This window comes from Pseudomonas sp. BNK-44-b, assembly GCF_047456245.1.
Taxonomy (GTDB): Bacteria; Pseudomonadota; Gammaproteobacteria; order Pseudomonadales; family Pseudomonadaceae; genus Aquipseudomonas; species Aquipseudomonas machongensis.
This window is the reverse complement of sequence record NZ_CP179908.1, coordinates 5,566,106-5,622,030: the sequence shown is the minus strand read 5'-3', so window position 1 is coordinate 5,622,030 and position 55,925 is coordinate 5,566,106. Positions and strand designations below refer to the sequence as shown.

The following is a 55,925-nucleotide window of genomic DNA, read 5'->3' as shown; positions in this document are numbered from 1 at the left end:
GTTGGGCGTGAAGGCGGAGCTGGAGATCTTCGATACCGGCCACCTGTGGTTCGCCAAGCAGATGATCAAGGAAGGCCTGCTCGAAGACCCGCTGTTCCAGCTGTGCCTGGGCATCCCATGGGGTGCGCCTGCCGATACCACCACCATGAAGGCCATGGTCGACAACCTGCCGGCCAACGTCACCTGGGCAGGCTTCGGCATCGGCCGCATGCAGATGCCGATGGCCGCACAAGCGGTGTTACTGGGCGGCAACGTGCGCGTGGGCCTGGAAGACAACCTCTACCTCGACCGTGGCGTGCTGGCCAGCAACGGTCAACTGGTCGAGCGCGCGGTGGAGATCATCTCGCGCCTCGGTGGCCGCGTGCTGACCCCGGCCGAAGGGCGCGAAAAAATGAATCTCAAGCGTCGCGGATAAAACAGCCCCGCCGCAATCCCTGTGGGAGCGGGCAAGCCCGCTCCTACAAGGCCCGCGCCAACCTCAAGCACATAGAGAGACCAACATGTCCTTCATCACCGACATCAAAACTTTCGCCGCACTCGGTAGCGGCGTCATCGGCAGCGGCTGGGTCGCCCGCGCCCTGGCCCATGGCCTGGACGTGATCGCCTGGGACCCGGCACCCGGCGCCGAGCAGGCCCTGCGCAAACGTATCGCCAACGCCTGGCCGGCCCTGGAAAAACAAGGTCTGGCACCGGGCGCCGCACAAGAGCGGCTGAAGTTCGTCGCCACCATCGAGGAATGCGTACGCGACGCCGATTTCATCCAGGAAAGTGCCCCCGAGCGCCTGGATCTCAAGCTCGACCTGCATGCCAAGATCAGCGCCGCGGCCAAGCCCGATGCGATCATCGGCTCCAGCACCTCGGGCCTGTTGCCCAGCGAGTTCTACGAGTCGGCCACCCACCCCGAGCGCTGCGTGGTCGGCCACCCGTTCAACCCGGTGTACCTGTTGCCGCTGGTGGAGATCGTTGGCGGCAAGCACACCGCGCCTGAAGCCATCGAGGCTGCGAAGAGCATCTACACCGCGCTGGGCATGCGCCCGCTGCATGTGCGCAAGGAGGTCCCGGGCTTCATCGCCGACCGTCTGCTCGAAGCGCTATGGCGCGAGGCTCTGCACCTGGTCAACGACGGGGTGGCCAGCACTGGCGAGATCGACGATGCGATTCGCTTTGGCGCGGGTCTGCGCTGGTCGTTCATGGGCACCTTCCTCACCTACACGCTGGCCGGTGGCGATGCGGGCATGCGCCACTTCATGTCGCAGTTCGGCCCGGCGCTGAAGCTGCCCTGGACCTACCTGCCAGCGCCAGAGCTGACCGACAAGCTGATCGACGACGTGGTCGACGGCACCTCCGAACAACTGGGTGAACGCAGCATCGCGGCGCTGGAGCGCTATCGTGACGATACCCTGCTGGCGGTGCTGGACGCGGTGAAGAACAGCAAGGCCAAGCACGGCATGGCCTTTGGCGACTGAGGAGACTGCGATGCCCGCACTGATCACCTACCGCACCCCGGTTCAGCAAGACTGGGTCGATTACAACGGGCACCTGCGCGATGCCTTCTACCTGCTGATCTTCAGCTACGCCACCGATGCGCTGATGGAGCGCATCGGCCTGGACGCCGACAGCCGCGGCCAGAGCGGCAACTCGCTGTTCACCCTGGAGGCGCACATCAACTATCTGCACGAGGTGAAGCTCGGCACCGAGGTCTGGGTGCAGACGCAGATCATCGGCTTCGACAAGAAGCGCTTGCACCTGTACCACACGCTGCACCGCGCAGGCTTCGACGAAGCCCTGTCGGCCAGCGAGCAGATGCTGCTGCACGTGGACCTGGCGGGGCCGAAGTCGGCGCCGTTCAGCGAGCACAGTGCCGCGTTGCTGCAAGGGCTGGTGGATGAGCAGCGTGACCAGGCACCTGCCGAGTTCGTGGGCCGGGTGATCGGTTTGCCTGCACGAACCTGAAGCCTCTCCCGAGGCCGCCCGCGACCCCCGGCCCGGCCGGGGCAAGACAGCGCGCTGTCTTCTTCGCGGGCGAGCCCGCTCCCACAGACAGCCAAAAAAAACCCCGGAAGCCGTGAGCGTCCGGGGTCGAGAGCGAGCAACATCCACTGTGCGTGAATGAGGGTGACCAAACCCTCGGTGCCGTGAATGACTCCAGTGTGCTCACTTCCCTTCTGCCTGATTTAGCCGGGAACGACCTGTTCTTAGCCAAAGCGGCCATCGCGACGTTCTGCCCTTGCGAGGTTGTCGTACTGGTCACAGAATCAGTCGTAAATCACGGCACCAGACAAGGACTACAACCATGATGCATGCGGATTTGATCGACCAGGACGACCTGCTGGGCCACCTGCGCGCACGCGGGTTCGACATTCCGGCCGGGGCCAGCGCCGAGCAGGCGTGCGAAGTGGTGGTGCGCGGGCTGACCGAGCCCAATGCCCGAGCGTTGAAGGGGATGGTGGAGCAGATGTACACCGGCAGCGCGACCATCCTGCCGGCGGTACGTCAGGCGATCGACAAGCAGCTGTTGCCGGCGTTGGCGCAGTTCAGTCAGCGCGCCTGATTCTGGATCTTCACTGAATTCTTCGCGGGCAAGCCCGCTCCCACAGGGATTGGGCTGGCCTTCAGATTTTGAGCAAGACAGTTACTCCCACAGGGTCACGCGATCCCTGTGGGAGCGGCGGTTCGGCGCTCCGATTTACCCGCGAAGAAGGCGACGCCGTCTCAGAGCCTCACACTGGCAAAGGTCGACTCGTTACGCGCCTGGCTCAGGGCCGCCATCGGCCCGCTGTGCGGCGACAGCGCCATGGCCTGCGGAATCGGCATCATCGCCACCTGCTGCGCGGTATTGGAACCTACACGCTCGTCACGCGGCGGAATGCCGAAGTATTCGCGGTAGCACTTGGAGAAGTGCGGCGTCGACACGAACCCGCACACAGACGCCACCTCGATGATCGACATCGGCGTCTGCTTGAGCAGCTGCCGTGCACGGATGAGCCGCAGCTTGAGGTAGTAACGCGACGGCGAGCAGTGCAGGTACTTCTGGAACAGGCGCTCGAGCTGACGCCGCGACACGTTGACGTACACCGCCAGCTCGTCCAGGTCGATCGGCTCTTCGAGGTTGGCCTCCATCAGCGCGACGATTTCCTGCAGCTTCGGCTGGTTGGTGCCGAGCATGTGCTTGAGCGGCACGCGCTGGTGATCCTGCTCGTTGCGGATACGCTCGTAGACGAACATCTCGGAGATGGCCGCCGACAGCTCACGGCCATGATCGCGGCTGATCAGGTGCAACATCATGTCCAGCGGCGCAGTGCCGCCGGAGCTGGTGAAGCGGTTGCGGTCGAGGGTGAACAGGCGCGTGCTCATGTTGACCCGTGGGAAGGCCTCCTGCATCGCCGCCAGACACTCCCAGTGCACGCTGCAGTCGAAGCCGTCGAGCAGGCCGGCACAAGCCAATGCCCAGCTGCCAGTGCACACCGCGCCAAGCCTGCGCGACTGGCGCGCCTGGGCCTGCAGCCAGGTGACGTGTTCGCGGGTCACGGTGCGCTGGATACCGACGCCACCGCAGACGATCACGGTGTCTACCGGCGGTGCGCTGTGCATTGCGGCGTCCGGAGTGATCTGCAAGCCATCGCTGGCCCAGACCTGGCCGCCATCGACGGTCAGCGTATGCCAGCGGTACAGCTCGCGCCCCGACAGCTGGTTGGCCATGCGCAGCGGCTCGACGGCCGAGGCAAGCGAGATCAGGGTGAAGTTGTCCAGCAGGAGAAAGCCGATGGACTGGGGGGCTGTGCGGTTCTGGGTTGGGTTCCCGGAGGTGTACGACGTCATCGCGGTTTCTCCTCACACAATGCAGGGTGTGCCTCAGGCGGGCACCGTTTCTTGTCATGGCCCCGATTCGTATGCAGGGGCTTTGCCAATCTCAACGCAATCGCCGTGCCTGAAATTGAACGGCTATCCAAAAAAACCCAAAAACGACGTTGCCGTGCGAGTTGTAGGGCCTTTCAAGGGGCGCTGGATGAACACCGCAAACAGGCGTGCCAGCGCCTCTGCGTGTAACGACTGAGCAGTTCGGTAGCACTTGTGGGAAGGCTGCCCAGAAGCGACATTCATAAGTGTCACCGACAATGACACCACTGGTCGCGACAGCCGACAGCCGGTCGGCACCGGCTGTTGCACAATAAAGCAGCACAACCGCCGCAAAAGGGCCAGATCAGCGCATCAGCATTCGATGACGCTGACTGCCAACCCGCCGCGGGAGGTCTCCTTGTACTTGTCGTGCATGTCGGCACCGGTGTCGCGCATGGTGCGGATCACCTGGTCGAGGGAGATGAAGTGTTCGCCGTCGCCACGCAGGGCCATCTGCACGGCGTTGATCGCCTTTACGGCAGCGATGGCGTTACGTTCGATGCAAGGCACCTGGACCAGCCCACCGACCGGGTCGCAGGTCAGCCCGAGGTTGTGCTCCAGGGCGATTTCAGCAGCGTTCTCCAGTTGTGCCGGGGTAGCCCCGAGCACTTCGGCCAGACCCGCTGCAGCCATGGCGCAGGCCGAACCGACCTCGCCCTGGCAGCCCACTTCGGCGCCGGAGATCGAGGCGTTCTTCTTGCACAGGATGCCTACCGCCGCTGCGCCCAGGAAGAACTCGACCACGTTGGACTCATCCACCGCGTCGGAGAAGCGCATGTAGTAGTGCAACACTGCCGGGATGATGCCGGCCGCGCCGTTGGTAGGCGCGGTGACCATGCGCCCACCCGCGGCGTTTTCTTCGTTGACGGCCAGAGCGAACAGGTTCACCCACTCCATGGCACTCATGGTCGAGCCGATCACATTCGGCTTGCCGATCTCCTGCAGGCTGCGGTGCAGCTTGGCTGCGCGGCGCCGTACATTGAGCCCGCCGGGCAAGATGCCTTCGTGCTTGAGGCCGTTGTTCACGCATTCCTGCATGGCCCCCCAGAGCTTGAGCAGACCGGCGCGAATCTCGGCTTCGCTGCGCCAGACCTTCTCGTTCTCCATCATCAATTGCGACACGCGCATGTCGTTTTGCTTGCACAGGCGCAGCAGTTCGGCGGCGCTGTTGAAATCGTAGGGCAACACCGTCTGGTCGGCGTCCAGTACGCCGCTCGCGGCCTGCGCCGCATCGACCACGAAGCCGCCACCCACCGAGTAGTAAGTGTCGCGATGCAGCTCGCCCTCGGCACCTTCGGCCACCAGGGTCATGGCGTTGGGGTGGTAGGGCAGGTTCTCGTCGAGCAACAGCATGTCGCGGGCCCAGATGAATTCGATGGGCAGGCGGCTGTCGAGCTGCAAGGTGTTGGTTTCACGCAAGTCGGCGATGCGTGGGGTGATCTGCGTGGGGTCGATTGCGTCGGGCCACTCGCCCATCAGCCCCATGATCGTGGCGTTGTCAGTGCCGTGACCGATGCCGGTGGCCGACAACGAGCCGTACAGCCGTACCTCGATGCGCCGAACCCGCTCCAGATCGCCGCGTTCGCGCAGGCCCTGGACGAACAGTGCTGCGGCGCGCATGGGGCCGACGGTATGCGAGCTGGAAGGCCCGACGCCGATCTTGAACAGGTCGAACACGCTGATGGCCATTGTCGAATCACCTCTTGATGGGCTTGTCTCTGCGCGCCATGTGGCGGCGCAGCCAGCTGCTAGGCTGATAGCGGCGAGTTGCCGCGAATGCACGCATCATCGGGCTTTTACCCCTCCCCTCGCCGTCTGCAACCGACGTACTTTTGTCCGGCAGCGCCCTGTTGCGAAAGCCATCATTGCGCCGCTTTCAGGCGAACGGGTGACGCAAAGACACGGGCCGGGGCGGGGAAAAATCCGTAAGCGACATTGCCCGTACTGGATGCGACCTGTCCTGCACTGGTTACGACTCCACCAGTAGGCGATTGCCGAACGCTGGGGGATTATCGAAAGCGACTCGTATTGCACGGCCACGCAACCTGCCCTCTGCAGGCCAGATCGATCGACGCCCCAGAAAGCGACGACGATTACGCGAACCCGAAGAAAAAATCACAGGAGTCCACCCATGAAAGGTTCACCCTCGCTGTTGTTGGTTGCGTTGCTCGCAGCACCCGTGTTCGCCCAAGCCGCCGAACCGGAACAGTGTCAGACGGTCCGCTTCTCCGATGTCGGCTGGACCGACATCACCGTGACCACGGCAACCACCAGCGTTGTCCTCGAAGCGCTGGGCTACAAGACCCACACCACCATGATCTCGGTGCCGGTGACCTACAAGTCGCTGGCCACCGGCAAGGACCTCGACGTGTTCCTCGGCAACTGGATGCCGACCATGGAAAACGATATCAAGCAGTACCGCGACGCTGGCACCGTCGAGACGGTCCGCGCCAACCTGGAAAACGCCAAGTACACCCTGGCAGTGCCCCAGGCTCTGTATGACAAGGGTCTGAAGGATTTCAGCGATATTCCCAAGTTCAAGAAGGAACTCGACGGCAAGATCTACGGCATCGAACCGGGCAACGATGGCAACCGCACCATCCAGAGCATGATCGACAAGAACGCCTTCGGCCTGAAGGACGCCGGCTTCAAGATCGTGCAGTCGAGCGAGGCCGGCATGCTGTCGCAGGTCGATCGAGCCCAGAAGCGCGGTGAGGCCATAGTGTTCCTGGGCTGGGAACCGCACCCGATGAATACCCGCTTCAAGATGCAGTACCTGACCGGGGGTGATGAGTTCTTCGGTCCCGAGTTCGGCAAGGCCACTGTACTGACCAACACCCGCAAGGGTTATGCGCAGGAATGCAGCAACGTCGGCCAGCTGCTGAAGAACCTGGTGTTCGAGCTCAAGGATGAAAGCACCATGATGGGCTATGTCCTGGACGACAAGATGAAGCCCGAGGCGGCCGCCAAGAAGTGGCTCAAGGACAACCCTGGCAAGCTGGATACCTGGCTGGCCGGCGTCACCACCGTGGATGGCAAACCAGGCCTGGAGGCAGCCAAGGCCAAGTTGACGCAGTAGCTTTAGGCACTACCTCGGGGTGGGACCGTGCTCACCCCGGACTGATTCCAATCATTGCAGGTGGAAGCTCGCTATCATGCTTATCGATCAGAAAATACCTCTGGGGCAGTACATCGCCTCATTTGTCGAATGGTTGACCCAGAACGGCGCCAACTACTTCGACGCTATCGCCCAAGGCCTGGAGTTCATGATCCATGGCGTCACCAGCGCCCTGACCTGGTTCAACCCCTTCGTCCTCATCGCCCTGTTCGCCGCCCTCGCGCACCTGATCCAGCGCAAGTGGGCGCTGACCGTCTTCGTCGCCCTGTCGTTCCTGTTGATCCTCAACCTCGGTTACTGGCAGGAAACCATGGAAACCCTGGCGCAAGTGAGCTTCGCCACGGTGGTCTGCGTAGCCATCGGCGTGCCGCTGGGCATCATTGCCGCGCACAAGCCGATGTTCTATACCGCCATGCGTCCGGTACTCGACCTGATGCAGACCGTACCCACCTTCGTCTACCTGATCCCGACCCTCACCCTGTTCGGCCTGGGAGTAGTACCGGGGCTGATTTCCACCGTAGTGTTCGCCATCGCGGCCCCCATTCGCCTCACCTACCTGGGCATCTGCGACGTACCGCAGGAGTTGATGGACGCCGGCAAGGCCTTCGGCTGCTCGCGTCGCCAACTGCTGACCCGTATCGAACTGCCGCACGCCATGCCGAGCATCGCTGCCGGCGTGACCCAGTGCATCATGCTGTCGCTGTCGATGGTGGTGATCGCCGCCCTGGTCGGCGCCGATGGCCTGGGCAAGCCGGTGGTCAACGCTCTCAACACCGCCGACATCTCGCTCGGCTTCGAAGCGGGCCTTGCGATCGTGCTGCTGGCGATCATGCTCGACCGTATCTGCAAGCAACCGGAACTGCCGGCAAGGAGTGAAGCATGAGCATCATTCGCTTCGAAGATGTCGACGTCATCTTCTCCAGCAAGCCGCGCGAAGCGCTGTCGCTGCTCGACGAGGGCAAGACCCGCGAGCAGATCCTCAAGCAGACCGGGCTGGTGGTCGGCGTCGAAAAGGCCAACCTGGATATCGAGAAAGGCGAAATCTGCGTGCTGATGGGCCTGTCGGGCTCGGGCAAATCGAGCCTGCTGCGCTGCATCAACGGCCTGAACACCGTCAGCCGCGGCAAGCTGTTCGTCGAGCACGAAGGCAAGCACATCGACATTGCCCACTGCACCCCGGCGGAGCTGAAGATGATGCGCACCAAGCGCATTGCCATGGTGTTCCAGAAATTCGCCCTGATGCCCTGGCTGACCGTACGCGAGAACATCAGCTTCGGCCTGGAAATGCAGGGTCGCCCCGAGAAAGAGCGGCGCAAGCTGGTCGATGAAAAACTCGAGCTGGTGGGCCTGACCCAGTGGCGCAACAAGAAACCGGACGAACTGTCCGGGGGCATGCAGCAGCGAGTGGGCCTGGCCCGTGCGCTGGCGATGGACGCCGACATCCTGCTGATGGACGAGCCCTTCTCTGCACTCGACCCGCTGATCCGCCAGGGCCTGCAGGACGAGCTGCTGGAACTGCAGCGCAAACTGAGCAAGACCATCGTCTTCGTCAGCCACGACCTGGACGAGGCGCTCAAGCTGGGTAGCCGCATCGCGATCATGAAGGACGGCCGGATCATCCAGTACAGCAAGCCGGAAGAGATCGTGCTGAACCCGGCCGACGAATACGTGCGCACCTTCGTCGCCCACACCAACCCGCTCAATGTCCTGTGCGGGCGCAGCCTGATGCGCAGCCTGGACAACTGCAAGCGGATCAACGGTTCGGTGTGCCTGGATCCGGGTGGTGATTCATGGCTGGACCTGGGCGAGGGCGGCTCGATCAAGCGCGCGCGCCAGGGGCAGAACGGGTTGGACCTGCAGAATTGGGTGCCAGGGCAGGATGTGGAAAGCCTGGGTCGCCTGCCAACGCTGGTGCACGCCGACATCGGCATGCGCGAGGCACTGCAGATTCGTTATCAGACCGGCAACAAGCTGGTGCTGCAGGAGAACGACAAGGTGGTCGGTATTCTGGGCGACAGCGAGCTGTATCACGCGTTGCTCGGCAAGAATCACGGTTGAAGCAATTGGGGCCGCGTCGCGGCCCTTCGCGGGCAAGCCCGCTCCCACAGGATTTACACAACCTGTGGGAGCGGGCTTGCCCGCGAAGGCTGCAAAGCAGCCCCAATCACTGATTCAGCGTACGACGATCCCGCGCGAAGCCATGTAGCCCTTGGCCTCGGGCACCGTGTACTCGCCGAAGTGGAAGATGCTCGCCGCCAGCACCGCGCTGGCATGCCCTTCCAGAATCCCATCGGCCAGATGCTGCAGGTTGCCCACACCACCGGAGGCGATCACCGGAATCCCCAGCGCATCGCTGATGGCACGGGTCACGCCAAGGTCGAAGCCGTTCTTCATGCCGTCCTGGTCCATGCTGGTCAGCAGGATCTCACCGGCGCCCAGCCCTTCCATCTTCTTCGCCCACTCCACCGCATCCAGACCGGTGGGCTTGCGCCCGCCATGGGTGAAGATCTCCCAGCGCGGCGTTTCGCCTGGGCCAGAAACCTTCTTGGCGTCGATGGCCACGACAATGCACTGCGAACCGAAACGGTCGGCAGCTTCGCCAACGAACTCAGGGTTGAACACTGCGGCGGTGTTGATCGAAACCTTGTCGGCACCGGCGTTGAGCAGGTTGCGGATGTCCTGCACGGTACGCACGCCACCCCCGACGGTCAGCGGGATGAACACCTGGCTGGCCATGCGCTCGACGGTATGCAAGGTGGTATCACGGCCATCGACACTGGCGGTGATGTCCAGGAAGGTGATCTCGTCGGCGCCCTGCTCGTTGTAGCGACGGGCGATTTCCACCGGATCACCCGCATCACGGATGTTCTCGAACTTGACGCCCTTGACCACCCGGCCGTTGTCCACGTCCAGGCAAGGGATGATGCGCTTGGCCAGTGCCATGGTTCAGTCCTCAGCCTTGGTAGTTGTCGCAGAAGGCCTGGGCCTCGGCGACATCGAGGGTGCCTTCGTAGATGGCACGCCCGGTAATGGCGCCGATGATGCCTGGGGTCTTGGCGTCCAGCAGGGCCTTGATGTCACCCAGGTTGTGGATGCCGCCCGAGGCGATCACCGGGATCGAGGTGGCTTCGGCCAGGGCCTTGGTGAAGGGCACGTTGCAGCCCTGCATCATGCCGTCCTTGGCGATGTCGGTGTAGACGATCGCCGAGACGCCATCGGCCTCGAATCGCTTGGCCAGGTCGATGACCTGCACCGAGCTCACTTCAGCCCAGCCGTCGGTGGCGACAAAACCGTCCTTCGCGTCCAGGCCGACGATGACCTTGCCCGGGAACGCCTTGCACGCCTCGGCGACGAACTCAGGCTGCTTGACCGCCTTGGTGCCGATGATCACGTAGCTGACGCCAGCCTTGACGTAGTGCTCGATGGTTTCCAGCGAACGGATGCCGCCGCCGATCTGGATCGGCAGTGTCGGGTAGCGCTTGGCGATGGCAGTGACCACTTCGCCGTTGACCGGCTGGCCCTCGAAGGCGCCGTTGAGGTCGACCAGGTGCAGGCGGCGGCAGCCACCCTCGACCCACTTGGCAGCCATGCTCACCGGGTCGTCGGAGAATACCGTCGAGTCTTCCATGCGGCCCTGGCGCAGGCGCACGCAGGCACCGTCCTTCAGATCGATAGCGGGGATAATCAGCATCTTGGAAACCTGTTCTAATCGGTGGAGTTCAGGGCTTCTCGAGCGCCCACAAGTCGCTTTCGATGCTTTCGAACCGCTCCTTGAGGTGCAGTTGAACATCGGCAATCGCCCTGTTGTAGTAATGGGGTGCAATTTCCTTGCTGAACAATTCGAGGACCTCGGCCACCTCGAACGAACCGAGCGTCAGCTCGAAGCGGTCTTCAAGGAAGCGCTTGAGCACATCGAGTGCCTCGCGCTCCTGCTCGGGGGCCAGGGTGATGACCGGGGCCTTGGTCTTCGACCTGCTCATTTACCAGCGCCCGTCCCAGGCGACGAAGTTCTGCAGCAGTTGCAGGCCGTGCGTGTGGCTCTTTTCCGGGTGGAATTGCACGGCGAAGCGCGAGCCGTCGGCCAGCGCAGCGGCGAAGTCGACGCCATAGTGACCGCGACCGACCACCTGGCCCGGCTTGCCGGCATTGATGTAGTAGCTGTGCACGAAATAGAAACGCGCGCGGTCCGGGATGTCGTGCCACAGCGGGTGGTCGATGCACTGGCTGACTTCGTTCCAGCCCATGTGCGGCACCTTCAGGTGCTCGCCGTCTTCCTCCAGGCCCTTGCCGAAGAAACGTACCTGGCCGGGGAACAGGCCGATGCAGTCGACGCCTTCGTTCTCCTCGCTGTGCTCGAGCAGCGCCTGCATGCCGACGCAGATGCCGAGGAAGGGGCGGTCCTGGCTGACTTCACGCACCAGGCTGTCGAAGCCCAGGCGACGAATCTCGGCCATGCAGTCGCGGATCGCGCCGACGCCTGGGAACACCACGCGATCGGCCTCGCGGATCACCGCCGCGTCGCTGGTGACCAGCACCTTGCCAGCGCCCACGTGCTCCAGGGCCTTGGCCACCGAGTGCAGGTTGCCCATGCCATAGTCGATTACCGCTACCGTCTGCATCTACAGGCACCCTTTGGTGGACGGCATCTGCCCCGCCATGCGCTCATCGAGCGTCACGGCCATGCGCAGGGCGCGGCCGAAGGCCTTGAACACGGTTTCGATCTGGTGGTGGGTGTTGTGACCACGAATCGTGTCGATGTGCAGGGTCACCAGGGCGTGGTTGACGAAGCCCTGGAAGAACTCCTGGAACAGATCGACGTCGAAACCGCCGACCGAGGCGCGGGTGAACGGCACATGCATCTGCAGACCGGGACGGCCGGAGAAGTCGATGACCACGCGCGACAGCGCTTCGTCCAACGGCACGTAGGCGTGGCCGTAGCGGAAGATGCCCTTCTTGTCGCCAATGGCCTTGGCGAAAGCCTGGCCGAGGGTGATACCGACGTCTTCGACGGTATGGTGATCGTCGATATGCAGGTCGCCCTTGCATTCGATGTCCAGATCGATCAGCCCGTGCCGGGCGATCTGGTCGAGCATGTGTTCAAGGAAAGGCACACCGATATCGAATCGGGCCTTGCCGGTGCCATCCAGGTTGATCGAGGCCTTGACCTGGGTTTCCAGGGTATTGCGCTCGACGGAAGCCTTACGTTCGACCATCACCAGCTCCGCAAAATCATTGGGCGAAAAGGGCTCCATTATAGGCCCAGAATGCGCCGGCTTGAAACGCGGATGACGTGTGGCAGCACAAAGCATTCGCGGGCGAGCCCGCTCCCACAAGGGCAACATCGCCTTGCAGGAGCGGGCTCGCCCGCGAAAGGGCCCTTTCAGGCCCGGCAAATCAGTGCATCAGTGGAACAGCACCGCCGTCTTCTGCAGGGTGATCCACACGCCCCAGGCCAGCGGAATCACCACCACGGCCCAGGCCAGCAGCACCAGCGGCAGGCTGCCAGGCGCTGCATGCCACTCCAGCGACTGCGCACCATCGGCGCCCTTGTCGTGGCTCAGCGCGCGCTCGGCGGCAAGTTCGGCCTCGGTCATGAAGTACTTGTCGGCCACCGGGCGCACCAGCAGGTTGCAGATGAAACCCAGCACCAGCAGGCCGGCGAGGATGTACAGGGTCATGTCGTAGGCGGCGGCACGCGGTACGCCCGCAGCCAGCTGGGCTTCACGCAGGTAGGTGATCAGCACCGGGCCGAGCACGCCGGCTGCTGCCCAGGCGGTCAGCAGGCGACCGTGGATCGCACCGACCATCTGCGTGCCGAACAGGTCGGCCAGGTAGGCGGGCACTGTGGAGAAGCCACCACCGTACATCGACAGGATGATGCAGAACGCCGCCACGAACAGCGCGACGTTGCCGATGTGGCCCATGTTCGGCACCAGGGTGTACAGGCCCACGCCGATGGCGAAGAAGGCGAAGTAGGTGTTCTTGCGCCCGATGTAGTCGGAGAACGACGCCCAGAAGAAGCGCCCGCCGATGTTGAACAGGCTCAACAGGCCGGTGAAGCCGGCAGCGATCGCAGCGATCTGTGCCAACTGCGCGGCATTCAGCTCGCTGAAGCTCAGGTCGTTGCCCAGCAGCTTGCCGCCGAACACTTCCTGCAGCAGTGGCGAGGCCATGCCCAGGATGCCGATGCCGGCCGAGACGTTCAGGCACAGCACCAGCCACACCAGCGCGAACTGCGGGGTCTTCCAGGCCACGCTGACGTGCACGTGACGGTCGGTGACCATGGCGTTGGCCTTTTTCACCGGCGGCGTCCAGCCCTCAGGCTTCCAGCCGGTCGGCGGCACGCGGTACGCCAGGGCGCCAGCAGTCATGAACACGAAGTAGATCGCCGCCATGGCGATGAAGCTCTGCCATACGCCGACTTCCTGGCCGTTGGCGAAATGCCCCATCAGTGCAGTGGCCAGTGGCGCCCCCACCATCGCGCCGCCGCCAAAGCCCATGATCGCCATGCCGGTCGCCATGCCGCGCTTGTCCGGGAACCACTTGATCAGCGTCGAAACCGGCGAGATGTAGCCCAACCCCAGGCCGATACCGCCGATGACACCCGAGCCCAGCCACATCAGCCAGAGCTGATGGGTCTTGATGCCGATTGCCGAGATCACCAGGCCGCCGCACCAGCACAGCGCCGATACCAGGCCAGCCTTGCGCGGGCCGGCGTGTTCCAGCCAACCGCCCAGCACGGCGGCCGAGCAGCCGAGGAAGACGAAGAACAGGGTGTAGATCCAGCTGAGCATCGAGATCTGCCAGTCGCAGTCGGCGCTGAACAGACGGGCGATGAAGCCCATGTCAGGCGAGCAGGCGACCGGTGCGGTGATGCCGATGGCCTGGGACAGAGGCAGCCAGAACACCGAGAAGCCATAGGCCATGCCGATGCACAGGTGAATGGCCAGGGCGGCCGGTGGAACCAGCCAGCGATTGAACCCTGGCCGGGCGATGATGCGCTCCTTCGACAGGAAGCCCGGCGCGCTCGTCGCCGCTCCTGCCGTAATACTGCTATTCATGGATTCGATCCTTTTATGTATGGTTGCGCTTTCGGATCGTTTCCCTGGCTGTTTCGCGGCACACAAGGCGAAATTGGCACCGTTTTCGGCGTCGTTGCCCCGCGACAATAGGTCGCGGTCACTCCGGAAGCTGCGCAAGGTTACCAGCATAAGATGACGGCGAGATCAATCTGACATCATTATTTTTCATAAAACTGAACCGGTACAGGTCGGACGCGCAACCGTTTGCGATGTGCAGCGACCTCTTCGCGGGCAAGCCCGCTCCTACAACGGCGGTACCACGCGGCTTTCGTGGGAGCAGGCGTGCCCGCGAACGAGACCGACGCCGACTCGAACGTGGAACTGCCCAAGCCAGAACTGTCGAATCCGATTCGCAGGAAACGCCCTGTATCTCTTGTCAGATACTCAGAAGCGATGGTCGCGGCGCTATACTCTGCCGCTCGAATTCACCTATCGGACTACAAGGACTCGCCCATGAAAGCGTTCGGCAAATTCCTGGGGCTGGGACTTCTCGGGTTGTTGCTGATCATCGTGGCGCTGGGCTTCGCCCTGACCCACCTCTTCGATCCCAACGACTACAAAGACGAAATCCGCCAGCTGGCCCGCAACAAGGCCCACGTCGAGCTCACCCTCAACGGTGACATCGGCTGGAGCCTGTTCCCCTGGCTGGGCCTGGAACTGCACGAGGCGAGCATCGCCACGCTGAACAACCCCAAGCAGCCGTTCGCCGACCTGCAGATGCTCGGCCTGTCGGTGCGCGTGCTGCCGCTGCTGCGCCGTGAGGTGCAGATGAGCGACGTGCGCATCGAGGGCTTGAACCTTAGGTTGCTGCGCGACGAACACGGCCATGGCAACTGGGAGGATATCGGCAAGCCGCTCCCCGACCCGAATGCCACGGCCAGCAACCAGCCGGCCCCTGCCGAAGGCGCGCCCGCGCAGCCATCGGCGCAGGCGCAGGCCAGCAGCGAACGCGCGGTGAAGCTGGACATCGACAGCCTGACCGTCAACAACGCGCGGGTGCAGTTCACCGATGAGCAGAGCGGCAAAAGCTATGGCGCCGAAAGCATCCAGTTGAGCAGCGGGCCCATTCACGATGGGGTCAACACCCCAATCAAGGCCAGCGCCTTCCTCAGCGCCAGCGAGCCGAACATCAAGGCTCGTACCGAACTGGTCGGCGACCTGCGCTTCGACCGCAAGCTCAAGCGCTACAGCCTCGAAGACATGCGCCTGTCCGGCGAAACCTCGGGCGAGCCGACCGCTGGCAAGACCGTGACCTTCGCCGCCCAGGGCCAGGTGCTGGTCGACCTGGGCGCCAACGTCGCGTCCTGGAGCGGCCTGAAGGTCTCGGCCAACCAGTTGCGCGCCCTCGGCGAGCTGAGCCTGCGCGACCTGGACAAGGCGCCGCAAATCAGCGGCGGGCTGTCCATCGCCCAGTTCGACCTGCGTACCTTCCTCGACGGCATCGGTCATCCGCTGCCAGCCACTGCCGACCCGGCGGCCTTCGCCAAGCTGGAACTGGTCGGCCGCCTGCAGGGCACACAGAACTCCATCGCCATGGAAGACCTGGCGGTGAAACTCGACCAGAGCACCTTCACTGGCCGTGTCGCCGTCGAAGACTTCGCCAGGCAGGCCCTTCGCGTGCAGCTCAAGGGCGACACCTTCGATGCCGACCGCTACCTGCCTGCCAAGAGCGATGAGGCCAAGGGCGCCAAGGCCGCGCGCCAGGCCGAGGTCAAGCAACAGGAAGCCAGCGCGATCGCCGGTGCCGGCACCACGCCGCTGCCCAACGCCCCCACTCAAGTAGCCTGGAGCAACGACAAGCTGTTGCCGGTCGATCGCCTGCGCGCCCTCGACCTGCAGGCCGATCTGTCGTTCGGCGCGCTGACCCTCGACAAGCTGCCGATCACCGACGCCCAGCTCAAGGCCAATGGCCAGGGCGGCCTGGTCACCCTGGAGACCCTGCGCGGTGGCCTGTACAACGGCACCTTCGAAGCCAAGGGCACCGTCGACGTACGCCCTGCCGTCCCGCAGCTCGGGGTGAATACCAGGATCAACCGGGTACCGGTCGAGCACTTCATCAAGCGCGAAAGCCCGGATCAGGCACCGCCGGTCAAGGGCCTGCTGACCTTGTCGAGCGACCTGACCGCCACCGGCAACAGCCAGAAGGCGCTGATCGATACGCTCAACGGCAACGCCAGTTTCACCATCAATGACGGTGTGCTGGTCAATGCCAACCTCGAGCAGCAGCTGTGCCAGGCCATCGCCACGCTCAACCGCAAGCAGCTCAGCGGCGAGCCACGGGCCAAGGACACGCCCTTCCAGGAACTGCGCGGCACGCTGGTGGTACGCAATGGCGTGGCCAGCAACCCAGACCTCAAGGTGCGCATCCCGGGCTTGACCGTGAACGGCCAGGGCGACCTGGACCTGCGCGTACTGGGCATGGACTACGGCGTCGGCGTGGTGGTCGAGGGCGACCAGCGCGCCATGCCGGACCCGGCGTGCCAGGTCAATGAGCGCTATGTCGGCGTCGAAGTGCCACTGCGCTGCCGCGGCCCGCTCGAACTGGGGGCCAAGGCCTGCCGCCTGGACCAGGACGGCCTGGGCAAGGTTGCCGCGAAGCTTGCGGGCAACCGCCTGAAAGACAAGATCGACGAAAAGCTCGATGAAAAACTCGGCGACAAGGTGAGCCCTGAATTGAAAGACGCGCTCAAGGGGCTGTTCAAACGATGAGCCCCCAGCAGTTCTCCAGCGCCGTGCTGGCGTGGTTCGACCAGCACGGCCGTCACGATCTGCCCTGGCAACAGGGCATCACCCCCTACCGGGTGTGGGTGTCGGAAATCATGTTGCAGCAGACCCAGGTCAGTACCGTGCTCAACTACTTCGACCGCTTCATGCAGGCCCTGCCCACCGTGCAGGCCCTGGCCGAGGCGCCGGAAGACGAGGTCCTGCACCTGTGGACGGGCCTGGGCTACTACACCCGCGCTCGCAACCTGCAGAAGGCCGCGAAGATCGTCGTCGCCCAGCATGGCGGCGAGTTCCCGCGCAGCGTCGAGGCGCTGACCGAGCTGCCCGGTATTGGCCGCTCCACCGCAGGCGCCATCGCCAGTATCAGCATGGGCATCCGCGCACCGATCCTCGACGGCAACGTCAAGCGCGTCCTGGCGCGCTTCACCGCGCAGGCCGGTTACCCCGGCGAGCCGAAGGTGGCCAATGCGCTGTGGGCCGCAGCCGAGCGTTTCACCCCGATGACCCGGGTCAACCACTACACCCAGGCGATGATGGACCTGGGCGCCACGCTGTGTACACGCAGCAAGCCCAGTTGCCTGATCTGCCCGCTGCAGCAGGGTTGCGAGGCGCACCTGCTCGGCGACGAGAAACGCTACCCCGAACCCAAGCCGCGCAAGGCCCTGCCCCAGCGCAAGACGCTGATGCCGCTGCTGACCAACAACGAAGGCGCCATCCTGCTCTACCGCCGCCCCTCCAGCGGCCTGTGGGGCGGCCTGTGGAGCCTGCCAGAGCTCGACAGCCTGGCGCAGCTTGACGACCTTGCCTACCAGCACGGCCTGCGCATGACCGAAAGCCAGGCGCTGCAAGGCCTGACCCACACCTTCAGCCACTTTCAGCTGGCGATCGAGCCGTGGCTGGTGCGTGTCGACCCGCTCGGATCGCACGTGGCCGAGCCTGACTGGCTCTGGTATAACCTCGCCACCCCGCCGCGCCTGGGCCTGGCAGCCCCGGTCAAGAAGCTGCTCGCACGCGTGGCCGACGAATTGATTGCAGGAGAAGCCCGATGACCCGCACCGTGAAGTGCCGCAAGTACAACGAAGAACTGCCAGGCCTGCCACGCCCGCCCTACCCTGGCGCCAAGGGCCAGGACATCTACGAGCACATCTCGCAGAAGGCCTGGGACGAGTGGCAGAAGCACCAGACCATGCTGATCAACGAGAAGCGCCTGAACATGATGAATGGCGAGGACCGCAAATTCCTCCAGGTGGAAATGGACAAGTTCTTCGCCGGCGAGGAATACGCCCAGGCTGAAGGCTACGTTCCACCCAGCGCGTGAACCCGATCCGAACGGTTCGCTGTACAAAAAATAGCCAACATTCGTAAGCGACGGAATTAATTTAAAAAATTTTCAAAAAGTCGTTGACGCAAGGTCTGAAAACCTTTTTAATTCGCCCCGTCGCCCAGATAGCTCAGTCGGTAGAGCAGAGGATTGAAAATCCTCGTGTCGGCGGTTCGACTCCGTCTCTGGGCACCACCATTAAGCATCGGGTGGTTGCAAAGTTACCCGAAGCGACACAAGAAACCCGCCTAGTGCGGGTTTTTTGTTGCCTGCGATTACGCTTCTTCGTCAGTGCAACCATCCATGCCCCTCGCCTGTACCAACCTAATTGCCATTGCGCATTCGCTGGAGCAAGGTGAACGCACGCCAGCCAACCCGTAAATCGACGTCTCTGCGATCAAATTCTGTTTTTTGCAGAACCGGGCCGCTGCGCGGCCCAATCGCGGGGCGAGCCCGCTCCCACAGGGTGTACTGCGGCGAAGGCCTCTCTCCACCGGCCAGCATTGACCAGCATCAAAAAGCCACCAGCCGCACCGCCCTACACTGCGCCATGGACCCCCGATCCCCGAAAGGACCTCCATGAGCGACGATTCCCCCCTCCCCCTTCCCAGCCCCATCGAAGCTGCCGCGGCTACACCACTGCGCACACCGCGCCCTCGCAAGCGCAAACCGCAAGCGTCCATCACCCGGATCAGCCAGCAGCCTACCGCCCTGGAAGTCGCCACCGCCCCTAAAGGCAGTAACGAAGACAGCACCAGCGCGCGCCTGCCGGCCAGCTACCCCTACCGCACGCGCATGCGCCGCCAGGAGTACGAAAAGGCCAAGCACGCGCTGCAGATCGAGCTGCTGAAGGTGCAGAGCTGGGCGAAAGATACCGGCCAGCGCATCGTGGTGCTGTTCGAGGGACGCGATGCAGCGGGCAAAGGCGGAACCATCAAGCGCTTCATGGAGCACCTGAATCCGCGAGGGGCTCGCATCGTAGCGCTGGAGAAGCCGTCCGAGCAGGAAAAGGGCCAGTGGTACTTCCAGCGCTACATCCAGCACCTGCCTACGGCGGGCGAAATGGTGTTCTTCGACCGCTCCTGGTACAACCGCGCCGGGGTCGAGCGGGTCATGGATTTCTGCTCACCGCTGCAGTACCTGGAGTTCATGCGCCAGGCACCTGACCTTGAGCGGATGCTGTGCAACAGCGGCATCCTGCTGTTCAAGTACTGGTTCTCGGTGAATCGCGAAGAACAGCTGCGCCGCTTCATCTCCCGGCGGGACGACCCACTCAAGCACTGGAAGCTGTCGCCAATCGACATCAAGTCACTGGACAAGTGGGACGACTACACCGCCGCCAAGGAGGCGATGTTCTTCCACACCGACACCGCCGATGCGCCCTGGACGGTGATCAAGTCCGACGACAAGAAGCGCGCCCGGCTCAACTGCATCCGGCACTTCCTTCACTCGCTGGATTACCCGGGCAAGGACCACAGCGTCGCCCACGCGCCAGATCCACTGCTGGTGGGTCGTGCCGCTCGCGGGTTCGAGGAAGAGGACGCTGCCGAGCTGGCCAGCTGAAACAAAAACGCCACCGTCGATACGGTGGCGTTTTCGTTATGCGATGCCTTGCCTTCAGTGCCAGACAGCAACCAGAGCCTCGAGCTCCGCTTCACTGAGCAGGCCTTGAGGATAACGACCATCCAGAAGGCGGCGCGTATCGGTCTTCCTGACCCGGATGTTTCCATGGTGCTTCAACCATTGCGCCAGCACCTTGAGCGATTCGTGATTGATCGCCATTGGAGACAAAGCCGACTCACTTGTTGCATTCATTCGACACGTACTCCCTGGGGCCGTGAGCGGCTAAATTACTGTGAGATTGTTACAGAACAGCGTGGACCGCCGCCCCGAAACACCCCAGGGAAATGCAATACAAGAGCTGTGCCAGCGCGTGGATAAATCGTTTGCGCGAAGCAAAAGGGCCTGTCATTCGACAGGCCCTTTCAGTGTTCGGCGATCAGCGCTTGACCGGTGCCGGTTGCTGCTGGGTGAGGCAGTGGATGTTGCCGCCGCCCAGCAACAGCTCGCGACCCGGGATCATCACCACTTCATGGTCCGGGAAGACCTTGGCCAGAATCGCTCTAGCCTGGGCATCTGCCGGGTCGTCGAAGCTCGGCGCGATGATGCCGCCGTTGACGATCAGGAAGTTCACGTAGGAGCCGGCCAGGCGCACCGACGGGTCACGCTCCTGGCTGCCAGCGACCTGGTCAACGCCGGCGCATTCTTCCTCGGTGGCGAACAGCGGCCCAGGAATGGGCATCTTGTGCACCACGAACTCGCGCCCCTTGGCATCGCGGGTGTTTTTCAGCACCTCGTAGGCAGCCTGGCAGCGCGCATAGTTGGGGTCGTTGGAATCATCGGTCCAGGCCAGTAACACTTCGCCCGGGCTGACGTAACAGCAGAAATTGTCGACGTGGCCGTCGGTTTCATCGTTGTACAGGCCTTCGGGCAGCCAGACGATGGTCTCGACTGCCAGATGTTCGCGCAGCACGTCTTCGATCTGCTCACGCGTGAGGTGCGGGTTGCGGTTGCGATTGAGCAGGCACTCTTCGGTGGTGATCAGGGTGCCTTCGCCGTCCACGTGGATCGAACCGCCCTCGAGTACGAAACCTTCAGTGTGGTAGCGCTGGCAGCGCTCCATCTCCATGACCTTGGCGGCCAGTTCTTCGTCACGGTTCCAGGGCGCATACAGGCCGCCATCGAAACCGCCCCAGGCATTGAAGCCCCAATCCACGCCACGCACTTCGCCATGATCGTTGATCACGAAGGTCGGGCCGGTGTCGCGGACCCAGGCGTCGTCGTTGCTGATCTCGACCACGCGAATATTGGGCAGGTCGAGCTGGCGGCGGGCATTTTCGTACTGGCCCGCAGATACCGCCACGGTGACCGGCTCGAAGCGGGCAATGGCCTTGGCCAGGGTGACGTGCGCCGCCTGCGCGGGCTTGCCGCCCAGGCGCCAGTTGTCCGGGCGCTCCGGCCAGACCATCCATACCTGGGTTTGCGGGGCCCACTCGGCGGGCATGTGGAAACCGTCGGCGCGGGGAGTCGAGTTCAGGGTCTTCATGAGTAGCCTCTGGATGGCCCGGCAGGCTGGTGCCAGGGTTGATTGTGCGGGTGTCTGTCAGGGCCTCTTCGCGGGCAAGCCCGCTACCACAGGGGCAGCATCAGTTACCTGTGGGAGCGGGCTTGCCCGCGAAGGGCCAGCGAATACGACCAATCTAACCGATAGATATCGACTTTTAAAGCCTGAAATAAAATCAAAATAGATATTTCAAGAAATTTAATCGATATAAATCGATTTAAATCAGCTCAGCTCCGCCAACACACGGTCCACGCAATCGACGAAGTAGTCCACGCTCTGCCGCGTGGTGCACATCGGCGGCTTGATCTTGAGGATGTTCAGGTAGTCTCCCGTGGGCTGCATGAAGATCCCCAGGTCGCGCAGGCGATCGCACAGGACCATGGTCTCCTCGGTGGCCGGTTCCAATGTCTGGCGGTCACGCACCAGTTCCAGCCCCAGGTAGAAGCCCGAGCCGTGGGCAGCGCCCGCAAGCGGATGTTTATCGACCAACGCTTGCAAGCGCGCCTTGAAGTGGCGGCCAACATCGCGGGCGTTATCCCACAGCCCTTCGTCGCGCATCACATCCAGCACCGCCATGCCGATGCGGCAGCTCACCGGGCTGCCGCCGGCCGAGGAGAAGAAATAACCCTCGGCCTCGAGCGCTTCGGCAATCTCGCGCCGGGTGATCACCGCACCCAGCGGCTGGCCATTGCCCATGCCCTTGGCCATGGTGATGATGTCCGGCACCACGCCCTGCTCCTCGAACCCCCAGAAGTACTCGCCCAGGCGGCCGTAGCCAACCTGCACTTCATCGGCGATGCACACGCCGCCGCGCGCCCGCACCTTTGCATAGGCCTCGCGCAGGTAGCCCTGGGGCAGCGAGATACCGCCGGCATTGCCGTACACAGGCTCGCAGATCATCCCTGCCAGCTGGCGGCCACGGGCATCCAGGTCGGCGAGCTTGGCGTCGACATCGCGCAGGTAATCACTGGCACTGTCAGCGCCGCGGTAACGGCCGCGGAACGTATTGGGCGCCTCTACCGGATGCACCCAGTCCGGTCGGGTTTCCAGAGCCTGGGGATTGTCGGCGATCGAGGTGGAGATAGCATCGGTGGCCACCGACCAGCCGTGATAGGCCTCCAGCACGCTGAGCAGGTCACGCCCGCCGCTGTAGGCCCAGGCCAGACGGATCGCCAGATCGTTGGCCTCGGTGCCGCTGTTGACCAGGAACACCCGGTCGAAGCCTTCCGGCGCTAATTCGAGCAGACGCTCGGAGAACTCGGCGACGGCCGCGTAGTGGAAGCGCGAGTTGGTATTGACCAGCGACCACTGCCGCGCCGATTCAGCGACCATGCGCGGATGCCCATGCCCGAGCACCGCCACGTTGTTGAGCATGTCCAGGTAGGAACGCCCCTGCATGTCGATCAGGTAGTTGCGCCAGCCGCGCTCGATATGCGGCGGCTGGGCGTAGTAGTGCTTCTGCGAGCGGGCGAAGCTGGCATCGCGCCGCGCCAGCAGCGCCTGGGCATCGACCAGCGGCTCGGCATCGCAGTCGAAGCCGAGCAGTGCCGTCGGCGACGGGCAAAGCGCCAGCCAGGCCTGTGCCTGGGACGGTTTGGCGAAGAACGGCGGCGCGATGTTCGGATCCAGGCACAGCTGTACGCTCAGGAAGCCACAGGTCGAACCGAGCAGCTGGCCCTTGCGCACCGATTCGCCATCCTCCGGCGCCTGCTCCAGGCCGCTCAGCCACAGCCCCCAACCGGCGGTGCTCAGACACCCGCGGCCATCCCCCGTGCTCAGCCAGATACCGGTTTGCGGCGCGTGCAACACCGTACCGCCCGGCAGGTTCAGTTCCACACCCAAGGCACAGGTGGCAGGCTCGTCAGGGCGGTCAAAATGGGTTTGCGACAGACGGTACTGCCCATGCAGCGTGGTGGCGGGAGCCGGCTGGGCAAGCAACAGGTGCTGGTCGAATCCAGCCTGCTGCCAGTTTCCAGCCTCGCAGTGCGGGCTCAGCACACCCAGATCGAGCCGACCCACGGTCTGGCCGGCCAGGCTCGGCAGCAGTGCTGCGCAGTCGCCGAGGTCCAGGGTGTCCGGGGCAAAGCCCGCGGCCTGCAGGATCGCCGCTTCCATCAGGGCGGCAGGTACCGCAGTGGCGGTATCGAAGATTTCCCACTCATGGGCGATGTTGTCGCGGGTGTACTGGTTGTCCGGATCGACGGTGAGTTGCTGCTCGCTGCTGAGCACCAGCACCGCGGAACGGTTGAGCACCAGCGGCCACAAGGCGCGCAATTCGGCTTCGCTCAGCGGATTGACCGCCTGGTAGGCCGCAACCACCGGCAGGATCCGTAGCGGATCGCCTTCGGCATGATGCAGCAAGGCCGCGCAGGTGACAGAGAGGTCGGCGATACGCCAGGTGTGGGACAGATCGCCGAAGTCGATAACGCCTTGCGCCTGCCACTGACGATGCTCGTCGAGCGCCCAGACCACGTTGTCATCGGTGATGTCCAGATGCACCGCCTGCGTCGGAAGCTGTCCGACCAGCGGCTGCAGACGCGCCCGCGCCTGACTGGCCACACCCTCGACGCGCTCGCGTCGGGCCTCGTCCTTGATGACCGGCAGCAGGTGCTCGATCAACTCCTCGGCATGGCGTGGGTCCCACTGCAGCGTGCGCTCCAGCCCCGGGTGCTCGAAACCGGCCAGGGCCTTGCCGAGTTGTGCACACAGCGTCCCCAGCTCGGCCATCAGCCTATCCGGCATGTGCTTCAGACGGGTCAGCGGCTGGCCGTCGATGTATTCGAGCACGCGGCAACGCAGGGCCTGGCCGCCGATCTCCAGGGCCAGCAAGCCCTCGCCACTCAGCGCTGCACGCACCGCCGGCACCGGCAGACCCTGCCCCTGCAGATACGCGAGTGCCGCATGCTGCGCCTCGAGCTCGACCTGGGCATAGCTGCCATGGCACAGCTTGAAGACGAAGCGCCCCTGCTCGCTATCCAGCCGGAAGTTCACGTCCTGCTGGCTACCGAGGGGCACCAGCGCGCCGTGCAGGCCGTAATAGGCCTGCAGGGCATGGCTGGCCTGCACCTCGGAAACCTCGGGACGTGGAAGGCTGGAGCGGTGGATCAGGGTGTGCAACGGCATGGTGCGAACCTCGGCCTCTTTTTTGCTTATATCGCCATTACCACTGCCCGGAAGCAAGGGGGTGAGGCGCAGACTGTCGTTGCCAATCTGCAACGATCATTGCCAAAGCCGCGCCCCAGAAGGCCTGGCCTCGTCCGCTGTCCACCAGGAGCTCGATGTCGATGCCCGCTGCACCACTGTTGTTGTCGCCCCTCCCGCACCGGCTCCTTGACGCCGGGGCATCGTCGCGCAGGCTGCGTGCGTCAGAAGTTCGTCACAAACGCGCGGGGGCATACGCATGAAGAAGGTCGCCATCGTGCAGTCGAACTACATCCCCTGGAAAGGTTATTTCGACCTGATCGCCGCCGTGGACGAGTTCATCCTTTACGACGACATGCAATTCACCCGACGTGACTGGCGCAATCGCAACCAGATCAAGACTCCCCAAGGCGTGCAATGGCTGACCGTGCCGGTTCAGGTCAGAGGGCGCTACCACCAGGCGATCCGCGAAACACGCATCGACGGGCACGACTGGGCCGCCAGTCACTGGCGGTCCCTGGAAGCGAACTACAAGCGTGCGCCGTATTTCGACGAAATCAGACAGTGGCTGCGACCGATCTATCTCGAAGAGCAGTTCGACCATCTCAGCCCGCTGAATCGTAGGCTGCTCGAGGCCGTCTGCCGCTATCTGGGCATCGGCACACGCATCAGCCACTCCTGGGACTATCGCCTGGGTGAAGGCAAGAGCGAACGCCTGGTCGACTTGTGTCTGCAAGCCGGTGCGAGCGAATACCTTTCCGGCCCGGCCGCGCGCGACTACCTGGATGAAAGCCTGTTCGCCGCACAGGGCATCACCGTCAGTTGGTTCGACTACAGCGGCTACCCCCAATACCCGCAGCAGTGGGGTGATTTCACCCATGGCGTGACCATCCTCGACCTGCTGTTCAACTGTGGCCCGGACGCACCGCGCTTCATGAAGCACATACGGTCATCGGCTCCTGAATCCACCGCGCCGACGGGCGCAGCACCCGACATGCGAGTCTCCCCATGAGCAATGCACTAGACAGCTACATCGGCGCCTACAGTGATCGTTTCGGCTTCGCTTTCGACAACGACATCATGCTCAACTGGTATCCCCAGCGGATCATGAAGCTATGCCAGGAACATCACTCGATTCTGGAATTGGGCGTCGGCCACGGTTTCTCGACCAACCGCTTCTCGCGCTTCTTCGCCTCGCATACGGTGATCGACGGCTCACCCTCGGTCATCGCCCAGTTCCGCGAAAACTACCCCGACAGCCCGGTCGAGATCGTCGAAAGCTATTTCGAGCACTTCGACACCGAGCGGACCTTCGACCTGATCGTGATGGGCTTCATCCTCGAACACGTCGACAACCCGCAGCAGGTCCTGGAGCACTTTCGCCGCTTCCTCGCGCCTGGCGGCCGACTGTTCGCCCTGGTGCCCAATGGCGAGTCGCTGCACCGGCGTATCGGCCACGCGGCAGGCAAGCTCGACGACATGATGAAGCTGGGCCAGGGTGACCTGGAACTGGGCCACCAGCGCACCTACTCGGTCAGCCGCCTGACCGATGAGCTGGAGCAGGCCGGCTATCGCATCGTGCGCAAGGAAGGGGTATTCCTCAAGCCGCTGATGACCTCGCAACTGCAGCCGCTGGGGCTGTCCAACGAAATCATCGAAGGGATGTGCACGGTCGGCATCGACTACCCCGAGCTCTGCTGCGCCCTGATGTTCGAGGCCCAGGTCGAGCCGACATGAGAAGCCTGTTGATCGGCAGCACCTCGGTCATCGGCCAGGCCATCGCCGCCCGGCTTGCCACGCTGGGTGAAGTCAGGACCGCTGGGCGTCGCGAAGCCGACTTCCCGTTCGACCTGGAGCGGTCAGACAACCCGCCCTTCGATGGCGGGCATTTCGATACCGTGGTGGTGGTGGCCGCCGCGTTCGGCGGGACCTCCAGCGAAGCGCTGATCCAGGCCGAACAGGTCAACGCGGTCGGTACCCTGCGCGCTTGCGAGCTTGCTGCGCAAAGCGACGTCCGACACCTGATCCTGGTGTCTTCGGTGTTCGCAGGCTTTACCTCCGACGACCCTCACTACAACATCTATTCGCTGTCGAAGCGCCATTCCGAGGAGCTTGCACAACTGTTCTGCAAGCAACGCGAAATCGCCCTGACCATCCTGCGTCCCAGCCAGGTCTACGATGCAGCCGGTGCCTGTCGCAAACACCAGGGACTGCTGTACCTCATCGCCGAAACGGCGCGCGCAGGCAAGACGGTGCAGCTGTATGGCAACAACGACGCGCAGCGCAACTACCTGTTTCTGGACGACCTGGCCGAGATCGTGAAACGCGTGGCGCAGCGCACGGTGATCGGTCGCTTCGACTGCGTGCACCCGCACAGCCCCAGGCTGTCGGAGATCGCCGAAGCGGCCTTTGCCGGCTGCGGCCGCAGCGCCGACATCCACTTCCTGCGCGACAAGCCGGACATCGCCGATATGCCGGCCATGCAGGCCGATGCGCAACTGCACCAGGCCATCGACTATTGGCCAGCCACCGACATTCGTACCGGCCTGCAACTGATGCAGGCTCATCAGGAGGCCCAGCAATGACCACGGCAATGGTCACCGGCGTCGGCGCGATAATGGGCTACGGCCTGCTAAAATCGCTGCGCGCCGCCGACCCGACGATCAGGCTGCTGGGCACCGACATCTACGACGATGCGGTAGGCCAGGCCTGGTGCGACCACTTCGAACAGGCCCCGTTGACCGCCGACCCCAGGTATCAGGACTGGCTGCTGCGGATGATCGAGCAGTACCGGGTCGATCTGCTGATTCCCGGTATCGAACAGGATGTGCACTGGCTCGACGAACACCGTGACGCACTGGCTGCCACCGGCTGCCGGATTGTGCTCAACGATGCCCGGCTGATCAGCCTGTCGCGCGACAAATACGCCATGGACCAGGCCCTGCTGGCACATGAAGACGACGCCCGTATCCCCAGCCATCTGACCGGCGACTTTGCCTCGCTTTCGCAGCAGCTCGGCCTGCCGTTCCTGCTCAAGCCACGGCGCAGCTACGCCTCCAAGGGCCTGGTGTGGGTCCGCGAAGCGCGCGATTTCACACCCTGGGCACCCCTTCTCGGGGAGGTGCTGATGGCCCAGCCGATCATCGGCAGCGCCAGCCAGGAGTACACCGTGGCGGTGTTCGGTGACGGCCAGGGCGGCATCTGCGCCGCGATCACCTTCCAGCGCAGCCTGGCCTCTGACGGCTCCACAGCCAAGGCCAAAGTGCGCCACGACGCCAGCCTGGATGCTGTGGTGACGCGCCTGTGCCAGCACTTCAAACCGGTCGGGCCCACCAACCTGCAGTTCCGCCGGGCAGACGACGGCACCTGGAAGCTGCTGGAGATCAATCCACGGATCTCTTCCACCAGTTCCATCCGCACCGCTTTCGGCTACAACGAGGCCGCCATGTGCCTGGCCTGGTATCTCAAGGGCGAAAGGCCCCGGCAACCAGCGCTGCGCGCAGGTTTTGCTGTGCGCTACATCGAGGACTACGTGGTTCATGATCGGGATCATTTCTGACATCCACGGCAATTTCGCCGCACTGTCCACCGTGCTCGCCGAGCTCGATCGGATGGGTGTGGACGAGATCATCTGCCTGGGCGACACCGCCGGTTACTACAGCCAGGTCAACGAGTGCTGCGATATCTTGCGCGCTCGCGGGATCTTCTCGCTGATGGGCAACCACGATGCCTATATCGCGCTCAACCAGCCCTGCCCACGCTCCAACAGCGCCAATGCCTGCCTGGACTACCAGCGCGAGGTGCTCAGCGCCGACAACCGCCGCTGGCTCGAAAGCCTGCCGGAGCGTGCCAGCCTGCACGGCCTGGAGTTGATCCACGGCGGCTGGAACGACCCACTCGATGAATATCTCGAGCCCAGCGAAGCCTATTTCGCTGAACACCCGGGGCGCTTCTTCGCCTCCGGCCACAGCCATGTGCAGTTCCTCTGGCAGGGCCGCGACAAGACCTGGTGCAACCCCGGCTCGGTCGGCCAGCCCCGCGACGGCGACCCTCGAGCGGCCTTCGCCACATGGGACGGCCAACGCTTCGCGCTCTACCGCATCGCCTATGACATCGAGGCCGCGCAACGTGCCATGGCACACGCAGGCTTCACCGACTATTTCTACGAGAACCTTGCCAAGGGCACGCAGATCGGCGGGCGCGTCAGCGCGATCCGCAGCGACCTTCCGCCCGCGAACTCTGCAGGAAACCGCCCATGAGCCTGGAAAAGATCCCCTTCAACCGCCCCTACATGACCGGCAAGGAGTTCCACCACATTGCCGAGGCCAACCTGGGCCAGATGCTTGCCGGTGACGGACCGTTCACAAAGCGCTGCCATGCCTGGCTCGAGGAGCGTACCGGCAGCGGCAAGGCGCTGCTGACCCATTCCTGCACCGCAGCGCTGGAGATGTGCGCGCTGCTGCTCGACATCCAGCCCGGCGATGAAGTGATCATGCCGTCCTACACCTTCGTATCCACCGCCAATGCTTTCGTCCTGCGCGGCGCGGTGCCGGTGTTCGTCGATATCCGCGAAGACACGCTCAACCTCGACGAACGCCTGATCGAAGCTGCCATCACCCCACGCACCAAGGCCATCGCCGTGGTCCACTACGCTGGCGTCGCCTGCGAGATGGACAGCATCCTGGCCATCGCCCACAGGCACGGCCTGAAGGTGGTGGAGGATGCCGCGCAAGGCGTCATGTCCAGCTACAAGGGGCGTGCGCTGGGCAGCATTGGTGATCTGGGAGCGTTCAGCTTCCATGAAACCAAGAACGTCATCAGCGGCGAAGGCGGAGCCCTGCTGGCCAACGATCCGGAGCTGGTGATGCGCGCGGAAATCATCCGCGAGAAGGGTACCGACCGCAGTCGCTTCTTCCGCGGCCAGGTCGACAAGTACACCTGGCAGGAGGTCGGATCGTCGTTCCTGCCCGGCGAGCTGACCGCCGCATTCCTCTGGGCACAGTTGCAGGAAGCTGAAGCGATCACCAACAGCCGCCTGGCTACCTGGGCGCGCTATCACCACGCCCTTGCCGGCCTCGAGGCGGACGGGCTGCTGCGCAGGCCGATCATCCCGCAGGACTGCCAGCACAACGCCCATATGTACTATGTGCTGCTCGCCCCGGGCATTGACCGTCAGGCCGTGTTGCAGAGGATGCGAGACGAAGAGGTGTATGCCGTGTTCCACTATGTGCCACTGCATTCCTCGCCCGCCGGCGAGCGCTACGGACGTGCACATGGCTCGATGCAGCTCACCGACGAACTGTCAGACCGCCTGGTACGCCTGCCGCTGTGGTGCGGCCTGGGCGATGAACGCCAGGACCGGGTGATTTCAGCCTTGAGTACTTCGCTCGCGCGCCGTTGAACCAACGGCTGTTGCGCGCCTGCAGCACAATGCCACCTACCACCAGCAGGATAGTCACACTCCATGCGTATTCTCATTACCGGCGGTGCCGGCTTCATCGGTTCGGCGCTGATCCGCTACTTGATCGGCCATACCGACAACGAAGTGCTGAACCTCGACAAGTTGACCTACGCCGGCAACCTCGAGTCGCTGCGCGGCATCGCCGATAACAGCCGCTATGAGTTCGTCCAGGCCGATATCGTGGATCAGGAGACCGTCAGCGCTGTCCTCGAACGTTTCCAGCCTGATGCGATCATGCACCTGGCCGCCGAGTCGCACGTCGATCGCTCCATCGACGGGCCGGCAGCATTCATCCAGACCAACATCACCGGCACCTATACCTTGCTGGAGGCCACTCGCGCCTGGTGGAGTCGCCAGCCGGAAGAGGCACGCGCCGCGTTCCGCTTTCACCACATCTCCACCGACGAGGTGTACGGCGATCTGCACGGTGCCGACGACCTGTTCCGCGAAACCACGCCCTATGCCCCAAGCTCGCCCTACTCGGCCAGCAAGGCAGCATCCGACCATCTGGTCCGCGCCTGGCATCGTACCTACGGCCTGCCGGTGCTGATCACCAACTGCTCGAACAATTACGGCCCGTATCACTTCCCCGAGAAACTCATCCCGTTGATGATCCTCAACGCCCTCGCCGGCAAGCCACTACCGGTGTACGGCAACGGCCAGCAAGTGCGTGACTGGCTGTTCGTCGAGGACCATGCCCGCGCGCTGCTCAGGGTGGTGACCGCAGGCAAGGTCGGAGAGACCTACAACATCGGCGGGCACAACGAACAGAAGAACCTCGATGTGGTACACGCGCTCTGCAATCTGCTCGAAGAACTCGCGCCCCAGCGGCCCGCCAACATCGTCCACTTCAGTGATCTCATCACCTTCGTCCAGGACCGCCCCGGCCACGACCTGCGCTACGCCATCGACGCGGGCAAGATCGAGCGCGAGCTGGGCTGGGTGCCGGAGGAGACCTTCGAGTCCGGTCTGCGCAAGACCGTGCAGTGGTACCTCGACAACCTGGAGTGGTGCCGCCACGTCCAGGATGGCAGCTATCAGGGTGAGCGCCTGGGCAATTCCGACTTCAAGGACCTGATCGCATGACCAAGGGCATCGTCCTCGCCGGAGGCTCCGGTACACGCCTGCACCCCATCACCCTCGGTGTGTCGAAACAGCTGCTGCCGATCTACGACAAACCGATGATCTACTATCCGATCTCGGTGTTGATGCTCGCCGGCATCCGCGACATCCTGCTCATCTCTACCCCCCAGGACTTGCCGCAGTACCGCCAGCTGTTCGGCGACGGCAGCCAGTTCGGCATCAACCTCAGCTACGCCGAGCAGCCCTCGCCTGATGGCCTGGCCCAGGCCTTCCTGATTGGCGAAGACTTCATCGGCGACGATTCGGTGTGCCTGATCCTCGGCGACAACATCTTCCATGGCCAAGGTTTCAGCGAACAGTTGCTGCGTGCGGTCAACCGCCCCTCCGGTGCGACGGTGTTCGGCTACCTGGTCAAGGATCCGGAGCGCTTCGGCGTGGTCGAGTTCGACGCGCAAGGCAATGCCCTGTCCATCGAGGAAAAGCCGGTCGCGCCGCGCTCCAGCTACGCGGTGACTGGCCTGTATTTCTACGATAACGATGTGGTAGAGATCGCCAAGGGTGTGCGCCCCTCGCCTCGGGGTGAGCTGGAAATCACCGACATCACCAACGCCTACCTGAAGCGCGGCGACTTGAGGGTCGAACGCTTCGGTCGCGGGTTCGCCTGGCTCGATACCGGCACCCACGACAGCCTCCTGGAGGCTTCCCAGTATGTGCAGACCATCGAGCACCGCCAGGGTTTGAAAGTGGCATGCCTGGAAGAAATCGCCTATCAGAAGGGCTGGATCTGCCGGGAAAGGCTGCTGGCCAAGGCCAACGAACTTAAAAAAACCGGCTACGGCCAATACCTGAGCAAACTGGCTGAAGAAATGCCATGAACGTCATCAATACCGCAATCCCCGAAGTCCTCATCATCGAACCCAAGGTATTCGGTGACAGTCGTGGTTTCTTTTTCGAAAGCTTCAATGCCCGCACCTTCGCCGAACGCACCGGCGTCGATGCAGAGTTCGTTCAGGACAATCATTCGCGCTCCGGGCAGGGCGTACTGCGGGGTCTGCATTACCAGGTGCAGAACCCGCAGGGCAAGCTGGTCCGCGTGACCCTGGGCGAGGTGCTGGACGTGGCCGTGGACATCCGCCGCGGCTCACCGACCTTCGGGCGCTGGGTCAGCGCACGACTGTCCGCCGAGAACCACCGCCAGATGTGGATCCCTGCGGGCTTCGCCCACGGTTTCGTGGTGCTCAGCGAGTCGGCCGATTTCCTTTACAAGACCACCGACTATTACAACCCCGCTGCCGAACGCTGCATTCGCTGGGACGATCCGCAGTTGGCCATCGACTGGCAACTGACGTCGGAACCGCTGCTGTCAGCCAAGGACCAGGCCGGGGTGCTGCTTCAGGACGCGGAGCTGTTCCCATGAAGATCCTCGTCTGCGGCCGCAACGGCCAGGTCGCCCAGGCCCTTCAGCAGGCACTGGCCGGGCTTGGCGAGCTGCACCTGCTAGGCCGCGACCAGCTCGACCTGGCTCACCCCGAAGCCGTGCGTGAGCCTCTGCGCCAGCTCGTCCCGGACCTGATCATCAACGCCGCGGCGCACACTGCGGTGGACCAGGCCGAAAGCGAAGCGTCGCTGGCTCACGCCATCAATGCCGAAGGTCCGCGGGTGTTGGCCGAGGAAGCCGCACGCCTGGGTGCGCCGCTGATCCACTACTCCACCGACTACGTGTTCGACGGCAACAAGACAACGCCCTATGTCGAGGATGACCCGGTGCATCCGCTGGGCGTCTACGGCCAGAGCAAACTCGCAGGCGAGCAGGCGATTGCCGCGGTCGGCGCCGAGCACCTGATTCTGCGTACCAGCTGGGTGTACTCGCTGCATGGGCGCAACTTCCTGCTGACCATGCAGCGCCTGTTGCAGGAGCGCCCGCAATTGAAGGTGGTCGACGACCAGATCGGCGCACCGACCTGGGCCGGGACGATCGCCGCCAGTACCCGCGCCATGATCGAGCGCTGGCAGGCCGGCCAGGCGGGTGCGTGGGGCACTTATCACCTGACGGCCCAGGGCGAAACCTCCTGGTTCGGCTTCGCCCAGGCCATCGCCGAGCAGTTAAAGGCCCGCGACCTGCCCTGCGCCGAACTGCTGCCGATCCCCAGCAGCGAATATCCGACCCCGGCCCGCCGCCCGCTCAACTCTCGCCTGGACTGCTCACGCCTGGCACGTGAATGGCAGGTCAGCCAGCCGCATTGGCAGCAAGCGCTGATCGACTGCCTGAAGTAGCGCATAATTGCGCCAGTTCATTCTGGCGCACTTGGCGATGACCTCGACTTCAATCACTTCGCAACGACCCCGCTGGCGCAGCCTGGCCCTGCTGGCCCTGTGCCTGGCTCCGCTGCTGTGGCCGCTGCATCATCTTGCCGAGCGCTACTACCAGGACCAACTGGCCTCGCAGAACCGCCAGACCCTCGACCTCTATGTCGCCAACCTGCTCGGCACCCTGCACCGCTACGAGACCCTGCCACAGATCCTCGGTGACCTGCCGGCCCTGCGTGGCGTGCTGGCCGACCCGTTCAGGCTGGAGGCGGTGACCAACGCCAATCGCCTGTTGCGCGAGATCACGCAGCAGACCGGCGCCGAAGTGATGTACCTGATGGACGTCAGCGGCAACACCCTGGCGGCCTCCAACTGGGACAAGCGCGACAGCTTCGTCGGCCGCAACTTCGCCTTCCGCCCGTACTTCATCGAAGCGATGGAAGGGCGCCTGGGCCGCTTCTTCGGCCAGGGCACCACCTCGGCCAAGCGCGGCTACTTCTTCGCAGCAGCGGTGCGTGACGGTGAACGTGTGATCGGCGTGCTGGTGGTCAAGGTCGACCTCGACCACACCGAAACCCTCTGGGGACGCACCCCGGAACAATTGCTGCTGACCGACCAGTACGGCGTGGTGGTGCTCACCTCGCGCCCGGAGTGGCGTTTCCGCGCCACCCGTGTACTGAGCGAAGCAGAACGCAAGGCGATGATCGCAATCCAGCCTTACCCAACCCAGGCCCCGCAACCACTGCGCCTGGAGCCCGAGGCCTGGCTGACCCAGACCCGCGATATCAAGGAGACCGGCTGGCAGGTGAGCATCCTTGCGCCGCGTATCCTGGTCGATCGCTCGGTGCAGACCGTCATGGCCATCGGCGCCGGCGCGTTGCTGGTAACCATGCTCCTGGCCGGGCTGGTGATGCAGCGCCGCCGCCACTACATGGACCGCATCGAACTGGAGGCCCGTGGCCGCCAGGAACTGGAAAACCGCGTGGTGGCGCGCACCGCCGACCTCGAATGGCTGAACAACCGCCTGAAGAACGAAGTGCTGGAGCGCGAGCAGGCACAGCAGGAACTGGTACGCGCCCAGGACGAGCTGGTCCAGGCCGGCAAGCTGTCGGTGCTTGGCACCATGTCGGCGAGCATCAGCCACGAACTCAACCAACCGCTGGCGGCGATCCGCAGCTACGCCGAGAACGCCGAGATCCTGCTCGATCACCAGCGCACCGAGGATGCCCGTGGCAACCTCAAGCTGATCGGCGAACTGACCGGACGCATGGCCTCGATCATCGCCCACCTGCGCGCCTTTGCCCGCCGCGACCGGCATGCCCCGGAAAGCGTGGCCCTGCAACCGGCGCTGGACGATGCCCTGGCATTGCTGGCCAAGCGCCGTCGGGCGATGGCGGTAGAACTGATCCGCGATCTGCCGGACGCCACCCTGTGGGTCCAGGCCGGTGAAACCCGCCTGCGCCAAGTGCTCGGCAACCTGCTGGCCAACGCCCTTGACGCACTCACCGAAAAAGCCAACCCACGCCGCCTCTGGCTGAGTGCTGAGACGCGCGACGACTGCGTCTACCTGTACATTCGCGACAACGGCCCGGGCTTTACCCGGCAAGCGCTGGAGCATGCCAAGGAACCCTTCTTCACCACCAAGACCCGTACCCAGGGTCTTGGCCTGGGCCTGGCGATCTGCGAAAGCCTGATGCGTGCGCTCGGTGGCGAGTTGCTGATGGGCAACCACCCGGAAGGGGGCGCCCTGCTCACCCTGCAACTGCGCATCGCAGCCCCCGGCGCCAACCTGAAACCTTCGGAGGATTCCTCGGCATGACCGAGACACTGATCGACAGTCAAACCCAGGTCATCCTGGTCGATGACGATCCGCACCTGCGCCAGGCCCTGAGCCAGACCCTGGACCTGGCAGGCCTCAAGGTTGCCGCCCTGGCCGACGCCCAGGGCCTGGCCGAGCGCATCGAGCCCGACTGGCCTGGCGTGGTGGTCAGCGATATCCGCATGCCCGGTATCGACGGCCTGCAACTGCTGGAGCAACTGCACACACGGGACAGCGAGCTGCCTGTGTTGCTGATCACTGGCCACGGCGATGTGCCGCTGGCAGTCCAGGCGATGCGTGCCGGGGCCTATGACTTCCTGGAAAAGCCCTTCGCCAGCGATGCCCTGCTCGACAGCGTGCGCCGGGCCCTGGCACTGCGTCGCCTGGTGCTGGACAACCGCAGCCTGCGCCTGGCCCTGAGCGATCGCCAGCAGTTGTCGACACGGCTGGTCGGCCATTCACCCTTGATGCAGCGCCTGCGCGAACAGATCGGCGCCTTGGCAGGCACCCGTGCCGACGTGCTGATCCTCGGCGAGACCGGCGCTGGCAAGGAGGTGGTCGCGCGTGCCCTGCACGACCTGTCGAGCCGTCGCGACGGCCCGTTCGTGGCCATCAACGCCGGCGCCCTGGCCGAGTCAGTGGTCGAGAGCGAGCTGTTCGGCCATGAGCCCGGCGCCTTCACCGGCGCGCAGAAGCGCCGTATCGGCAAGTTCGAGTTCGCCAACGGTGGCACGCTGTTCCTCGACGAAATCGAGAGCATGAGCCTGGACGTGCAGGTCAAGCTGCTGCGTCTGCTGCAGGAGCGCGTGGTCGAGCGCCTGGGCGGCAACCAACTGATACCGCTGGACATCCGCGTGATCGCCGCGACCAAGGAAGACCTGCGTCAGTCGGCCGATCAAGGGCGTTTCCGCGCCGACCTCTACTACCGCCTGAACGTCGCACCGCTGCGCATCCCGGCGCTGCGCGAACGCGGTGACGACATCCTGGTGCTGTTCCAGCACTTCGCCGATGCCGCCAGCCAACGTCACGGCCTGGCACCGCATACCCTGCAACCGGCGCAGCGGGCCATGCTGTTGCGTCACGAATGGCCAGGCAACGTACGCGAACTGCAAAACGCGGCAGAGCGCTTCGCCCTTGGCCTGGAGCTGGCCCTGGACGGCCAGGCGCCCTCTGCCACCGACAGCGCCGAACCGGCACGTGTCGGCAACCTCAGCGAGCAGGTCGAGCAGTTCGAGCGTTCGCTGATCGCCGCCGAGCTGAACCAGCCGCACAGTTCCATGCGTAGCCTGGCCGAAGCCCTTGGCATCCCGCGTAAAACATTGCACGACAAGCTGCGCAAGCACGGCCTGAGCTTCGCCGACGGCAGCAGCCATGACGATCACGAGGAGCCGCGGCCATGACCACCGACAGCCAGTACCTGCAGGCAGTCCTGCACAGCGATATACCGCTGACACGGGAAATGGGCATGCAAGTCATCGACTGGCGCGAGCAGTGCCTGCGTCTGCAATTGCCGCTGGCGCCCAACGTCAACCACAAGAGCACCATGTTCGGCGGCAGCCTCTACTGCGCCGCCGTACTGGTCGGCTGGGGCTGGCTGCACCTGCGTCTGCGCGAGCTGGGGATCGATGACGGGCATATCGTCATTCAGGAGGGGCAGATCAGCTACCCGTTGCCCGTGACCGGTGTAGCGGTAGCACGCTGCCCGGCACCGGACGAAAAGGCCTGGGAGCGCTTCCTGACGATGTACCAGCGCCGCGGCCGGGCGCGCCTGACCCTGGAGACGGTGGTGAGCAATGCGGGGAGTGAAGAGGCGGCGGTGAGATTCAGCGGCCAGTATGTGCTGCACCGCTGATCAGGCGAGGAGCGAGGCGGCTTCGGTAATTACTGCCCGATAGCCGCTGCAATGACTTTTTGCCGCCAGGGCGCCTTGGCCGGCAGCGCCAGGAAGAACGGATTGAGCAGCGACTCCCGCGCCGGGTAGCGGAACGCCTGGCCATCCAGCCCGATCACCTCGCCCCCCGCCCCTTCGACTACCCCCTGCGCCGCCGCGGTATCCCACTGCGAGGTCGGCGCCAGGCGCGGGTAGAAATCGGCAGCGCCCTCGGCCAGCAGGCAGAACTTCAGCGAGCTGCCGATATTGGCCAGTTCCAACGCGCCAACCTCGGCACCGAGCCCAGCCAGCAAGGCTTCCTGCTCGGGGCTGGTATGGCGGCGGCTGGCAACCACGGTGAAACGGCCATCGGCAGGTGGCGCGTTGCGCACGTGAATCGGCTGAGGCTCTGCCTGTAGCTCTGCACGCCATGCCCCCAGATCACGACCACCGAAGTAACAGCGGCCACTGGTCGGCATCGACACCACGCCAAACACCACCTCGCCGCGCTCTATCAGGGCAATGTTGACGGTGAATTCCTCGCTGCCGGCGATGAACTCCTTGGTGCCATCCAGCGGATCGACCAGCCACCAACGCGACCAACCCTCGCGGGTGGCCAGCGGGATGTTGCAGTCTTCCTCGGACAACACCGGAATCTGCGGTGCCAGCACCTGCAGGCCGTCGGCGATGATCCGGTGGGCGGCCAGGTCGGCAGCCGTCACCGGCGACTCATCGGCCTTGTTGGTGACTGCGACGCCAGAGCGCCAGAACGGCAGGATCGCCTCGCCCGCCAGTTGCGCCAGTTTCACCACTTCGTGCATCAGTTGCAGGTCGTTCATGCGCTCAGCAGCCCCCGCTGGATCAGCAGGTCACGGGCCAGGTACAACGCTGCCAGCGCTCGCCCTTCGCTGAATTGCGGGTGCATGGCCAGGGCCGAGAGTTCGCGCAGGTTGACCTTGTCGACGCGCATCGGCTCGGGCTCATCGCCTTCCAGGCGCTCTTCGTAAAGGTCAGTGGCCAGCACCACCTGGATCTTCTGGCTCATGTAGCCGGGTGACAGCGACAGCTCGGTGAGGTGCTCCAGTTGCCGTGCACCGAAACCGGCTTCTTCCTTGAGCTCACGATCGGCGGCGGCCAGCACGTCCTCGCCCGGCTCGATCAGGCCCTTGGGCAGCGACAGCTCGTATTCGTCTGTGCCGCCGCAGTACTCCTCGACCAGCACCGCATGCTCGGCGTCGAGCATGGCCACGATCATCACCGCCCCATAACCGTTGCCTCGACCGACCAGACGCTCGTAGGTGCGCTCGTTGCCATTGGAGAAGCGCAACTGCACCGCTTCGACCCGGAACAGGCGGCTGCTGGCGACGATCTCGCGACTGAGGACAGTGGGTTTCTGGCGCATGGGTGCGGCTCCTTGGCGTGAACGGGTTACTATACCGTGGCTTGCCGACCGATCGAGAATTTCCAATGCCTGTTCTGCCCTGGTCCACCATCGATACCGTCCTGCTGGACATGGACGGCACCCTGCTCGACCTGCACTACGACAACCGCTTCTGGCTCGAACACCTGCCCCAGCGCTACGCCGAGCTGCATGGCGTAAGCCGCGCGATGGCCGAGCTGGAGCTGCGACCGCTGTTCGAGCGCCATGCTGGCACCCTGAACTGGTATTGCCTGGACTTCTGGAGCCGCGAACTGCGCCTGCCGATCCGCGAACTCAAGCGCGAGATCGCCGACCTGATTGCCCTGCGTCCGGACGCCGACACCTTTCTTGCCGCCATCGGCAAGGCTGGCAAGCGCGTGGTGATGATCACCAACGCCCACCGCGACTCACTGTCGCTGAAGCTCGAGAAGGTGCAGCTTGCGCCGTATTTCGAACGGCTGATCAGCTCGCACGACTACGGCTACCCGAAAGAGAGCCCGCAGTTCTGGGATGCCCTGCGCGCCGATATCGGCTTCGAGCCCGCGCGCAGCCTGTTCATCGACGACACCCTGGCGATCCTGCGCAGTGCGCAGCGGTTCGGGGTGAGGCATCTGCTGGCAGTGCGCCAGCCCGATAGCCGGGCGGATGTGCGCGATACGCAGGAATTTGCGGCGGTCGAGGATTACCGGGAGTTGTTGCTGGGGCTTTGAGGGCCTCATCGCGGGACAAGCCCGCGATGAGCGCAACACCGATCCTCAGTCTGGAATGCGCAGCACCTGCCCGGGATAGATCTTGTCCGGATGTGACAACAACGGCTTGTTGGCCTCGAAGATCTTCTGGTATTTGCTGGCATCGCCATACTCGGCCTTGGCGATCGCACTCAGGGTGTCGCCCTTCTTCACCGTGACGAACCGGGCCGCCTGCGCCACCGGCCCGGTAACGGTGATCTGGTCATCCACCGATGCCACCCCGGCAATGTTGCCCGCCGCCAGGATGATCTTCTCCTTCTCCTCCTGACTCGCCACCTCGCCCTTGAGGATGACCTTGTCACCCTCTACGGTGGCCGAAATGTTCGGATTGCCCAGGCCCACGCTCTCCACGTGCTTCTTCAACTGTTCCTCGGCATTGGCATTGCCGGGGGTCAGCAGATCGATCAACTTCTCGCCGGCTTCCTTCACGAAACTGAACAGGCTCATGACGCGCTCCTTGTTGATGATTCCTCGGAACCTGAGAGTCTAGGCCAGGAATTCCCGCCACGCTCCACTGCGACCAATCGACGCGGTCTATCACGGCATCGACCCTAGCGATTAGACGCGGCGCGTCCACAAGCCTAGGCTTGTGCAAGTAAAAGCCGCCGGTGATCCGCCCCGATGAACAGCAAGCCTCCGGTCTGCGCGGCATCAACGCCCCTGTCACTGCCTGCCGCCAGCAACACCTACGACTACGTACAGCTCTCCGACCAGGCGAGCGACAGCACGCCCCTGGCCGAAGAAGTCGCCCTGGCGATCGTCTACAACGGCCTCAACCAGGCGGTGATGCTGGTCAGCCCGACCGATCTGGAAGACTTCGCCGTTGGCTTCAGCATTGGCAGCGGCATCGTTTCCAGCACTGAAGACATCTACGACCTGAAGCTCTCCGGCAGTGGTTCGGCGCTGTATGCCGACCTCGAGATCTCCAGCCGTGCGTTCTGGAACCTCAAGAACCAGCGCCGCCAGTTGGCCGGCACCAGCGGCTGCGGCCTGTGTGGCGTCGAGGCCCTGGAGCAGGCGTTGCCCGAACTCGAGGCTCTACCCGGCGCGCCCCTGCCGCCGGTGGAATGGCTCAAGGACCTGCGCCAGCGCATCGACGCCTTCCAGCCTCTGGGCCAGCACTGCGGCGCTGTTCATGCGGCGCTGTTCATGGACCGCCACGGCGAACTGCTGCTGGGCCGCGAAGACATCGGCCGGCACAACGCCCTCGACAAGCTGATCGGTGCCCTGCTGCGCCAGCGCATCGACACTCACGGCGGCCTGGCCATCGTCACCAGCCGCTGCAGCCTGGAGCTGATCCAGAAAGTCCTGCGTGCCGGCATCCAGACCCTGGTCAGCCTGTCGGCACCGACCGGCCTTGCCCTGCAATGGGCACGCAAGCACAACCTCAACCTCATCCATCTGCCCAAACACAGTGCACCGCGGGTATTCAGCCCAGCGGCGGAGTCGTAAAAGCCGTGACCTCCTTCGAGAAACTTCCAGACAACGCCCCCGCTTCCACCCCACGCTACAAGCCCTACCACGGCCCAGCCGGCGGCTGGGGCGCACTGCGCAGCGTGGCCAAGGCCTGGGTCGGCAGCGACAACGCGCTGAAGAACCTACGTGCACTCCTCAAGACCAACCAGAACGGCGGCTTCGACTGCCCTGGCTGCGCCTGGGGCGACTCGCCCGAGAGCGGCATGGTCAAGTTCTGCGAGAACGGCGCCAAGGCCGTCAACTGGGAGGCCACCAAGCGTCGCGTCGACGCTGCCTTCTTCGCTCGCTACAGCGTCAGTGCGCTGCTCGAGCAGAGCGACTACTGGCTCGAGTACCAGGGCCGCCTGACCGAGCCGATGGTCTATGACCCGACCAGCGACCGTTACCAGCCGATTGCCTGGGATGCAGCCTTCGAGCTGATCGCCAGCCACCTCAAGGCGCTGAAGTCACCAGACCAGGCCGAGTTCTATACCTCCGGGCGGGCCAGCAACGAGGCGGCGTACCTGTACCAACTGTTCGTGCGCGCCTTCGGCACCAACAACTTCCCTGACTGCTCGAACATGTGCCACGAGGCCAGCGGCGTGGCCCTGGGGCAAAGCGTCGGCGTCGGCAAGGGTACCGTCACCTACGACGACTTCGAACATGCCGACGCGATCTTCGTCCTGGGCCAGAACCCCGGCACCAACCATCCACGCATGCTCGACCCGCTGCGCGATGCCGTGAAGCGCGGCGCCCAGGTGGTCTGCGTCAACCCGCTCAAGGAGCGCGGCCTGGAACGCTTCCAGCACCCACAACATCCACTGGAGATGTTGCTCAACAGCGACCGGCCGACCAATACCGCATTCTTCCGCCCGGCACTGGGTGGCGACATGGCGTTGCTGCGCGGCATGGCCAAGTTCCTGCTGCAGTGGGAGCGTGAGGCTCAAGCCAATGGCGAGCCGGCGATCTTCGATCATGTGTTCATCGCCGAGCACGGCCAAGGCGTGAACGAGTACCTGGCGGTGGTCGATGCCACGCCGTGGGAGCAGATCGTCGAACAGTCAGGCCTGACCCTCGACGATATCGAGTTGTCGGCACGCATGTACTGCAAAGGCAAACGCGTGATCATGTGCTGGGCGATGGGGATCACCCAGCACCGCCACTCGGTGCCGACCATCCAGGAAATCGTCAACCTGATGCTGCTGCGCGGCAACATCGGTGTGCCTGGCGCCGGCCTGTGCCCGGTACGCGGCCACAGCAACGTACAGGGCGACCGCACCATGGGCATCAACGAGCGCCCGCCGGTAGCGCTGCTCGATGCCATCGAGAAGCGCTTCGGCTTCCCGGTGCCACGCAGCAACGGTCACAACACGGTCGAGGCGATCCACGCCATGCTCGAAGGCCGGGCCAAGGTGTTCATCGGGCTGGGCGGCAACTTCGCCCAGGCCACCCCGGATACCGAGCGCACCGCCCAGGCCCTGCGCAACTGTGCGCTGACCGTGCACATCAGCACCAAGCTCAACCGCAGCCACCTGATCCATGGCCAGCAGGCATTGATCCTGCCGTGCCTGGGCCGCACCGATATCGACCTGCAGGCCGAAGGCCCGCAAGCGGTCACGGTGGAAGACTCGTTCAGCATGGTCCACGCCTCCAACGGCCAGTTGCGCGCGCTGTCCAAGCAGATGCGCTCGGAACCTGCGGTGGTCGCAGGCATCGCCGCCGCCACCCTGGGCAACCATCCTGTGGACTGGAACTGGGTAGTGGCCGACTACGATCGGATCCGCGACCTGATCGCCGATACCATCCCCGGTTTTGCCGACTTCAACCAGCGCCTGAACCTGCCGGGTGGTTTCTACTTGGGCAACAGCGCAGGCAGCCGCCAGTGGAAGACCGCGAGCGGCCGCGCCAACTTCAAGCCCAACCTGCTGCCCGACACCCTGCTCGACGAACGCGTGCGCGCCAGCGGCCAGGTGCCTGACCTGATCATGCAGTCGATGCGTTCGCACGATCAGTACAACACCACCATCTATGGCCTGGACGACCGCTACCGCGGCGTGCGCGGCCAGCGCGAGGTGCTGTTCGCCAACGAGGCGGACATCATTCGCCTGGGCTTCCAGCCAGGGCAGAAGGTCGACATCGTGTCGTTGTGGGGCGATGAGCATGTGCGTCGGGTGGAGGGTTTCACCCTGCTGGCTTTCGACATTCCGGCGGGGCAGGCAGCCGCCTACTACCCCGAGGTGAATCCGCTGGTTCCGCTGGAGAGCATCGGCGACGGCAGCCACACGCCAACCTCGAAGTTCATCGCCATCAAGCTCGAGGCGGCGCGCGGGAACGGGCGTATCATCTGAAAGGCGCGGGCCGTCCCGCGCTGACGGCCGACCAGAAAACAAAAAGCCCCGGCGTAGTAACCGGGGCTTTTTGTTGTCTCAAGTAACCTGAGACCGACAAAAACGAATAAAGTTTCATAGCCAAATCAGCAAGTTAGGAAATTGTGTACAACTCGTGCTACTCGTCGGATTTCCATTGCCAGCCGCTTCGCCGAGCCTCAAATTTCGCCTCGTCATCCCTCTGAGGCTCTCTTGATGAAGAAGTACTCCTCGATTCTGTTGTTGTCTTTTGGTCTGCTCAGCGGCGTTGCCATGGCAGGCGGCACCACCGAGGCCGGCATTGGCGGCGCATTGGGTGGGGTACTGGGCTCGGTGGTCGGCCAGTCCATCGGCGGCAACACCGGCTCGGCCATTGGCGCGGGCCTGGGTGGTGCGGCGGGCAGTGCCGTCGGTGCCGACAAGCGCCAGCGTGGTGAAGCCGCCATTGGTGGTGCCCTGGGCGCGGCGGGCGGTAACGTCGTCGGCCGCCAGGTTGGCGGCAGCACCGGTAGCCTGATCGGCGCAGCCGCAGGTGGCGGTGCCGGCGGTGCGCTCGGCAACTACATGGGCAACAAGGCCGACGAAGACGACCGTCACGACCGCGATCGTGACCGGCGTTACCGCCGTGGCGACGACCGTCGCCATTGGGACAACGGCCATCACTATGGCCATCGCAAGCACAAGCGCCACTGGCGTGACTGATCGGCGTCCATTCACCTACGCCTGATGCCTAAGGCCCCGCCCTCACCCGGCGGGGCCTTTGCATTCTGGCAGGTCGAGGGCTTAAGGGACACCCCGATATGGAGGCAACTAGCCACTAGCTATCATTTCCCACCGCCATCACAACAGGGGACGCAGGGAATGCGCACGAGCCTCGTCGATCCAATACGCCAGCCCGACGCCGGGGAAGCAGAAGGATGACGGACGATACGCGCCCGCCACGCCTCGACCACGCCTGCTTCCAGCGCATCCGCCAGCGGGTTTCCCAGGCCACCGGCCTGCAACTGGCAGACGATCGCCAGAACGTGGTCGCCCATCGGCTGCATGCACGCTTGCGGTTACACCGGCTGGCGAGCTTCGAGGCCTACCTCGACCTGATCGATGCACACCCCAGCGAACAGACGCACCTGCTGCACCTGCTCATCGCCCGGGACACCTACTTCTTTCGCGAACACCGCCACTTCGAACAGTTGCTGCGCTGGCTTCCCACACTTGCTCATCCTGCGCGCCTGTGGAGTGCGGCCTGTGCCAGTGGCGAAGAAGCCTGGAGCCTGGCCATGGTCGCGCAACAAAGCACATCCGCCGGCTGGCAGGTGCTGGCCAGCGACTACGACAGCGCACTGCTGCGACAGGCTGAGGCCGGTGTCTACGACATCGCCCAGGCCCGCTACTTTCCCCATGGCTGGCTGGACCGCCATTGCCTGTGTGGCGCCGACGAAGCAGCCGGTCGTCTACGTATCGCACCGGGCCTGCGCGAACGGGTACGCTTCGAGACAATCAACCTGATCAAGCCATTGCCGACCGATCTGGGCGAGTTCGATGTGATCCTGCTACGCAACCTGCTCGCGGGCTTCGACGCGCGATGCAAGGCCGATGTCCTGCTGCGCCTGATGCCTCACCTGCGTCCGGGCGGACTGCTGATGATCGGCCACAGCGAAAGCATCCACGGCCTGGATCTGCCCCTGCGGCCACTACTGCCGTCGGTGTTCGAACGCCTATGATGAATAGCACTGCCGCATCGAACGGCAGACAAGGACTGGTCGCGCCCCCGCGCGGCAGTGCGCTTGTGGATCGAGCAGGCCTGCCGCCCCCCATCCCTTGCGAAACAGGCCTTGACCCATGCCCTGCCGAATCCTGCTTGCCGACGACTCGCCACTTTTCCGCGCCGGCCTGCGCGCCCTGCTCGAACAGAAGAAGGAATATGCCGTGGTCGGAGACACCAACGACGGCATGAGCGCCGTGGCGCTGGCGGAGAAGCTGCGGCCGGAGATCGTCGTGCTCGATATGAACAGCGATGCGCTGGATTGTCAGCAGGTGTTGCAGGAGCTGTTCATCCGGGTTCCGGCCACACGCGTGCTGATGCTCTCGACCCGCTCGGAACTGGAGCATGTGATGAGTTGCCTGCAACTCGGCGCCCAGGGCTTCCTGCTCAAGAGCGCCACCGTCGCAGAATTCGAGCAGGCCTTGCAGACCTTACGCAGCGGCGGACAGTACCTTTCCTCGACAGTGCTGCCAATGGTCATCGGGCAGGCCCTCAAGCACAGTCGCAAACGTCCGCCCAGCCCCGCACAAGCGCCGCTGACCACGCGTCAGCTGGAAGTCCTGCGCCTGATCGCTCGCGGCGAGAGCACCCGCTCCATCGCCGATGGGCTGGGGCTGAGCATCAAGACCATCGAGGCCCATCGCTCGCAGATCATGCACCGCCTGCAGATCCACGATGTTCCAGGGTTGGTGCTGTTTGCCGTGCGCGAGGGGATCATCCGCCTCAACGATTGAGCGACAGCCCCGCCAGGATCAGTTGCAGGGTTTCCGGCAGCCCTGCCGGTTGCCCCGTGCTGCGCTCGATGAACACCTGTACCACGGTGCCCGCCGCACAGGGCTCGACCTCGCCCGGCCGGTACAACGCCAGGCGAAACTCCACTGTGCTGCCAGCAAGCCGGGTTACTCCCAGGCCAACCTCCAGCACATCGGGAAACCCGGGTAAGGCATAGAAATCCGCGGCAGAACTGACCACGAACCCGGCCAGCTCACCGTCGCGCAGGTCCAGCTCGGCCTGCTCGACGAGAAATGCCTGGATGGCCGTCTCGAAGAAGGCATGCACCGTGGAACCGCCAAGGTGGCCGTTGTGGTCGTTGTCCTGTGGACGTGTGAGGATGGGGTGGAAATGAGAAAAGGCGCTGCGTTGGATGGTCTCGGTCATGGGGTATCCAAGGCGGGTGGCAGGAAAGGGGAGCTTCCCACATCTGGTCTGGAAAACCATAGCCGCAAACACAGTGCTCGCTCGCCAGACATGAAAAAGCCGCCCCGAAGGGCGGCTTTTCACTGCGGGCAGTACAGCTTACAGCTGCGGGCCAGCGGCCTTGATGGCGTCGGAAACTTCGAACTTCTTGAAGTTTTCGATGAACAGCTTGGCCAGGCCTTTGGCGGCCTCGTCGTAAGCGGCCTTGTCAGCCCAGGTGGCGCGCGGGTTGAGCAGCTCGGTATCGACGCCTGGAACGAACTTCGGTACGTCCAGGTTGATGATGTCCAGGTGCTCGGTTTCAGCACCGACCAGAGCACCGCTCTGGATCGCGGCGATCACGCCACGGGTGGTCGGGATGCTGAAGCGCTTGCCAACACCGTAGCCACCGCCGGTCCAGCCGGTGTTGACCAGGTAAACCTTGGAGTTGAAGCCGTTGATACGCTTGATCAGCAGCTCGGCGTACTCGCCTGCAGGACGGGCGAAGAACGGCGCGCCGAAGCAGGTGGAGAAGGTCGACTTGATGCCGCCGCCCGAACCCATTTCGGTGGAGCCGACCAGCGCGGTGTAGCCCGACAGGAAGTGGTAGGCCGCCTGCTCGTTGTTCAGGATCGACACCGGAGGCAGAACGCCGGTCAGGTCGCAGGTCAGGAAGATGACCGCGTTAGGCTCGCCACCCAGGTTGGCTTCGGCACGCTTGGCGACGTGCTCCAGTGGGTAGGCGGCACGGCTGTTCTGGGTCAGGCTGACATTGGTGTAGTCGGCGTGGCCAGCTTCGTCGATGACGACGTTTTCCAGCACCGCGCCATGCTTGATGGCTTTCCAGATGACCGGCTCGTTCTTCTCGGACAGGTCGATGCACTTGGCGTAGCAACCACCTTCCATGTTGAAGACGACGCCCTCGCCCCAACCGTGCTCGTCGTCACCGATCAGGTAACGGCTTTCGTCGGCGGAGAGGGTGGTCTTGCCGGTGCCGGACAGGCCGAAGAACAGGGTCACATCGCCTTCTTCGCCGATGTTGGCCGCGCAGTGCATCGGCAGCACGTCGACTTCCGGCAGCAGGAAGTTCTGTACCGAGAACATGGCCTTCTTCATTTCGCCGGCGTAGCGCATGCCAGCGATCAGCACTTTCTTCTGGGCGAAGTTGAGGATCACGCAACCATCGGAGTTGGTGCCGTCACGCTCTGGAACGCACTCGAAGTTGGCGACGTTGAGGATCTGCCACTGGTCGCGGCCGGCCGGGTTGAACTGGCCTTTTTCCGGATTGATGAACAGGCAACGGCCGAACAGGTTCTGCCAGGCGGTCTGGGTGGTCATCTTGACCGGCAGGTAGTGCTCGGCCGCGGCACCGACATGAACGTAGGAGACGAAGTGTTCCTGGGCGTTGTTGAACGCCTCGACGCGGTCCCACAGGGCATCGAACTTGTCGGCCGGGAACTTGCGGTTGATCGGGCCCCAGGCGATGGCGGCAGAGGTGCTCGGTTCATCGACGATGAAACGGTCAGCGGGCGAACGGCCAGTACGGTGACCGGTTTCCACGACCAGTGCGCCAGTATCGGCCAGCACGCCTTCACCGCGTTGCAGCGCATGTTTTACCAGCTCGTCGACGGTCAGGTCGGTGTACACGGTGTTGTTGGCTTGCGTCATGAGATACCCCATCCGGCCCGAGGCCGAGTGCTCCAAACGTTTTGTAGTGGCCTGTTTCAAACTACTACAGCGAAAAAAGTGGCCGGATTATGCCAGAAACGCCCAAAAAAAGTAGGCCCCTCCTGTCGTAACTGCGCTTTTACGCAATTAGACAGGAGAATCTCCTGTAGTGAAGCGTTTCAGTGGCGAGTTTCTGACGCCTCGTCCGTGCCACCACCCGCAAACAATTGCGCTACATCGCTGGCATCGAAGAAATACCGCTCGTTGCAGAACTGGCAATCGATCTCGACCTGGCCACCGCATTCCTCGACCAGCGCCTTGGCATCCGACTCGCCGAGGCTGACCAGGGCGTTGCCGGAACGCTCACGCGAGCAGCTGCAGTGAAAGCGCAGTGGCTCGATGTCGAAGAGGCGTACGGCGTCCTCGTGATAGAGGCGGTGCAGGAGGGTTTCGTTGCCTTCGGCCCACTCTTCGGGCTTCAGCGTGCTGGCCATGGCCACGACGTGTTGCCAGCTGTCTTCGCGCTCTTCTTCATCACGCTGGCGGTCGACCGGCAACTGCTGCAGCAGCAGGCCACGGGCTTTGCCCGTCGAGGTGTCGAGCCAGAAGCGCGTGTTGAGCTGCTGGGATTGCACGAAGTAGTTGGTGAAGCATTCGGACAGGTTGGCGCCATCGAGCTCGACGGTGCCTTGGTAGCGCTGACCCTTGACCGGGTCGATGGTCAGCGTGAGGTGGCCATCAGGCATCAGGTCCGCCAGGGTCGCGTCAGCCGCGATCTGCTCGGCCTCGTAACGCGCCATGCCGCGGATGTCGCGCTCGCCCGAGCACTCCACCATCAGCAGCGGGATTGGCCCTTGCGAGCGCGCTTGCAGGATCAGCAGGCCATCGAACTTGAGTGCGCCGACCAGCAGCGAGGTGGCAGCCATCAGCTCACCCAGCAGAGCGGCAACCGGCTGCGGATAAGGGTGACGGGCAAGCACTTCGCTGTAGCTCTTGTCGAGCTCGACCCATTCGCCGCGCACATCGCGCTCTTCGAACAGGAAGCGTTGGGTGAAATCGGTATCCGGTAAATCGCTCATGGTTTTGGCTATCTGAAAATTCTGAAAAGAGTGACAAAATGATTACAGGAGCCTACAAAGGCCCGTGTTAAAGCGCGCACGACGCGCGGAAATTCAGCTGGCAATTGAGGTATTTTATGGATAATCGGCCACTGTTCCAAGAAAAGTGGTCCTGGGGACCTCTGGCAGCCTGCACTTTACTGCCGATCGCTCTACTGTGTTTCTGGTTGTGGCCGTTTGGCCAGATCCTGTTCCTGACTTTCGACGAGTGGCTATTCCGTGCACTCAACGGCCCACTGGCAGACAGCACCACCTGGCGCTACATCTGGACCTTGGGCAGCCTGCGCCCCTTCGACATCGTCGTCGGTCTGATCCTGCTCCTGCTGCTGATCAAGGGCGACTGGGTGTTCAAGGCCGTGCAGGTACGGCAGGCATTCTTCGGCTTTTTCGTCAGCCTGCTCCTCTTAGTGGTGGTTCGCGCGCTGTTTTCCAAGTGGGTGGATGCATCCGGATGGCAGCATGACAGCCCGTCGATCGTATTCGACGACGCCGTGCGCCTGAGCCACTACTACCCGAACCTTGAAGCCCACTGGGAACTGAAGGACCGTTCCAGCAAGAGCTTCCCGGGCGATCACGCCTCGGTACTGCTCCTCTGGGCGCTGTTCATGAGTCTGTTCAGTCGCCGGCTGGTGCAAAGCCTGGTGATCTGGGGGCTGGCCGTGCTGTTCATGCTGCCGCGTCTGGTCGCTGGCGCGCACTGGGGGCAGGATGACTACATCGGTGGTCTGGGGATGGCATTACTGGCTCTGGGCTGGACCGTGCATACACCTCTGGCGGCCAAGGCCAGCGCGGCACTGGTGCGCTGGACCTCACCGCTGTTCAGGGTACTCGGCAAGCTGCCGCTGATCGGGCGCATGAGCGTGATGCGTACAGCCTTCTAAGCGCAACTGACGGCGCAGGTCTACTCGAAACTGCCATGCAGTTGGTGGATCTGCCGCCGTTGCTTCTTGTTGGGCCGGCCGTCGGTGGTCACACCCATCGCCCCGGCCTTGCGCAGTTCGGCGGCCTGCTCGCGGCGCTTCACGCTGTCGGCGGTTTCCTCGTAGAGGGTCTGCGCCTCGGGCGCCCCACGACGCACCACCGACAGCGCCTTGACCACCACGGTCTTCTCGTCGAAACCGGTGCGCAGCACGAACTCGTCACCTACCCGCGGTTCCTTGCCCGGTTTGCAGCGCTCACCACGGCAATGCACCTTGCCACTCTCGATCGCCGCCTTGGCCAGCGCACGCGTCTTGTAGAAGCGCGCCGCCCACAGCCATTTGTCCAGGCGGACCTTGTCGTCGTCTTCCGCTTTCTGTGCCATCCCTCTACCTCGAATTCTGTCTTTAACGGAACTGTACTACCGTAACTGTCGGATGCAAAAAGTCCGCGCCATGCTTACAGTTCACCACCTCATTCGCAGGGTGTGCTTCGTGAAAACATTTGACCATCTGACAGTGATCGGCCTGCGCGAGTGGATCGCCCTGCCCGACCTCGGTCTCGCCGGGCTTCGGGCCAAGATCGACACCGGCGCCAGCACCTCCAGCCTGCACGCCACCGACATCGAACCCTTCGAGCGCGACGGCCAGTCCTGGGTACGTTTCACCGCGCACCTGGGTTCTGTAGTGCAACTGCGTCATCGCCGCTGCGAAGCGCCTCTGGTGACCATGAAAACCATCAAGAGCTCCAACGGCCATGCCCAGACCCGCTATGTGATCCGAACGCCACTGGCATTGGGCGACCGGGTCTGGGAAGTGGAATTCACCCTGGCTTGCCGCAAGAGCATGCGCTATCGGTTGTTACTTGGATCGAAAGCCTTGGTCCACGGTCAACTGGTCGTCAACCCCGGCCTCAAGTACGTTCAGGACAAACCGGCCTTCCCGGCCACTCTCTCCCCTGTCACAGGTGCTGCATGAAGATCGCCGTGCTTTCGCGCAACCCGCGTCTGTATTCCACCCGCCGCCTGGTCGAAGCCGGCACCCAGCGCGGCCATGAAATGGTCGTGATCGACACCCTGCGCGCCTACATGAACATCGCCAGCCACAAGCCGCAGATCCACTATCGCGGCAAACCGCTGGAAGGTTTCGATGCAGTGATCCCGCGTATCGGCGCCTCGGTAACCTTCTATGGCTGCGCAGTGCTGCGCCAGTTCGAGATGATGGGCGTCTACCCACTCAATGAATCGGTGGCCATCGCCCGCTCGCGCGACAAGCTGCGCTCTTTGCAATTGCTGTCACGCCGTGGCATCGGTCTGCCGATCACAGGTTTCGCTCACTCGCCGGATGACATTCCCGACCTGATCCAGATGGTCAATGGTGCACCGCTGGTGATCAAGGTGCTCGAAGGCACCCAGGGCATCGGCGTGGTGCTGTGCGAAACGACCAAGGCTGCCGAGTCGGTCATCGAAGCGTTCATGGGCCTGAAGCAGAACATCATGGTCCAGGAATACATCAAGGAGGCTGGCGGCGCCGACATCCGCTGCTTCGTGGTTGGTGACAAGGTCATCGCCTCGATGAAGCGCCAGGCCAAGCCCGGTGAGTTCCGCTCCAACCTGCACCGCGGTGGAGTGGCCAGCCTGATCAAGATCACCCCCGAGGAACGCATGACGGCCATTCGCGCGGCCAAGGTCATGGGCCTCAGCGTGGCTGGTGTGGATATCCTGCGCTCCAATCATGGCCCGCTGGTGATGGAGGTGAATTCGTCGCCGGGGCTGGAGGGCATCGAAGTCACCACCGGCAAGAACGTTGCCGGGATGATCATCGAACACCTGGAGAAGAACGGCGGACCGAACCAGACCCGGACCAAAGGCAAGGGTTGATTCGAAATCGTGTCGGTCTCTTCGCGGCTTTAGCCATAAAGAGACCACAGAACCTCACACGGCATCGCGCGGCAGCAACAGCCCCAAAGGCAAGCGGACGCGCGCCTCGATCCCGCCACCGGAGCGGTTGCGCAACTCGACATTGCCGCCATGCTGGGCGGCGATCCGCTTGACGATCGCCAGGCCCAGCCCGGTGCCCTTGCCCCCACGTGCACGGTCGCCCCGAATGAACGGATTGAAGATGGTCTCCAGTTCCGATTCGTCGATCCCCGTGCCCCGGTCCAGCACGCTGAGTACCACGTACGGCGCCCCCTGCTCACCTGACACATAAGCCGCCACCTCGACGCCCTTGCCCGCATGGTGCAGGGCATTGCCGATCAGGTTGCCCAGCATGCGCTTGAGCGACACGCGCCGTAGCGGGAAGGGTGGAATAGGCTCCAGGCACAGGCGCACGCGCTCTTCGGGCTGGTTATACGGCGCCACCACCTCGCGAATCAGATCACCCAGGTCGACCTCCTCCACCGGCTCGTCGCGGCCATCGCGAATGAAGGCCAGGAACTGGTCGAGAATGGCGTCCATGTCTTCGATGTCGCGCACCATGTCGTCGCTGAGCTCACTTTCGTTCCCCATCAGCGACAGCGACAGCCGTAGCCGGGTCAATGGCGTACGCAGGTCGTGGGAGACACCCGCCAGCATGAGCTCGCGTTCGCGCCCGGCCTGCTCGACATCCTCGGCCATCTGGTTGAACGCACGGTACACCTCGGTCATCTCGCTGGGTGTATCGCTGATGGGCAGGCGCACGCTGCGCCCCTGCCCGAGCTGGCGGGCAGCGAACACCAGGCGTTTGAGCGGCTGGTTGAGCTGGCGCACGAAGATCCAGGCCGACGCGGTGGACAGCAGGCCGATGGCCAGGAACCAACCGAGCACGTTCCAGATCTTCTGCCCGCGCAACGGGTGCGGATACAACGGCACCTTCAGCCAACCCGGCCCCAGGCTCGGCGCATTGACCCACAGTGCCGGCGGCGCATGGATGCGCAGGCGTACCTCGGTATCCTCGCCCAGCTCAGCCTGCATCTGGCGCTGGTAGATCTCGCTGTACGGCCAGTGCTGCTCACCCTCCGGCACACCCGAGCCGGTCACGCGGATCAGACCGGCCGCCTCGGCGATCTGGTCGCGGTTCTCTTCATCGGCCGCCCAATAGGCACGCAAGGTCAGCGCCACACCGTGGCTGTACTGGCGGTCGACCAGAACGTCCTCGTTCATCAGCAGGTACACCAGCGTCAGCGCCTTGGAAAACAGGACGACGATCAGTACCAGCCACAAGGTGCGGGCGAAGAAGCTTTGCGGAAACCAGAGAGGCGTTTTCATTGGCGACGATTACTGCACGGCGGGAACAAGCAAGGCGGGGACCACAGACGAAAACAGGGCGACCCTTGCGGGCCGCCCTGCCGTGTCATGGCAGCGGTTCATTTCCCGGCATTTCCGTCCGGCACGAAGACATAACCCACACCCCAGACCGTCTGGATGTAGCGAGGCTTCGATGGATCGGGCTCGATCATGCGGCGCAGACGTGAGATCTGCACGTCGATGGAGCGCTCCAGGGCGTCCCACTCACGGCCGCGGGCCAGGTTCATCAATTTGTCGCGGGTCAGCGGTTCGCGAGCATGCATGACCAGAGCCTTGAGCACGGCGAATTCACCGGTCGTGAGCATGTGCACTTCATCGCCGCGCTTGAGTTCGCGGGTCGCCAGCGACAGCTCGTAGTCGCCGAACGTGACGGTTTCTTCCTCGCTGCCCGGGGCGCCAGGAACGCTCGGAGCCTGGCGCCGCAGCACGGCCTTGACCCGCGCGACCAGCTCGTCGGGGTTGAACGGCTTGGCGAGATAATCGTCAGCGCCCAGTTCAAGGCCCTTGATGCGGCTAAGCTCGTCGCCCTTGGCGGTGAGCATGATGATCGGGATCTGGTTGTTCGCCGCGCGCAGGCGGCGGCAGGCGGAGAGGCCGTCTTCACCCGGCAGCATGAGATCGAGCACCACCAGGTTGAACACTTCACGGGCCAGCAGGCGGTCCATCTGCTCGACGTTCGGCACGGCGCGGGCACGGAAGCCCTTGCTGGTGAAGAAACGCTCCAGCAGGCTGCTCAGCCCCGGATCGTCGTCAACGATGAGAATCTTTTCGCCTTCAGCAATGTTTGCGGTGCTGGTCATCAATAACTCCTCTGATATCGCCGCGCATTATGGCGTAGCCATTGCGACGCGTGCCGTGTGCATTGTTAGCAGATTTTTCCCCGGGTGCCACTTCTCGCTCGACACACATGGCTCAGCGCCATCACCGCAAGCCGGACTCGATGGGTATAATGCGCGGCTTTCATCCAGTGCCGCCGGGCCTGAACCCCCACTGCGGCCTTAGTATTCACTATTTGTCAGGTGGTTCTCATGGACAGCATCAACAGCCGTATCGCCGAGGAACTGGGCGTGCGCCCACAACAGGTCGAGGCGGCCGTGGGCCTGTTGGACGAAGGCTCGACGGTGCCCTTCATCGCCCGTTACCGCAAGGAAGTGACCGGCAGCCTGGACGATACGCAACTGCGCCACCTGGAAGAGCGCCTGCGTTACCTGCGTGAACTCGACGAGCGCCGCGCCAGCATCCTGGCCAGCATCGAGGAGCAGGGCAAGCTGACCCCGGAACTGGCCCGCGAGATCAAGCTCGCCGACACCAAGACCCGCCTCGAAGACCTTTACCTGCCTTACAAGCAAAAGCGCCGCACCAAGGGCCAGATCGCCCTGGAAGCCGGCCTGGGTGAACTGGCCGACGGCCTGTTCGACGACCCGCAGCGCGACCCTGACAGCGAAGCCGCGCGCTTCGTCGACGCCGATAAAGGCGTCGCCGACGTCAAGGCCGCCCTCGAAGGCGCCAAGTACATCCTCATGGAGCGCTTCGCCGAAGACGCCGCCCTGCTCGACAAACTGCGCGGTTTCCTCAAGCAGGAGGCGGTGCTCACCGCGCGCGTGGTGCCGGGTAAGGAAGAGGAAGGCGCCAAGTTCCGCGACTACTTCGCCCACGACGAACTGCTGCGCAACGCCCCGTCGCACCGCGCCCTGGCGATCTTCCGCGGTCGCAACGAAGGCGTGCTGAGCGCCTCGCTCAAGGTCGGCGAGGAACTACCGGGCACCCTGCACCCGTGCGAGCTGATGATCGCCAGCCACGTTGGTATCGAAAACCGCGGCCGCCCGGCCGACAAATGGCTGGGCGAGGTGGTGCGCTGGACCTGGAAGGTCAAGCTCTACACCCACCTGGAAACCGACCTGTTCGGCGAGCTGCGCGACAACGCCGAAAGCGAGGCGATCAACGTCTTCGCCCATAACCTGCACGACCTGCTGTTGGCCGCCCCCGCCGGCCCGCGTGCGACCCTGGGCTTCGACCCGGGCCTGCGCACTGGCTGCAAGGTCGCGGTAGTCGATGCCACCGGCAAGCTGCTGGACTACACCACCGTCTACCCGCACGCACCGAAAAACGACTGGGACCGCACCCTCGCCGTACTGGCGGCCCTGTGCGCCAAGCATTCGGTGGAGCTGATCGCCATCGGCAACGGCACCGCCAGCCGCGAAAGCGACAAACTGATCGCTGACCTGGTGAAAAAATACCCGGCACTGCAGATCACCAAGATCATGGTCTCCGAAGCGGGCGCCTCGGTGTATTCAGCGTCCGAACTGGCTGCCCGCGAATTCCCCGATCTCGACGTCTCGATCCGCGGCGCGGTGTCGATTGCCCGTCGCCTGCAGGACCCGCTGGCCGAACTGGTGAAGATCGATCCGAAGTCCATCGGGGTAGGCCAGTACCAGCACGATGTGTCGCAGGTGAAATTGGCGCGCGGCCTGGACGCTGTGGTCGAGGACTGCGTGAACGCCGTGGGCGTGGACGTCAACACCGCCTCGGTGGCCTTGCTGACCCGCATCTCCGGCCTCAATGCGACGCTGGCACAGAACATCGTCGCCCACCGCGACGCCAACGGCCCGTTCGCCACCCGGGCGGCACTGAAGAAAGTCAGCCGCCTCGGCGAGAAGACCTTCGAGCAGGCCGCAGGCTTCCTGCGCGTGATGAACGGTGACAATCCGCTGGACGCCTCTGCCGTACACCCCGAAGCCTATCCGCTGGTACAACGCATCGCCGCCGACACCGGCCGCGATATCCGCTCGCTGATCGGCGACAGCAGCTTCCTCAAGCGCCTCGACCCGAAGAAATTCACCGACGAATCCTTCGGCCTGCCGACCGTCACCGACATCCTCCAGGAGCTGGACAAGCCCGGCCGCGACCCGCGCCCTGAGTTCAAGACCGCGACCTTCCAGGATGGCGTCGAGGACCTCAAGGACCTGGAGCCCGGCATGATCCTCGAAGGCGTGGTGACCAACGTCACCAACTTCGGCGCCTTCGTCGACATCGGCGTGCACCAGGATGGCCTGGTGCACA

At 63.8% G+C, this 55,925-nt stretch carries 54 protein-coding genes and 1 tRNA gene (2 of these 55 running past the window's edge); 35 read left to right on the top strand and 20 right to left on the bottom strand.

Translation table 11 applies throughout. The features are described from left to right. From ACMGGG_RS25520 to ACMGGG_RS25505, 4 genes are all read left to right on the top strand, one after another. Nucleotides 1-415 carry the 3' portion of a 3-keto-5-aminohexanoate cleavage protein gene (locus ACMGGG_RS25520; RefSeq protein WP_054891720.1) on the top strand. 473 nt of this gene lie to the left of the window's left edge, so only the last 415 of its 888 coding nucleotides appear in the window; its start codon lies off the left edge, out of view; the stop codon is at nt 413-415. A gap of 85 nt (nt 416-500) precedes the next feature. Next, nucleotides 501-1,466, top strand: a complete 966-nt coding sequence (locus ACMGGG_RS25515) for an L-carnitine dehydrogenase (RefSeq protein WP_112897137.1) — start codon at nt 501-503, stop codon at nt 1,464-1,466. A 10-nt stretch (nt 1,467-1,476) separates the two neighbouring features. Beyond that, entirely contained in the window at nt 1,477-1,953 is a 477-nt protein-coding gene (locus tag ACMGGG_RS25510; RefSeq protein ID WP_054891718.1) for a thioesterase family protein, read from the top strand. 340 nt (nt 1,954-2,293) lie between these two features. After that, nucleotides 2,294-2,551 (top strand): hypothetical protein, encoded by a 258-nt coding sequence (locus ACMGGG_RS25505; protein ID WP_054891717.1) that lies wholly within the window; start codon nt 2,294-2,296, stop codon nt 2,549-2,551. A gap of 161 nt (nt 2,552-2,712) precedes the next feature. Here ACMGGG_RS25505 and ACMGGG_RS25500 read toward each other — a convergent pair whose 3' ends face one another. Together ACMGGG_RS25500 and ACMGGG_RS25495 are read right to left on the bottom strand one after the other, a co-directional pair. After that, nucleotides 2,713-3,819, bottom strand: coding sequence for a GlxA family transcriptional regulator (locus tag ACMGGG_RS25500; RefSeq protein ID WP_054891716.1), 1,107 nt, complete (start codon nt 3,817-3,819; stop codon nt 2,713-2,715). Nucleotides 3,820-4,209: 390 nt separating this feature from the next. After that, nucleotides 4,210-5,586 (bottom strand): L-serine ammonia-lyase, encoded by a 1,377-nt coding sequence (locus ACMGGG_RS25495; RefSeq protein WP_063542272.1) that lies wholly within the window; start codon nt 5,584-5,586, stop codon nt 4,210-4,212. A gap of 442 nt (nt 5,587-6,028) precedes the next feature. Between ACMGGG_RS25495 and ACMGGG_RS25490 the strand changes: the two genes are divergently transcribed. The 3 genes from ACMGGG_RS25490 to choV all read left to right on the top strand — a co-directional run bounded on the left by ACMGGG_RS25490 (nt 6,029) and on the right by choV (nt 9,073). After that, complete coding sequence (locus ACMGGG_RS25490) at nt 6,029-6,976, top strand: choline ABC transporter substrate-binding protein (protein ID WP_054891714.1); 948 nt, start codon at nt 6,029-6,031, stop codon at nt 6,974-6,976. Between the two features lie 73 nt (nt 6,977-7,049). Continuing rightward, entirely contained in the window at nt 7,050-7,898 is an 849-nt protein-coding gene (choW, locus tag ACMGGG_RS25485) for a choline ABC transporter permease subunit (RefSeq protein WP_172964837.1), read from the top strand. Beyond that, nucleotides 7,895-9,073: a choline ABC transporter ATP-binding protein gene (gene choV / locus ACMGGG_RS25480; protein WP_054891712.1), complete on the top strand. Its 1,179-nt coding sequence runs from the start codon at nt 7,895-7,897 to the stop codon at nt 9,071-9,073. The genes choW and choV overlap by 4 nt, the downstream gene beginning before the upstream one ends. A gap of 114 nt (nt 9,074-9,187) precedes the next feature. Here the strand turns inward: choV and hisF are convergent, their stop codons facing one another. The 6 genes from hisF to ACMGGG_RS25450 all read right to left on the bottom strand — a co-directional run bounded on the left by hisF (nt 9,188) and on the right by ACMGGG_RS25450 (nt 14,076). Beyond that, nucleotides 9,188-9,958: an imidazole glycerol phosphate synthase subunit HisF gene (gene hisF / locus ACMGGG_RS25475; protein WP_414154639.1), complete on the bottom strand. Its 771-nt coding sequence runs from the start codon at nt 9,956-9,958 to the stop codon at nt 9,188-9,190. A gap of 10 nt (nt 9,959-9,968) precedes the next feature. Further along, complete coding sequence (gene hisA / locus ACMGGG_RS25470; RefSeq protein WP_414154638.1) at nt 9,969-10,706, bottom strand: 1-(5-phosphoribosyl)-5-[(5-phosphoribosylamino)methylideneamino]imidazole-4-carboxamide isomerase; 738 nt, start codon at nt 10,704-10,706, stop codon at nt 9,969-9,971. A 28-nt stretch (nt 10,707-10,734) separates the two neighbouring features. Continuing rightward, nucleotides 10,735-10,995, bottom strand: coding sequence for a DUF2164 domain-containing protein (locus tag ACMGGG_RS25465; protein ID WP_054891710.1), 261 nt, complete (start codon nt 10,993-10,995; stop codon nt 10,735-10,737). Then, a complete protein-coding gene (gene hisH, locus ACMGGG_RS25460; RefSeq protein WP_054891709.1) occupies nt 10,996-11,634 on the bottom strand; it encodes an imidazole glycerol phosphate synthase subunit HisH in 639 nt (212 codons plus the stop codon). It lies immediately after the preceding gene. Continuing rightward, nucleotides 11,635-12,228 carry an imidazoleglycerol-phosphate dehydratase HisB gene (hisB, locus tag ACMGGG_RS25455; RefSeq protein ID WP_054891708.1) on the bottom strand — a complete coding sequence of 198 codons (594 nt, stop codon included), beginning with the start codon at nt 12,226-12,228 and terminating at the stop codon, nt 11,635-11,637. A 189-nt stretch (nt 12,229-12,417) separates the two neighbouring features. Continuing rightward, complete coding sequence (locus ACMGGG_RS25450; protein WP_063542266.1) at nt 12,418-14,076, bottom strand: OFA family MFS transporter; 1,659 nt, start codon at nt 14,074-14,076, stop codon at nt 12,418-12,420. 474 nt (nt 14,077-14,550) lie between these two features. On the opposite strand from ACMGGG_RS25450, the gene ACMGGG_RS25445 reads away from it, so the two are divergent. The 5 genes from ACMGGG_RS25445 (at nt 14,551) to ppk2 (ending at nt 19,705) form a co-directional block, all read left to right on the top strand. After that, a complete protein-coding gene (locus tag ACMGGG_RS25445) occupies nt 14,551-16,806 on the top strand; it encodes an AsmA family protein (RefSeq protein ID WP_414154637.1) in 2,256 nt (751 codons plus the stop codon). After that, nucleotides 16,803-17,870, top strand: coding sequence for an A/G-specific adenine glycosylase (mutY, locus tag ACMGGG_RS25440; protein WP_063542262.1), 1,068 nt, complete (start codon nt 16,803-16,805; stop codon nt 17,868-17,870). Before ACMGGG_RS25445 ends, mutY begins: the two co-directional genes overlap by 4 nt. Then, on the top strand, nt 17,867-18,139 hold the full coding sequence (locus ACMGGG_RS25435; RefSeq protein WP_414154636.1) for an oxidative damage protection protein: 273 nt from the start codon (nt 17,867-17,869) through the stop codon (nt 18,137-18,139). The genes mutY and ACMGGG_RS25435 overlap by 4 nt, the downstream gene beginning before the upstream one ends. Nucleotides 18,140-18,261: 122 nt before the next feature. Further along, a tRNA-Phe gene (locus ACMGGG_RS25430) sits at nt 18,262-18,337 on the top strand. A gap of 384 nt (nt 18,338-18,721) precedes the next feature. After that, on the top strand, nt 18,722-19,705 hold the full coding sequence (gene ppk2 / locus ACMGGG_RS25425) for a polyphosphate kinase 2 (protein ID WP_414154635.1): 984 nt from the start codon (nt 18,722-18,724) through the stop codon (nt 19,703-19,705). 54 nt (nt 19,706-19,759) lie between these two features. Here ppk2 and ACMGGG_RS25420 read toward each other — a convergent pair whose 3' ends face one another. The 3 genes from ACMGGG_RS25420 to ACMGGG_RS25410 form a co-directional block, all read right to left on the bottom strand. Continuing rightward, nucleotides 19,760-19,957, bottom strand: a complete 198-nt coding sequence (locus tag ACMGGG_RS25420; protein WP_054891701.1) for a hypothetical protein — start codon at nt 19,955-19,957, stop codon at nt 19,760-19,762. Nucleotides 19,958-20,141: 184 nt separating this feature from the next. Then, nucleotides 20,142-21,248 (bottom strand): agmatine deiminase, encoded by a 1,107-nt coding sequence (gene aguA / locus ACMGGG_RS25415; RefSeq protein ID WP_063542260.1) that lies wholly within the window; start codon nt 21,246-21,248, stop codon nt 20,142-20,144. A 240-nt stretch (nt 21,249-21,488) separates the two neighbouring features. Then, nucleotides 21,489-24,389 carry an aminotransferase gene (locus tag ACMGGG_RS25410; RefSeq protein ID WP_372821695.1) on the bottom strand — a complete coding sequence of 967 codons (2,901 nt, stop codon included), beginning with the start codon at nt 24,387-24,389 and terminating at the stop codon, nt 21,489-21,491. 277 nt (nt 24,390-24,666) lie between these two features. On the opposite strand from ACMGGG_RS25410, the gene ACMGGG_RS25405 reads away from it, so the two are divergent. The 13 genes from ACMGGG_RS25405 to ACMGGG_RS25345 all read left to right on the top strand — a co-directional run bounded on the left by ACMGGG_RS25405 (nt 24,667) and on the right by ACMGGG_RS25345 (nt 36,929). Further along, nucleotides 24,667-25,419: a WbqC family protein gene (locus ACMGGG_RS25405; RefSeq protein ID WP_054891699.1), complete on the top strand. Its 753-nt coding sequence runs from the start codon at nt 24,667-24,669 to the stop codon at nt 25,417-25,419. Then, entirely contained in the window at nt 25,416-26,144 is a 729-nt protein-coding gene (locus tag ACMGGG_RS25400; RefSeq protein WP_054891698.1) for a class I SAM-dependent methyltransferase, read from the top strand. Before ACMGGG_RS25405 ends, ACMGGG_RS25400 begins: the two co-directional genes overlap by 4 nt. Continuing rightward, nucleotides 26,141-26,992, top strand: coding sequence for an NAD-dependent epimerase/dehydratase family protein (locus tag ACMGGG_RS25395; protein WP_414154634.1), 852 nt, complete (start codon nt 26,141-26,143; stop codon nt 26,990-26,992). Before ACMGGG_RS25400 ends, ACMGGG_RS25395 begins: the two co-directional genes overlap by 4 nt. After that, nucleotides 26,989-27,966, top strand: a complete 978-nt coding sequence (locus ACMGGG_RS25390) for an ATP-grasp domain-containing protein (protein ID WP_112897132.1) — start codon at nt 26,989-26,991, stop codon at nt 27,964-27,966. Before ACMGGG_RS25395 ends, ACMGGG_RS25390 begins: the two co-directional genes overlap by 4 nt. Next, on the top strand, nt 27,947-28,666 hold the full coding sequence (locus ACMGGG_RS25385; protein ID WP_414154633.1) for a metallophosphoesterase family protein: 720 nt from the start codon (nt 27,947-27,949) through the stop codon (nt 28,664-28,666). The genes ACMGGG_RS25390 and ACMGGG_RS25385 overlap by 20 nt, the downstream gene beginning before the upstream one ends. Then, a complete protein-coding gene (gene rffA / locus ACMGGG_RS25380; RefSeq protein ID WP_414154632.1) occupies nt 28,663-29,808 on the top strand; it encodes a dTDP-4-amino-4,6-dideoxygalactose transaminase in 1,146 nt (381 codons plus the stop codon). The genes ACMGGG_RS25385 and rffA overlap by 4 nt, the downstream gene beginning before the upstream one ends. A 63-nt stretch (nt 29,809-29,871) precedes the next feature. Continuing rightward, nucleotides 29,872-30,954, top strand: a complete 1,083-nt coding sequence (rfbB, locus tag ACMGGG_RS25375) for a dTDP-glucose 4,6-dehydratase (protein ID WP_125930979.1) — start codon at nt 29,872-29,874, stop codon at nt 30,952-30,954. Next, nucleotides 30,951-31,826: a glucose-1-phosphate thymidylyltransferase RfbA gene (rfbA, locus tag ACMGGG_RS25370; RefSeq protein ID WP_414154631.1), complete on the top strand. Its 876-nt coding sequence runs from the start codon at nt 30,951-30,953 to the stop codon at nt 31,824-31,826. The genes rfbB and rfbA overlap by 4 nt, the downstream gene beginning before the upstream one ends. Beyond that, nucleotides 31,823-32,368 carry a dTDP-4-dehydrorhamnose 3,5-epimerase gene (gene rfbC, locus ACMGGG_RS25365; protein WP_197889763.1) on the top strand — a complete coding sequence of 182 codons (546 nt, stop codon included), beginning with the start codon at nt 31,823-31,825 and terminating at the stop codon, nt 32,366-32,368. The genes rfbA and rfbC overlap by 4 nt, the downstream gene beginning before the upstream one ends. Beyond that, on the top strand, nt 32,365-33,225 hold the full coding sequence (gene rfbD / locus ACMGGG_RS25360) for a dTDP-4-dehydrorhamnose reductase (protein WP_414154630.1): 861 nt from the start codon (nt 32,365-32,367) through the stop codon (nt 33,223-33,225). Before rfbC ends, rfbD begins: the two co-directional genes overlap by 4 nt. 37 nt (nt 33,226-33,262) lie before the next feature. Further along, nucleotides 33,263-35,077 carry a sensor histidine kinase gene (locus ACMGGG_RS25355; protein ID WP_054891730.1) on the top strand — a complete coding sequence of 605 codons (1,815 nt, stop codon included), beginning with the start codon at nt 33,263-33,265 and terminating at the stop codon, nt 35,075-35,077. After that, the gene (locus ACMGGG_RS25350; protein ID WP_414154629.1) at nt 35,074-36,477 is read left to right on the top strand and encodes a sigma-54-dependent transcriptional regulator; all 1,404 of its coding nucleotides are present in this window, start codon (nt 35,074-35,076) and stop codon (nt 36,475-36,477) included. The genes ACMGGG_RS25355 and ACMGGG_RS25350 overlap by 4 nt, the downstream gene beginning before the upstream one ends. Next, entirely contained in the window at nt 36,474-36,929 is a 456-nt protein-coding gene (locus ACMGGG_RS25345; protein ID WP_112897131.1) for a YiiD C-terminal domain-containing protein, read from the top strand. Before ACMGGG_RS25350 ends, ACMGGG_RS25345 begins: the two co-directional genes overlap by 4 nt. 29 nt (nt 36,930-36,958) lie before the next feature. Here ACMGGG_RS25345 and cysQ read toward each other — a convergent pair whose 3' ends face one another. Then, the gene (gene cysQ / locus ACMGGG_RS25340) at nt 36,959-37,786 is read right to left on the bottom strand and encodes a 3'(2'),5'-bisphosphate nucleotidase CysQ (protein WP_414154628.1); all 828 of its coding nucleotides are present in this window, start codon (nt 37,784-37,786) and stop codon (nt 36,959-36,961) included. Beyond that, complete coding sequence (gene nudE, locus ACMGGG_RS25335; RefSeq protein WP_153772464.1) at nt 37,783-38,349, bottom strand: ADP compounds hydrolase NudE; 567 nt, start codon at nt 38,347-38,349, stop codon at nt 37,783-37,785. The genes cysQ and nudE overlap by 4 nt, the downstream gene beginning before the upstream one ends. 65 nt (nt 38,350-38,414) lie before the next feature. Between nudE and yrfG the strand changes: the two genes are divergently transcribed. Next, the gene (gene yrfG, locus ACMGGG_RS25330) at nt 38,415-39,077 is read left to right on the top strand and encodes a GMP/IMP nucleotidase (protein WP_065864469.1); all 663 of its coding nucleotides are present in this window, start codon (nt 38,415-38,417) and stop codon (nt 39,075-39,077) included. Between the two features lie 45 nt (nt 39,078-39,122). On the opposite strand, the gene lysM is transcribed toward yrfG, so the two are convergent. After that, nucleotides 39,123-39,563, bottom strand: coding sequence for a peptidoglycan-binding protein LysM (gene lysM, locus ACMGGG_RS25325; protein ID WP_054891686.1), 441 nt, complete (start codon nt 39,561-39,563; stop codon nt 39,123-39,125). A gap of 174 nt (nt 39,564-39,737) precedes the next feature. Between lysM and fdhD the strand changes: the two genes are divergently transcribed. The 5 genes from fdhD (at nt 39,738) to ACMGGG_RS25300 (ending at nt 45,433) form a co-directional block, all read left to right on the top strand. After that, complete coding sequence (gene fdhD / locus ACMGGG_RS25320) at nt 39,738-40,568, top strand: formate dehydrogenase accessory sulfurtransferase FdhD (RefSeq protein ID WP_063542236.1); 831 nt, start codon at nt 39,738-39,740, stop codon at nt 40,566-40,568. 5 nt (nt 40,569-40,573) lie between these two features. Next, nucleotides 40,574-42,919, top strand: a complete 2,346-nt coding sequence (locus ACMGGG_RS25315; protein WP_414154627.1) for an FdhF/YdeP family oxidoreductase — start codon at nt 40,574-40,576, stop codon at nt 42,917-42,919. A 234-nt stretch (nt 42,920-43,153) separates the two neighbouring features. Next, nucleotides 43,154-43,639, top strand: coding sequence for a YMGG-like glycine zipper-containing protein (locus ACMGGG_RS25310; RefSeq protein WP_054891683.1), 486 nt, complete (start codon nt 43,154-43,156; stop codon nt 43,637-43,639). Nucleotides 43,640-43,854: 215 nt separating this feature from the next. Then, the gene (locus ACMGGG_RS25305; protein WP_063542232.1) at nt 43,855-44,658 is read left to right on the top strand and encodes a CheR family methyltransferase; all 804 of its coding nucleotides are present in this window, start codon (nt 43,855-43,857) and stop codon (nt 44,656-44,658) included. Nucleotides 44,659-44,776: 118 nt separating this feature from the next. After that, entirely contained in the window at nt 44,777-45,433 is a 657-nt protein-coding gene (locus ACMGGG_RS25300; protein WP_063542230.1) for a response regulator, read from the top strand. Here ACMGGG_RS25300 and ACMGGG_RS25295 read toward each other — a convergent pair. The 3 genes from ACMGGG_RS25295 to hslO form a co-directional block, all read right to left on the bottom strand. Beyond that, nucleotides 45,423-45,857 carry an acyl-CoA thioesterase gene (locus ACMGGG_RS25295; RefSeq protein WP_414154626.1) on the bottom strand — a complete coding sequence of 145 codons (435 nt, stop codon included), beginning with the start codon at nt 45,855-45,857 and terminating at the stop codon, nt 45,423-45,425. The two genes, ACMGGG_RS25300 and ACMGGG_RS25295, sit on opposite strands and share 11 nt — an antisense overlap. Before the next feature lie 138 nt (nt 45,858-45,995). Further along, a complete protein-coding gene (locus ACMGGG_RS25290) occupies nt 45,996-47,543 on the bottom strand; it encodes a phosphoenolpyruvate carboxykinase (RefSeq protein WP_065864462.1) in 1,548 nt (515 codons plus the stop codon). A 179-nt stretch (nt 47,544-47,722) separates the two neighbouring features. After that, entirely contained in the window at nt 47,723-48,622 is a 900-nt protein-coding gene (gene hslO, locus ACMGGG_RS25285) for an Hsp33 family molecular chaperone HslO (protein WP_125930986.1), read from the bottom strand. A 116-nt stretch (nt 48,623-48,738) separates the two neighbouring features. On the opposite strand from hslO, the gene ACMGGG_RS25280 reads away from it, so the two are divergent. Then, nucleotides 48,739-49,542 (top strand): phosphatase PAP2 family protein, encoded by an 804-nt coding sequence (locus ACMGGG_RS25280; RefSeq protein ID WP_063542224.1) that lies wholly within the window; start codon nt 48,739-48,741, stop codon nt 49,540-49,542. Nucleotides 49,543-49,562: 20 nt separating this feature from the next. Here ACMGGG_RS25280 and ACMGGG_RS25275 read toward each other — a convergent pair whose 3' ends face one another. Next, nucleotides 49,563-49,964, bottom strand: coding sequence for an RNA-binding S4 domain-containing protein (locus ACMGGG_RS25275; RefSeq protein ID WP_054891676.1), 402 nt, complete (start codon nt 49,962-49,964; stop codon nt 49,563-49,565). A gap of 109 nt (nt 49,965-50,073) precedes the next feature. Between ACMGGG_RS25275 and ACMGGG_RS25270 the strand changes: the two genes are divergently transcribed. Both ACMGGG_RS25270 and rimK read left to right on the top strand, forming a co-directional pair. After that, a complete protein-coding gene (locus tag ACMGGG_RS25270; protein ID WP_063542222.1) occupies nt 50,074-50,556 on the top strand; it encodes an ATP-dependent zinc protease in 483 nt (160 codons plus the stop codon). Further along, complete coding sequence (rimK, locus tag ACMGGG_RS25265; RefSeq protein ID WP_015268602.1) at nt 50,553-51,458, top strand: 30S ribosomal protein S6--L-glutamate ligase; 906 nt, start codon at nt 50,553-50,555, stop codon at nt 51,456-51,458. Before ACMGGG_RS25270 ends, rimK begins: the two co-directional genes overlap by 4 nt. A 54-nt stretch (nt 51,459-51,512) precedes the next feature. On the opposite strand, the gene ACMGGG_RS25260 is transcribed toward rimK, so the two are convergent. Together ACMGGG_RS25260 and ompR are read right to left on the bottom strand one after the other, a co-directional pair. Continuing rightward, nucleotides 51,513-52,826: an ATP-binding protein gene (locus ACMGGG_RS25260; protein WP_063542220.1), complete on the bottom strand. Its 1,314-nt coding sequence runs from the start codon at nt 52,824-52,826 to the stop codon at nt 51,513-51,515. Nucleotides 52,827-52,924: 98 nt separating this feature from the next. Further along, a complete protein-coding gene (gene ompR, locus ACMGGG_RS25255; protein WP_054891673.1) occupies nt 52,925-53,665 on the bottom strand; it encodes a two-component system response regulator OmpR in 741 nt (246 codons plus the stop codon). A gap of 228 nt (nt 53,666-53,893) precedes the next feature. On the opposite strand from ompR, the gene ACMGGG_RS25250 reads away from it, so the two are divergent. Beyond that, on the top strand, nt 53,894-55,925 hold the 5' portion of the coding sequence (locus tag ACMGGG_RS25250; protein ID WP_414154625.1) for a Tex family protein. 293 nt of this gene lie beyond the right edge of the window; the window shows 2,032 of its 2,325 coding nt (coding positions 1-2,032); it begins with the start codon at nt 53,894-53,896; its stop codon lies off the right edge, out of view.

Coding starts and splice junctions, on each gene's coding strand:
- ACMGGG_RS25420 (WP_054891701.1), bottom strand. CDS start 19,957: ATGAATGCAACAAGTGAGTCGGCTTTGTCTCCAATGGCGATCAATCAC.
- hisA (WP_414154638.1), bottom strand. CDS start 10,706: ATGCTGATTATCCCCGCTATCGATCTGAAGGACGGTGCCTGCGTGCGC.
- hisB (WP_054891708.1), bottom strand. CDS start 12,228: ATGGTCGAACGTAAGGCTTCCGTCGAGCGCAATACCCTGGAAACCCAG.
- ACMGGG_RS25500 (WP_054891716.1), bottom strand. CDS start 3,819: ATGACGTCGTACACCTCCGGGAACCCAACCCAGAACCGCACAGCCCCC.
- ACMGGG_RS25355 (WP_054891730.1), top strand. CDS start 33,263: ATGACCTCGACTTCAATCACTTCGCAACGACCCCGCTGGCGCAGCCTG.
- hslO (WP_125930986.1), bottom strand. CDS start 48,622: ATGAGCGATTTACCGGATACCGATTTCACCCAACGCTTCCTGTTCGAA.
- rfbA (WP_414154631.1), top strand. CDS start 30,951: ATGACCAAGGGCATCGTCCTCGCCGGAGGCTCCGGTACACGCCTGCAC.
- ACMGGG_RS25385 (WP_414154633.1), top strand. CDS start 27,947: ATGATCGGGATCATTTCTGACATCCACGGCAATTTCGCCGCACTGTCC.
- ACMGGG_RS25400 (WP_054891698.1), top strand. CDS start 25,416: ATGAGCAATGCACTAGACAGCTACATCGGCGCCTACAGTGATCGTTTC.
- rfbB (WP_125930979.1), top strand. CDS start 29,872: ATGCGTATTCTCATTACCGGCGGTGCCGGCTTCATCGGTTCGGCGCTG.
- ACMGGG_RS25445 (WP_414154637.1), top strand. CDS start 14,551: ATGAAAGCGTTCGGCAAATTCCTGGGGCTGGGACTTCTCGGGTTGTTG.
- aguA (WP_063542260.1), bottom strand. CDS start 21,248: ATGAAGACCCTGAACTCGACTCCCCGCGCCGACGGTTTCCACATGCCC.
- hisF (WP_414154639.1), bottom strand. CDS start 9,958: ATGGCACTGGCCAAGCGCATCATCCCTTGCCTGGACGTGGACAACGGC.
- ACMGGG_RS25505 (WP_054891717.1), top strand. CDS start 2,294: ATGATGCATGCGGATTTGATCGACCAGGACGACCTGCTGGGCCACCTG.
- lysM (WP_054891686.1), bottom strand. CDS start 39,563: ATGAGCCTGTTCAGTTTCGTGAAGGAAGCCGGCGAGAAGTTGATCGAT.
- nudE (WP_153772464.1), bottom strand. CDS start 38,349: ATGCGCCAGAAACCCACTGTCCTCAGTCGCGAGATCGTCGCCAGCAGC.
- ACMGGG_RS25350 (WP_414154629.1), top strand. CDS start 35,074: ATGACCGAGACACTGATCGACAGTCAAACCCAGGTCATCCTGGTCGAT.
- ACMGGG_RS25280 (WP_063542224.1), top strand. CDS start 48,739: ATGGATAATCGGCCACTGTTCCAAGAAAAGTGGTCCTGGGGACCTCTG.
- rfbC (WP_197889763.1), top strand. CDS start 31,823: ATGAACGTCATCAATACCGCAATCCCCGAAGTCCTCATCATCGAACCC.
- ACMGGG_RS25510 (WP_054891718.1), top strand. CDS start 1,477: ATGCCCGCACTGATCACCTACCGCACCCCGGTTCAGCAAGACTGGGTC.
- ACMGGG_RS25515 (WP_112897137.1), top strand. CDS start 501: ATGTCCTTCATCACCGACATCAAAACTTTCGCCGCACTCGGTAGCGGC.
- ACMGGG_RS25495 (WP_063542272.1), bottom strand. CDS start 5,586: ATGGCCATCAGCGTGTTCGACCTGTTCAAGATCGGCGTCGGGCCTTCC.
- ACMGGG_RS25310 (WP_054891683.1), top strand. CDS start 43,154: ATGAAGAAGTACTCCTCGATTCTGTTGTTGTCTTTTGGTCTGCTCAGC.
- ACMGGG_RS25490 (WP_054891714.1), top strand. CDS start 6,029: ATGAAAGGTTCACCCTCGCTGTTGTTGGTTGCGTTGCTCGCAGCACCC.
- ppk2 (WP_414154635.1), top strand. CDS start 18,722: ATGAGCGACGATTCCCCCCTCCCCCTTCCCAGCCCCATCGAAGCTGCC.
- ACMGGG_RS25305 (WP_063542232.1), top strand. CDS start 43,855: ATGACGGACGATACGCGCCCGCCACGCCTCGACCACGCCTGCTTCCAG.
- ACMGGG_RS25405 (WP_054891699.1), top strand. CDS start 24,667: ATGAAGAAGGTCGCCATCGTGCAGTCGAACTACATCCCCTGGAAAGGT.
- ACMGGG_RS25345 (WP_112897131.1), top strand. CDS start 36,474: ATGACCACCGACAGCCAGTACCTGCAGGCAGTCCTGCACAGCGATATA.
- ACMGGG_RS25435 (WP_414154636.1), top strand. CDS start 17,867: ATGACCCGCACCGTGAAGTGCCGCAAGTACAACGAAGAACTGCCAGGC.
- hisH (WP_054891709.1), bottom strand. CDS start 11,634: ATGCAGACGGTAGCGGTAATCGACTATGGCATGGGCAACCTGCACTCG.
- choV (WP_054891712.1), top strand. CDS start 7,895: ATGAGCATCATTCGCTTCGAAGATGTCGACGTCATCTTCTCCAGCAAG.
- ACMGGG_RS25300 (WP_063542230.1), top strand. CDS start 44,777: ATGCCCTGCCGAATCCTGCTTGCCGACGACTCGCCACTTTTCCGCGCC.
- ACMGGG_RS25260 (WP_063542220.1), bottom strand. CDS start 52,826: ATGAAAACGCCTCTCTGGTTTCCGCAAAGCTTCTTCGCCCGCACCTTG.
- ACMGGG_RS25295 (WP_414154626.1), bottom strand. CDS start 45,857: ATGACCGAGACCATCCAACGCAGCGCCTTTTCTCATTTCCACCCCATC.
- ACMGGG_RS25275 (WP_054891676.1), bottom strand. CDS start 49,964: ATGGCACAGAAAGCGGAAGACGACGACAAGGTCCGCCTGGACAAATGG.
- ompR (WP_054891673.1), bottom strand. CDS start 53,665: ATGACCAGCACCGCAAACATTGCTGAAGGCGAAAAGATTCTCATCGTT.
- ACMGGG_RS25410 (WP_372821695.1), bottom strand. CDS start 24,389: ATGCCGTTGCACACCCTGATCCACCGCTCCAGCCTTCCACGTCCCGAG.
- ACMGGG_RS25390 (WP_112897132.1), top strand. CDS start 26,989: ATGACCACGGCAATGGTCACCGGCGTCGGCGCGATAATGGGCTACGGC.
- yrfG (WP_065864469.1), top strand. CDS start 38,415: ATGCCTGTTCTGCCCTGGTCCACCATCGATACCGTCCTGCTGGACATG.
- rfbD (WP_414154630.1), top strand. CDS start 32,365: ATGAAGATCCTCGTCTGCGGCCGCAACGGCCAGGTCGCCCAGGCCCTT.
- fdhD (WP_063542236.1), top strand. CDS start 39,738: ATGAACAGCAAGCCTCCGGTCTGCGCGGCATCAACGCCCCTGTCACTG.
- ACMGGG_RS25465 (WP_054891710.1), bottom strand. CDS start 10,995: ATGAGCAGGTCGAAGACCAAGGCCCCGGTCATCACCCTGGCCCCCGAG.
- rimK (WP_015268602.1), top strand. CDS start 50,553: ATGAAGATCGCCGTGCTTTCGCGCAACCCGCGTCTGTATTCCACCCGC.
- mutY (WP_063542262.1), top strand. CDS start 16,803: ATGAGCCCCCAGCAGTTCTCCAGCGCCGTGCTGGCGTGGTTCGACCAG.
- ACMGGG_RS25290 (WP_065864462.1), bottom strand. CDS start 47,543: ATGACGCAAGCCAACAACACCGTGTACACCGACCTGACCGTCGACGAG.
- cysQ (WP_414154628.1), bottom strand. CDS start 37,786: ATGAACGACCTGCAACTGATGCACGAAGTGGTGAAACTGGCGCAACTG.
- ACMGGG_RS25450 (WP_063542266.1), bottom strand. CDS start 14,076: ATGAATAGCAGTATTACGGCAGGAGCGGCGACGAGCGCGCCGGGCTTC.
- ACMGGG_RS25395 (WP_414154634.1), top strand. CDS start 26,141: ATGAGAAGCCTGTTGATCGGCAGCACCTCGGTCATCGGCCAGGCCATC.
- rffA (WP_414154632.1), top strand. CDS start 28,663: ATGAGCCTGGAAAAGATCCCCTTCAACCGCCCCTACATGACCGGCAAG.